56 protein-coding genes (1 of these 56 only partly in view) are annotated in these 56,841 nt (G+C 69.9%); 49 read left to right on the top strand and 7 right to left on the bottom strand.

From position 1 onward, the window contains the following. Positions 1-1,260 carry the 5' portion of an aggregation-promoting factor C-terminal-like domain-containing protein gene (locus QRN23_RS14430; RefSeq protein WP_285063922.1) on the bottom strand. 9 nt of this gene lie to the left of the window's left edge, so 1,260 of the gene's 1,269 nt are visible here — the first part of the coding sequence; it begins with the start codon at positions 1,258-1,260; its stop codon lies beyond the left edge, outside the window. A 338-nt stretch (positions 1,261-1,598) separates the two neighbouring features. Here QRN23_RS14430 and QRN23_RS14425 point away from each other — a divergent pair, with 338 nt between their 5' ends. Together QRN23_RS14425 and QRN23_RS14420 are read left to right on the top strand one after the other, a co-directional pair. Continuing rightward, the gene (locus QRN23_RS14425) at positions 1,599-3,872 is read left to right on the top strand and encodes a polyribonucleotide nucleotidyltransferase (protein ID WP_056048130.1); all 2,274 of its coding nucleotides are present in this window, start codon (positions 1,599-1,601) and stop codon (positions 3,870-3,872) included. Positions 3,873-4,121: 249 nt separating this feature from the next. Continuing rightward, complete coding sequence (locus QRN23_RS14420; RefSeq protein ID WP_236557008.1) at positions 4,122-5,171, top strand: aldo/keto reductase; 1,050 nt, start codon at positions 4,122-4,124, stop codon at positions 5,169-5,171. Positions 5,172-5,302: 131 nt separating this feature from the next. Here the strand turns inward: QRN23_RS14420 and QRN23_RS14415 are convergent, their stop codons facing one another. Further along, positions 5,303-5,920, bottom strand: coding sequence for a TetR/AcrR family transcriptional regulator (locus tag QRN23_RS14415; RefSeq protein WP_123571792.1), 618 nt, complete (start codon positions 5,918-5,920; stop codon positions 5,303-5,305). A gap of 252 nt (positions 5,921-6,172) precedes the next feature. Here QRN23_RS14415 and QRN23_RS14410 point away from each other — a divergent pair, with 252 nt between their 5' ends. Beyond that, a complete protein-coding gene (locus QRN23_RS14410; RefSeq protein WP_285063994.1) occupies positions 6,173-7,537 on the top strand; it encodes a M16 family metallopeptidase in 1,365 nt (454 codons plus the stop codon). A 14-nt stretch (positions 7,538-7,551) separates the two neighbouring features. Then, positions 7,552-8,154 (top strand): histidine phosphatase family protein, encoded by a 603-nt coding sequence (locus tag QRN23_RS14405; RefSeq protein ID WP_285063993.1) that lies wholly within the window; start codon positions 7,552-7,554, stop codon positions 8,152-8,154. A 27-nt stretch (positions 8,155-8,181) separates the two neighbouring features. Here QRN23_RS14405 and QRN23_RS14400 read toward each other — a convergent pair whose 3' ends face one another. Then, complete coding sequence (locus tag QRN23_RS14400) at positions 8,182-8,703, bottom strand: GNAT family N-acetyltransferase (RefSeq protein ID WP_277960299.1); 522 nt, start codon at positions 8,701-8,703, stop codon at positions 8,182-8,184. Between the two features lie 63 nt (positions 8,704-8,766). Here QRN23_RS14400 and dapB point away from each other — a divergent pair, with 63 nt between their 5' ends. Continuing rightward, the gene (gene dapB, locus QRN23_RS14395) at positions 8,767-9,501 is read left to right on the top strand and encodes a 4-hydroxy-tetrahydrodipicolinate reductase (RefSeq protein ID WP_056048121.1); all 735 of its coding nucleotides are present in this window, start codon (positions 8,767-8,769) and stop codon (positions 9,499-9,501) included. Between the two features lie 23 nt (positions 9,502-9,524). Further along, the gene (locus tag QRN23_RS14390) at positions 9,525-9,944 is read left to right on the top strand and encodes a tetratricopeptide repeat protein (RefSeq protein WP_192123093.1); all 420 of its coding nucleotides are present in this window, start codon (positions 9,525-9,527) and stop codon (positions 9,942-9,944) included. A gap of 27 nt (positions 9,945-9,971) precedes the next feature. Here QRN23_RS14390 and QRN23_RS14385 read toward each other — a convergent pair whose 3' ends face one another. Next, complete coding sequence (locus QRN23_RS14385) at positions 9,972-10,877, bottom strand: TIGR01777 family oxidoreductase (RefSeq protein ID WP_277960300.1); 906 nt, start codon at positions 10,875-10,877, stop codon at positions 9,972-9,974. A 91-nt stretch (positions 10,878-10,968) separates the two neighbouring features. On the opposite strand from QRN23_RS14385, the gene thyX reads away from it, so the two are divergent. The 16 genes from thyX to dapF all read left to right on the top strand — a co-directional run bounded on the left by thyX (position 10,969) and on the right by dapF (position 28,142). Further along, positions 10,969-11,736: an FAD-dependent thymidylate synthase gene (thyX, locus tag QRN23_RS14380; protein WP_277960301.1), complete on the top strand. Its 768-nt coding sequence runs from the start codon at positions 10,969-10,971 to the stop codon at positions 11,734-11,736. Between the two features lie 96 nt (positions 11,737-11,832). Continuing rightward, positions 11,833-12,810: a 4-hydroxy-tetrahydrodipicolinate synthase gene (gene dapA, locus QRN23_RS14375; RefSeq protein ID WP_285063920.1), complete on the top strand. Its 978-nt coding sequence runs from the start codon at positions 11,833-11,835 to the stop codon at positions 12,808-12,810. Between the two features lie 83 nt (positions 12,811-12,893). Continuing rightward, positions 12,894-14,570, top strand: coding sequence for a ribonuclease J (locus tag QRN23_RS14370; RefSeq protein ID WP_285063919.1), 1,677 nt, complete (start codon positions 12,894-12,896; stop codon positions 14,568-14,570). A gap of 192 nt (positions 14,571-14,762) precedes the next feature. Next, positions 14,763-15,785 (top strand): permuted SH3 domain-containing protein, encoded by a 1,023-nt coding sequence (locus QRN23_RS14365; protein WP_277959574.1) that lies wholly within the window; start codon positions 14,763-14,765, stop codon positions 15,783-15,785. Beyond that, entirely contained in the window at positions 15,785-16,546 is a 762-nt protein-coding gene (locus tag QRN23_RS14360; protein WP_123571788.1) for an ABC transporter ATP-binding protein, read from the top strand. Before QRN23_RS14365 ends, QRN23_RS14360 begins: the two co-directional genes overlap by 1 nt. Continuing rightward, positions 16,543-17,760: an ABC transporter permease gene (locus QRN23_RS14355; protein WP_285063918.1), complete on the top strand. Its 1,218-nt coding sequence runs from the start codon at positions 16,543-16,545 to the stop codon at positions 17,758-17,760. Before QRN23_RS14360 ends, QRN23_RS14355 begins: the two co-directional genes overlap by 4 nt. A gap of 54 nt (positions 17,761-17,814) precedes the next feature. Then, the gene (locus QRN23_RS14350) at positions 17,815-20,673 is read left to right on the top strand and encodes an FtsK/SpoIIIE family DNA translocase (protein ID WP_285063916.1); all 2,859 of its coding nucleotides are present in this window, start codon (positions 17,815-17,817) and stop codon (positions 20,671-20,673) included. A 3-nt stretch (positions 20,674-20,676) separates the two neighbouring features. Then, a complete protein-coding gene (gene pgsA / locus QRN23_RS14345) occupies positions 20,677-21,324 on the top strand; it encodes a CDP-diacylglycerol--glycerol-3-phosphate 3-phosphatidyltransferase (protein WP_277959578.1) in 648 nt (215 codons plus the stop codon). Continuing rightward, positions 21,321-21,812 carry a CinA family protein gene (locus QRN23_RS14340; RefSeq protein ID WP_056048098.1) on the top strand — a complete coding sequence of 164 codons (492 nt, stop codon included), beginning with the start codon at positions 21,321-21,323 and terminating at the stop codon, positions 21,810-21,812. Before pgsA ends, QRN23_RS14340 begins: the two co-directional genes overlap by 4 nt. 149 nt (positions 21,813-21,961) lie before the next feature. Next, a complete protein-coding gene (locus QRN23_RS14335) occupies positions 21,962-22,270 on the top strand; it encodes a helix-turn-helix domain-containing protein (RefSeq protein ID WP_043596680.1) in 309 nt (102 codons plus the stop codon). Positions 22,271-22,340: 70 nt separating this feature from the next. Next, positions 22,341-22,565, top strand: a complete 225-nt coding sequence (locus QRN23_RS14330) for a DUF3046 domain-containing protein (protein WP_056048094.1) — start codon at positions 22,341-22,343, stop codon at positions 22,563-22,565. Positions 22,566-22,859: 294 nt separating this feature from the next. Continuing rightward, the gene (gene recA, locus QRN23_RS14325) at positions 22,860-23,921 is read left to right on the top strand and encodes a recombinase RecA (protein ID WP_056048091.1); all 1,062 of its coding nucleotides are present in this window, start codon (positions 22,860-22,862) and stop codon (positions 23,919-23,921) included. Further along, positions 23,918-24,739, top strand: coding sequence for a regulatory protein RecX (locus QRN23_RS14320; RefSeq protein WP_285063913.1), 822 nt, complete (start codon positions 23,918-23,920; stop codon positions 24,737-24,739). Before recA ends, QRN23_RS14320 begins: the two co-directional genes overlap by 4 nt. A gap of 37 nt (positions 24,740-24,776) precedes the next feature. Then, positions 24,777-26,354, top strand: a complete 1,578-nt coding sequence (gene miaB, locus QRN23_RS14315) for a tRNA (N6-isopentenyl adenosine(37)-C2)-methylthiotransferase MiaB (protein ID WP_285063912.1) — start codon at positions 24,777-24,779, stop codon at positions 26,352-26,354. 1 nt (position 26,355) lies between these two features. Next, positions 26,356-27,267 carry a tRNA (adenosine(37)-N6)-dimethylallyltransferase MiaA gene (gene miaA, locus QRN23_RS14310; RefSeq protein ID WP_285063911.1) on the top strand — a complete coding sequence of 304 codons (912 nt, stop codon included), beginning with the start codon at positions 26,356-26,358 and terminating at the stop codon, positions 27,265-27,267. Beyond that, the gene (dapF, locus tag QRN23_RS14305; RefSeq protein ID WP_285063910.1) at positions 27,264-28,142 is read left to right on the top strand and encodes a diaminopimelate epimerase; all 879 of its coding nucleotides are present in this window, start codon (positions 27,264-27,266) and stop codon (positions 28,140-28,142) included. The genes miaA and dapF overlap by 4 nt, the downstream gene beginning before the upstream one ends. A 43-nt stretch (positions 28,143-28,185) precedes the next feature. On the opposite strand, the gene QRN23_RS14300 is transcribed toward dapF, so the two are convergent. Beyond that, complete coding sequence (locus QRN23_RS14300; RefSeq protein WP_285063909.1) at positions 28,186-28,806, bottom strand: class I SAM-dependent methyltransferase; 621 nt, start codon at positions 28,804-28,806, stop codon at positions 28,186-28,188. A gap of 76 nt (positions 28,807-28,882) precedes the next feature. Between QRN23_RS14300 and hflX the strand changes: the two genes are divergently transcribed. Beyond that, positions 28,883-30,430: a GTPase HflX gene (hflX, locus tag QRN23_RS14295; protein ID WP_123571780.1), complete on the top strand. Its 1,548-nt coding sequence runs from the start codon at positions 28,883-28,885 to the stop codon at positions 30,428-30,430. A gap of 96 nt (positions 30,431-30,526) precedes the next feature. Here hflX and lexA read toward each other — a convergent pair whose 3' ends face one another. Further along, positions 30,527-31,240 carry a transcriptional repressor LexA gene (gene lexA, locus QRN23_RS14290; RefSeq protein WP_277959582.1) on the bottom strand — a complete coding sequence of 238 codons (714 nt, stop codon included), beginning with the start codon at positions 31,238-31,240 and terminating at the stop codon, positions 30,527-30,529. A gap of 272 nt (positions 31,241-31,512) precedes the next feature. On the opposite strand from lexA, the gene QRN23_RS14285 reads away from it, so the two are divergent. From QRN23_RS14285 to QRN23_RS14260, 6 genes are all read left to right on the top strand, one after another. Next, a complete protein-coding gene (locus QRN23_RS14285; protein ID WP_056048071.1) occupies positions 31,513-31,881 on the top strand; it encodes a LysM peptidoglycan-binding domain-containing protein in 369 nt (122 codons plus the stop codon). A 101-nt stretch (positions 31,882-31,982) separates the two neighbouring features. Beyond that, positions 31,983-33,068 carry a histidinol-phosphate transaminase gene (locus QRN23_RS14280; protein ID WP_285063908.1) on the top strand — a complete coding sequence of 362 codons (1,086 nt, stop codon included), beginning with the start codon at positions 31,983-31,985 and terminating at the stop codon, positions 33,066-33,068. Continuing rightward, positions 33,065-33,682: an imidazoleglycerol-phosphate dehydratase HisB gene (gene hisB / locus QRN23_RS14275; RefSeq protein WP_056048065.1), complete on the top strand. Its 618-nt coding sequence runs from the start codon at positions 33,065-33,067 to the stop codon at positions 33,680-33,682. The genes QRN23_RS14280 and hisB overlap by 4 nt, the downstream gene beginning before the upstream one ends. Next, entirely contained in the window at positions 33,679-34,317 is a 639-nt protein-coding gene (hisH, locus tag QRN23_RS14270; protein WP_285063907.1) for an imidazole glycerol phosphate synthase subunit HisH, read from the top strand. Before hisB ends, hisH begins: the two co-directional genes overlap by 4 nt. 66 nt (positions 34,318-34,383) lie before the next feature. Then, positions 34,384-35,130: a bifunctional 1-(5-phosphoribosyl)-5-((5-phosphoribosylamino)methylideneamino)imidazole-4-carboxamide isomerase/phosphoribosylanthranilate isomerase PriA gene (gene priA / locus QRN23_RS14265; RefSeq protein WP_043596701.1), complete on the top strand. Its 747-nt coding sequence runs from the start codon at positions 34,384-34,386 to the stop codon at positions 35,128-35,130. After that, positions 35,130-35,933, top strand: coding sequence for an SseB family protein (locus tag QRN23_RS14260; RefSeq protein WP_285063906.1), 804 nt, complete (start codon positions 35,130-35,132; stop codon positions 35,931-35,933). Before priA ends, QRN23_RS14260 begins: the two co-directional genes overlap by 1 nt. A gap of 57 nt (positions 35,934-35,990) precedes the next feature. On the opposite strand, the gene QRN23_RS14255 is transcribed toward QRN23_RS14260, so the two are convergent. Next, positions 35,991-36,323: a DUF1844 domain-containing protein gene (locus tag QRN23_RS14255; protein ID WP_043596743.1), complete on the bottom strand. Its 333-nt coding sequence runs from the start codon at positions 36,321-36,323 to the stop codon at positions 35,991-35,993. Positions 36,324-36,701: 378 nt separating this feature from the next. Between QRN23_RS14255 and infC the strand changes: the two genes are divergently transcribed. The 20 genes from infC to tyrS all read left to right on the top strand — a co-directional run bounded on the left by infC (position 36,702) and on the right by tyrS (position 56,335). Further along, positions 36,702-37,352: a translation initiation factor IF-3 gene (gene infC / locus QRN23_RS14250; protein WP_082060163.1), complete on the top strand. Its 651-nt coding sequence runs from the start codon at positions 36,702-36,704 to the stop codon at positions 37,350-37,352. A 3-nt stretch (positions 37,353-37,355) separates the two neighbouring features. Then, entirely contained in the window at positions 37,356-37,550 is a 195-nt protein-coding gene (rpmI, locus tag QRN23_RS14245) for a 50S ribosomal protein L35 (RefSeq protein ID WP_043596704.1), read from the top strand. 30 nt (positions 37,551-37,580) lie between these two features. Next, the gene (gene rplT / locus QRN23_RS14240) at positions 37,581-37,967 is read left to right on the top strand and encodes a 50S ribosomal protein L20 (RefSeq protein ID WP_043596706.1); all 387 of its coding nucleotides are present in this window, start codon (positions 37,581-37,583) and stop codon (positions 37,965-37,967) included. A 125-nt stretch (positions 37,968-38,092) separates the two neighbouring features. Beyond that, positions 38,093-38,893 carry a TrmH family RNA methyltransferase gene (locus QRN23_RS14235; protein ID WP_159828623.1) on the top strand — a complete coding sequence of 267 codons (801 nt, stop codon included), beginning with the start codon at positions 38,093-38,095 and terminating at the stop codon, positions 38,891-38,893. Positions 38,894-39,022: 129 nt separating this feature from the next. Beyond that, entirely contained in the window at positions 39,023-39,760 is a 738-nt protein-coding gene (locus QRN23_RS14230) for an amino acid ABC transporter ATP-binding protein (protein ID WP_043596708.1), read from the top strand. A 103-nt stretch (positions 39,761-39,863) separates the two neighbouring features. Beyond that, complete coding sequence (locus QRN23_RS14225; protein WP_056048049.1) at positions 39,864-40,727, top strand: glutamate ABC transporter substrate-binding protein; 864 nt, start codon at positions 39,864-39,866, stop codon at positions 40,725-40,727. A gap of 75 nt (positions 40,728-40,802) precedes the next feature. Beyond that, positions 40,803-41,471, top strand: coding sequence for an amino acid ABC transporter permease (locus QRN23_RS14220; RefSeq protein WP_043596711.1), 669 nt, complete (start codon positions 40,803-40,805; stop codon positions 41,469-41,471). Further along, positions 41,468-42,385 (top strand): amino acid ABC transporter permease, encoded by a 918-nt coding sequence (locus QRN23_RS14215; RefSeq protein WP_082452458.1) that lies wholly within the window; start codon positions 41,468-41,470, stop codon positions 42,383-42,385. The genes QRN23_RS14220 and QRN23_RS14215 overlap by 4 nt, the downstream gene beginning before the upstream one ends. 94 nt (positions 42,386-42,479) lie before the next feature. Further along, a complete protein-coding gene (pheS, locus tag QRN23_RS14210) occupies positions 42,480-43,520 on the top strand; it encodes a phenylalanine--tRNA ligase subunit alpha (RefSeq protein ID WP_056048045.1) in 1,041 nt (346 codons plus the stop codon). After that, a complete protein-coding gene (pheT, locus tag QRN23_RS14205; RefSeq protein ID WP_285063904.1) occupies positions 43,520-46,030 on the top strand; it encodes a phenylalanine--tRNA ligase subunit beta in 2,511 nt (836 codons plus the stop codon). Before pheS ends, pheT begins: the two co-directional genes overlap by 1 nt. 59 nt (positions 46,031-46,089) lie before the next feature. Beyond that, positions 46,090-47,139, top strand: a complete 1,050-nt coding sequence (argC, locus tag QRN23_RS14200; RefSeq protein ID WP_159826798.1) for an N-acetyl-gamma-glutamyl-phosphate reductase — start codon at positions 46,090-46,092, stop codon at positions 47,137-47,139. Then, positions 47,136-48,293 (top strand): bifunctional glutamate N-acetyltransferase/amino-acid acetyltransferase ArgJ, encoded by a 1,158-nt coding sequence (argJ, locus tag QRN23_RS14195; protein WP_056048035.1) that lies wholly within the window; start codon positions 47,136-47,138, stop codon positions 48,291-48,293. Before argC ends, argJ begins: the two co-directional genes overlap by 4 nt. Further along, positions 48,293-49,339: an acetylglutamate kinase gene (argB, locus tag QRN23_RS14190; RefSeq protein ID WP_200412506.1), complete on the top strand. Its 1,047-nt coding sequence runs from the start codon at positions 48,293-48,295 to the stop codon at positions 49,337-49,339. Before argJ ends, argB begins: the two co-directional genes overlap by 1 nt. Positions 49,340-49,341: 2 nt before the next feature. Then, complete coding sequence (locus QRN23_RS14185) at positions 49,342-50,538, top strand: acetylornithine transaminase (RefSeq protein ID WP_123571770.1); 1,197 nt, start codon at positions 49,342-49,344, stop codon at positions 50,536-50,538. Beyond that, on the top strand, positions 50,535-51,455 hold the full coding sequence (gene argF, locus QRN23_RS14180) for an ornithine carbamoyltransferase (protein WP_056048029.1): 921 nt from the start codon (positions 50,535-50,537) through the stop codon (positions 51,453-51,455). The genes QRN23_RS14185 and argF overlap by 4 nt, the downstream gene beginning before the upstream one ends. A 55-nt stretch (positions 51,456-51,510) precedes the next feature. After that, positions 51,511-52,713, top strand: coding sequence for an argininosuccinate synthase (locus tag QRN23_RS14175; RefSeq protein WP_056048027.1), 1,203 nt, complete (start codon positions 51,511-51,513; stop codon positions 52,711-52,713). Next, on the top strand, positions 52,710-54,176 hold the full coding sequence (gene argH, locus QRN23_RS14170) for an argininosuccinate lyase (RefSeq protein ID WP_277959587.1): 1,467 nt from the start codon (positions 52,710-52,712) through the stop codon (positions 54,174-54,176). Before QRN23_RS14175 ends, argH begins: the two co-directional genes overlap by 4 nt. Continuing rightward, positions 54,173-54,310 (top strand): hypothetical protein, encoded by a 138-nt coding sequence (locus QRN23_RS14165; protein ID WP_192122614.1) that lies wholly within the window; start codon positions 54,173-54,175, stop codon positions 54,308-54,310. Before argH ends, QRN23_RS14165 begins: the two co-directional genes overlap by 4 nt. Before the next feature lie 31 nt (positions 54,311-54,341). After that, positions 54,342-54,986 carry a DNA-3-methyladenine glycosylase gene (locus tag QRN23_RS14160; protein ID WP_277959588.1) on the top strand — a complete coding sequence of 215 codons (645 nt, stop codon included), beginning with the start codon at positions 54,342-54,344 and terminating at the stop codon, positions 54,984-54,986. A gap of 110 nt (positions 54,987-55,096) precedes the next feature. Continuing rightward, the gene (gene tyrS, locus QRN23_RS14155; RefSeq protein WP_277959590.1) at positions 55,097-56,335 is read left to right on the top strand and encodes a tyrosine--tRNA ligase; all 1,239 of its coding nucleotides are present in this window, start codon (positions 55,097-55,099) and stop codon (positions 56,333-56,335) included. Positions 56,336-56,841: the final 506 nt, after the last annotated feature.

The raw sequence follows: 56,841 nt of genomic DNA, 5'->3' as shown, positions 1-56,841 counted from the left end.
GTTGTTCGCGACCGAGTGCGCCCACGCGGCGCACATCGTGCCGTAGCGGCCCTGGATGTACCCGATGCCCCAGTCCACCTGGGTGCGGTAGTTCGTCTGCCAGTCCAGTCCACTCGAGGCCATCTTGTTGCCGGGCAGGGCCTGGGGGATGCCGTAGGCGCCGCCCGACGGGTTGGTCGCGGTGGTGCGCCAGCCCGATTCTTTGTTCCACAGCTGGACGAGGCAGGTGTACTCGGCCCCGGACCCGACCTTCGTGGCCGCGTAGGCCTTGGCGCCCGCCGGGTCGTTCACCGCTCCGGTCGGGGGAGGCGTCGCTCCGCCGGGACGTCCCGTGTCGGGGACGGTCGCCCCGCCCCCGGACGATCCACCACCCCCGGACGATCCGCCACCTCCGGACGATCCGCCACCTCCGGACGATCCGCCACGTGACGGCGCCTTCGCGGCGGCGGCGGTCTGGGCCTTCGCCGCGGCCTCCTGCGCCGCGTACGCCTGCTGCGCGGCGACCCCGGCCCGGTACTGCTGTTCGAGCTCCGCCGTCGAGTCCTTCAGGGCGGCGAGCTGGGCGTAGAGGTCGGTCGACCTCTGGGTGGCGCTGGCCACCTCGGCGTCCGCGGTCGCCTGCGCCGCGGCGGCCTGGTCGGCCGCGGCCTTGGCGTCGCGCGCGAGCGAGTCGCGCCGGTCGGCCGCGGTCGTCGCCTGCTCGCTGAGGGACGACACCGTGTTGCTCGCGGTCGTGGCGTCGGCGAGCACCGTCTGCCACCGGTCGCCGAGCTGCGTGAGCGAGCCCAACTGGTACAGCGCGGCCCCGGGGTCGGGCGACGTGAAGAGGTCGGTGCCCAGGGTCTGCGTGCCGCCGGTGCGGAACAGGCTGCCGGCGAGCTGGCCGGCCTCCCGCTCCGCCGTGTCGGCGGTGGCCCGCGCACGCTCGGCGTCGGCCGAGAGCTCGTCCGCTCGCTGCGACGCCGCCGCGAGGTCGGATTGCGCCGCCGCGTCGGCCCGGTCGGCGAGGACCGCCTCGTCGCTGCGGTCGGACGCGGCCTTCTCGAGGCTGTCGAGCGACGCGTCGATCAGGTCGACCTGCGCCTGGGTCGCCGCGGCGTTCCCCTTCGCGGCCTCGACCTGGGCCCAGGTCGGGTACCCCGCGGCGGACGCGGCGGACGGCGCCACGAGCGTCGTCAACACGAGAGCCAAGGAGGCGCCGGTCGCCACCGCGAGGCGGCTCGCGCGACGATCCCGGCCGGACCTGTCGTGAGCACGCATGGAGACGACCCTAACGCCGTCCCCCCGGCACCGCGCCTCCCCGTCCGGGCGACACCCGCGTCGCGGACCCCGGCCGGACGGGTCCGAGTGCTAGGATCGCGCTCGGAGCAGGCCGGTACGGCTGCTGGTCACCGGTGGTGACAGGCGGAATGCCCCGACCGACGCCGAGCGTCCGGGTCGGGTGCGGGGTCCGACCGTTTCTACTGTTGGCCAGACGTGCCACCGCCTCCGTCGCGTTGTTGCACGTGCATGTCGCCATGCCGTCCACGCCGCCCGCTCCGGTACACATCGATGCCCACACGGGGCCTCGATGCAAAACAAAGAGGAGTAGCCCCCACATGGAGGGTCCAGAGATCAAGTTCGGCGAAGCCGTCCTCGACAACGGCAAGTTCGGCAAGCGCACCATCCGATTCGAGACCGGTCGTCTCGCCCAGCAGGCTCAGGGAGCCGTCGCTGCCTACCTCGACGAAGACACCATGCTTCTGTCGGCCACGAGCGCCAGCAAGAAGCCGAAGGACAACTTCGACTTCTTCCCGCTCACCATCGACGTCGAAGAGCGTTCGTACGCCGCGGGCAAGATCCCCGGCTCGTTCTTCCGCCGCGAGGGTCGCCCCTCGACCGAGGCCATCCTGGTCTGCCGCCTCATCGACCGGCCGCTGCGTCCCTCGTTCGTCGAGGGTCTGCGCAACGAGGTCCAGGTCGTCATCACGGTGCTGAGCATCGCTCCCGACGAGTTCTACGACGCCCTCGCGATCAACGCGGCCAGCGCCTCCACCCAGATCTCGGGTCTGCCGTTCTCCGGCCCCATCGCCGGTGTGCGTCTCGCCCTGATCGGTGACCAGTGGGTCGCCTTCCCCAAGGCCAGCCAGCTCGCGGACGCCGTCTTCGACCTGACCGTCGCGGGCCGTGTCGTCACCGACGCCGCCGGCAACGAGGACGTCGCGATCATGATGGTCGAGGCCGAGGCCACCGAGCACGCCTGGGGTCTCATCCAGGGCGGCGCCACCAAGCCCGACGAGGCGATCGTGGCCCAGGGCCTCGAGGCCGCCAAGCCCTTCCTCAAGCAGCTCGTCGACGCCCAGGCGACGATGGCCGCCCAGGCCGCGAAGGAGATCGCCGACTACCCGGTGTTCCTCCCCTACACCGACGAGGTGCTCGAGGCCGTCACGGCCGCCGCCGGCACCGAGCTCGCCGAGGTGTACAAGATCGCCGGCAAGATCGAGCGCCAGGACGCCGACGACGCCCTCAAGTCGCGTGTCAAAGACGCGATCGCCGCCAAGGTCGACGCGGGCGAGCTGCCCGACACGGCCCTCGGCCAGGTCGGTGCCGCCTACAAGTCGGCCACGAAGAAGGTCGTCCGCGACCGCATCCTCACCGAGCAGATCCGCATGGACGGCCGCGGCCTCGCCGACATCCGTCCGCTCGACGCCGAGGTGCAGGTCATCCCGCGCGTCCACGGCTCCGCCATCTTCCAGCGCGGCGAGACCCAGATCATGGGCGTCACCACGCTGAACATGCTCAAGATGGAGCAGCAGATCGACTCGCTGAGCCCGGTCACCAAGAAGCGCTACCTGCACCACTACAACTTCCCGCCCTACTCGACCGGTGAGACCGGCCGCGTCGGGTCGCCGAAGCGTCGCGAGATCGGGCACGGCTTCCTCGCCGAGCGCGCCCTCGTGCCGGTGCTGCCCAGCCGCGAAGAGTTCCCCTACGCGATCCGTCAGGTGTCCGAGGCCCTCGGCTCCAACGGTTCGACGTCGATGGGTTCGGTCTGCGCGTCGACCCTGTCGCTGCTCAACGCCGGTGTGCCCCTCAAGGCCCCGGTCGCCGGCATCGCCATGGGACTCGTCTCCGACACCGTCGACGGTCAGACCCGCTACGCGGCCCTGACCGACATCCTCGGTGCCGAAGACGCTCTGGGCGACATGGACTTCAAGGTCGCCGGCACGAGCGAGTTCGTCACGGCGATCCAGCTCGACACCAAGCTCGACGGTCTGCCGACCGCCGTGCTCGACGCCGCCCTCAAGCAGGCGAAGGAGGCGCGCACCGCCATCCTCGGCGTGCTCAACTCGGCGATCGACGCCCCCGACGAGATGGCCCCGACCGCGCCCCGCGTGATCTCGGTCCAGATCCCGCAGGACAAGATCGGCGAGCTGATCGGCCCCAAGGGCAAGACGATCAACGCCATCCAGGACGAGACCGGCGCCGACATCAGCATCGAAGAAGACGGAACCGTCTACATCGGTGCCGTCGACGGTCCCTCGGCCGAGGCCGCCCGCGCCCAGGTCAACGCGATCGCCAACCCGACCAACCCCGAGATCGGCGAGCAGTTCCTCGGCACGGTCGTCAAGATCGCGTCCTTCGGTGCGTTCGTCTCGCTCCTCCCCGGCAAGGACGGCCTGCTGCACATCAGCGAGGTCCGCAAGCTCGCCGGCGGCAAGCGCGTCGAGAACGTCGAGGACGTCCTCGGCGTCGGCCAGAAGATCCTCGTCGAGATCACGAAGATCGACGACCGCGGCAAGCTCTCGCTCGCCCCGGTCGTGGCGGAAGAAGCCGACACCGACTCGAGCGGAGCGACCGAGCAGTCGACCGACGAGTCCGTCGACGCGTAGTCACCGCACCACGAAGGGCCCGCCCCGACCTCGGTCGGGGCGGGCCCTTCGCCGTCCCGGCGTGGCTCCCTGGTCGCTGCCGGAGCAGGAGGCGCGTCCCCCGGATCGGGGCGGCGACACGGCGTAACGATTGGGTGCGGCGGCGGCGGAAACCGGGCGCGTGGCCGTATTCTTGATCGTGGAGGGCGAACCATACCCCATGCGATCGCACAGAGTCGCATCGGGAATTCGCGACGAGGAAGGAACGGCGTGACCGAGACGACGGCCGAGCTCGCCCGTTCTGCCACGTCCGACTTCGCCGCCGCAGCCGCCATCGCGGCCGCCGCCGCCCGGGCGTCCGCCGCCCAGCCCACCGTTCCCGTCGATCTCGGCATCATCCAGCCGCGCCGCCGTCTGGGCCTCTCCGACCTCAAGGTCTTCCCCTTGGCCCTCGGCGGCAACGTGTTCGGGTGGACGGCCGACCAGGCCGAGACGACCTCCGTGCTCGATGCCTACTTCGATCTCGGCGGCAACTTCGTCGACACGGCCGACTCCTACGCCGGGGGTCGCAGCGAGATCATGATCGGATCGTGGATGCGCTCCCGTCGATCACGCGACGACATGGTCGTGTCCACCAAGGTGGGCAAGAGCGCCGACAACCCCGGTCTGACCCCCCGCGCGATCGAGCGGGCCGTCGACGCGTCCCTCGAGCGGCTCGGAACCGACCACATCGACCTGCTCTACCTGCACGTGGACGACACCGAGGTGGCGTTCGAGCGCACCCTGCTGGCCGTCGACCACCTCATCCGGGTGGGCAAGGTCCGATGGTTCGGTGGTTCCCATCACTCGGGCAACCGCCTCTACGAGGCCCGCATCGCGGCGGGGATGCTCGGAATCGCCCCGATGGTGGCCCTGCAGAACCAGTACAACCTCCTCGACCGGTCCGAGTACGAGAAGGGCCTGGCGCACGTCGCCGCGCAGCAGCGACTCGCCGTCATGCCGCGCTTCGCCCTCGCCAGTGGGTTCCTCGCGGGCAAGTACCGTTCGCGCTCCGACTTCGCCCACAGCCCCCGTCGCCGGGCGCTCGCGAAGTACTTGTCCAAGAGGGGCCTCAGGGTCGTGCACGAGCTGGACCGCATCGCGTCCGTCCACGAGGTCTCGAGTGCTGCGATCGCGCTGGCCTGGTTGCTCGCCAAGCCGAACGTCGTGGCACCGGTGGCCAGTGCGACGAACGCCAAGCAGGTCTACGAACTCGCCCAGGCCGCGCGGGTGCAGCTCACACGCAACCAGGTCCTCGACCTCGACCGCGCCTCGGCCTGACCGCCAGGCGACGTGGTCGGCCCGTACCTGGGGGTACCCGACGACGACGTCCGCGGGGACGGCGCCACGGTGACGCGCTGCCGGGACAGCGCCCATGGTGACGTCGATGTGCTGCGTCGTCCGCCGATGACCTAGGCGGCGACGAGGAGCCGCTCCGCCGTGCGGCGCAGGGAAGCCGCCGCGGCGATGGCGTCGCCGGCGTAGGCGCCCACCTGGGCGCCGTCGAGGGCGAGGACGAGATCGTCCGCTGCGTCGCCCGGCAGGGGGTGGCCCGCGACCTTGAAGAGGGAGACCATCTCGGCCGTCAGCCACTCGCGGTGCTCGGCGATGGCGAGACGGACGGGGTGGGTCGGATCGCTGAACTCGGACGCCGCGTTGGCGAAGGCCGAGCCTCGGAACGACACGGTCTGGAGTCGGGCGCCGACCGCCTCGAGGTACGCCTCGAGGGTCGCGCGGCCCCCGTCGTGGGCCTCGACCAGGGCGGACAGCTCGGCTGCCTCGAGGTCGTGACGACCGGCGAGGTACTCGAGCACGAGGGTGTCCTTCGCGCCGAAGTGCTTGTAGAACGTCGCCTTGGTCACCGACGACTCGGCGATGAGGCGGTCGACGCCGACGACGCGGACGCCCTCGTCGTAGAACAGGCGATTGGCGGTCGTCAGGACGCGGGATCGGGCACCGGGGACGGGGGAGTCGGCGCGAGGGCGACCAGGGAGACGCTGGACGGCCGGTTGGGGGGAATCGACCGTCACAGCGTGGCTCCTTGGGACGTCTCGGCTAGAAGCCGCGTGGGGGACGCGCGCTCCGGACCTTCTGACGACGTCCGACCAGCCGCCGACGACGACCATCAGGGGGGATGGGGTCGTCGTCGGTGGTCTGACTCTAACACCGATGAGGACAAACAGAGTTGTCTGTTTGTCCTCAGAATCGTCCCCCAGTTCGGGTGCCAGCCGTCCCGTGGGGCTCACGGACTACCGCAGGGGAGGTCGCCTAGGCTCGACATGATGAACGGCCCTGTCTCCTTCCCGCTCGACGAGGTCGAGATCTCCTTCCGCGCCACGGGCGACGCGCTGGTGAGGCGCACCGTGCTGCCCTCGGGCGTCCGGGTGCTCAGCGAGCGCATGCCCGGGGCGCGCAGCACGACCATCGGCCTCTGGGTCGCGGTCGGGTCCCGTGACGAGTCGGACGCCGAACGGGGGTCGACCCACTTCCTCGAGCACCTCCTCTTCAAGGGCACCCCGACCCGGTCCGCCCTCGACATCGCGGTGTCGTTCGAGTCGGTGGGTGGCGAGCACAACGCCGCGACGGCCAAGGAGTACACCTGCTACTACGCCCGGGTGCGCGACGTCGACCTCGACGACGCGATCGACGTGCTCACCGACATGGTGACCTCGTCGACCCTCGACCCGGCCGAATTCGAGACCGAACGAGGGGTGATCCTCGAAGAACTCGCCATGGCGGAGGACGATCCAGCCGACATGGCCGGTGAGCGGCTCTTCGAGTCGGTCTTCGGCGACCACCCGCTCGGTCGTCCGATCGGGGGGTCGCCCGAGAGCATCCGTGCTGCGGCCCGCGACGACGTGGACCGGCACTACCGAGCGAACTACCGTCCGCAGGATCTCGTCGTGTCCATCGCCGGGGCGGTCGACCACGACCGAGCACTCGAGCGGTTGACGGCGGCGCTCGACCGGGCCGGGTGGCCCACCGAGTCGGCGTCGCCCGTGCCCCGTCGCGACGACGCACCCGTCGGGCTCGTCGCGGGTGAACCGCTCCAGGTGATCCGGCGTCCCCTCGAGCAGGCCACCGTCCTGCTGGGGCTGCCGGGCATCTCCGTCGGGGACGACCGCCGACCCGCCCTGGCCGTGCTGAACTCGGTGCTCGGCGGGGGCATGTCGTCTCGACTGTTCCAAGAGATCCGTGAGCGCCGTGGACTCGCCTACTCGGTCTACTCGTTCGCCCCGAGCTACTCCGACGCCGGTCTCTTCGGGCTCTATGCCGGGTGCACGCCCGCCAATGCCGGAGAGGTCGCCCGGCTCATGCTCGGCGAGCTCGAAGGCCTCGCCACCGACGGCATCACCGACGACGAGCGCCGACGAGCCCTCGGCCAACTCGGAGGGGCGGCGGCCCTTGCCCTGGAGGACAGCGACACCCGGATGAACCGCCTCGGTCGGGCCGAGATCTCGACGGGTGAGTTCGTCGACCTCGACACGTCCCTCGCCCGGGTCGAGGCCGTGACGTCCGACGACGTCCGGACGTTGGCGGACCGTCTCCTCTCCGGCCCCTTGTCGACCGTGCTGGTGGGCGAGGTCGACGAGACGTCCTTCCCGATCCCGATCCCGACGACGACGTCGGGAGCGACCCCTCGATGAACCAGGAGACGACGGTGTCCCATTACCTCTACCTCGTCCGGCACGGCGAACAGCAGGACGCCGAGCACGGACTGCCCGACGGTCCACTGAGCGAACGGGGCAAACGCCAGGTGCGCCTCCTCGCCGAGCGCCTCGGGGGAGTCCCCTTCGACGCAGCGTGGCACTCCCCGCTCGAGCGCGCCGAAGAGACGGCCGCGATCATGACCGAGCGCATGCCGGCCCTCGAGTCACAGCCGTCGACCCTCCTCTTCGACTGCGTGCCGTCCGGTCCGACGGCCGAAATGCCGTCGTCCTACAAGCCGTTCTTCGGCGGGGTCACGGACGAGCAGATCGAGGCCGGGCAGGCCCAGATGTCCGACGCGGTCGCCGAGTGGCTCACCCCGGCCCGAGAGGACCGCCACGATCTCCTCATCACGCACAACTTCGTGATCGGGTGGTTCGTCCGCGAGGTGTTCGGAGCGCCGGACTGGCGGTGGATGGGCGTCAACCAGGCCAACGCCGGGCTGACGATCATCCGGGTGCGATCGGCGAAGCCGCCGGAGCTCGTGACGCACAACGACCTCGGGCACCTGCCCGTCGAGCTGCGCACCGGCCTTCCGGTCGAACAGCCCTTCTGAGGTCTTCGTCCGCCGGAGGCACCGCCCTCAGGCGGTCCCGCGCGGGTCCTCTGCCCGGACGGCCTTGCCGTACCACGTCGTGGCGTTCGGGTTCGCGTTGTAGGGCTCGATCGTCGCGTACCCCGCGCTGCGGTAGAGCCCTCCGGCAGCCGCCAGGCTGTCGTTCGTGTCGAGCACGATCTCGTCGGCCCCGAATGCGGACGCCCGACGTTCGAGTTCGTCCAACAAGGCCCGACCGAGACCCAGTCCCCGGCCCGCGGGACGCACGTAGAGGTGCTTGACCTCGTACCGCACGGCCCCCGAGGCCGAGGGGGCGATGAGTCGGATGCCGCCGCACGCGGTCGGCTCGGAGGCCCGGCCCGCGTCGGCCGGTTCTGCCTCGACGACGACGAACACGCCGCCCGGCGGCACGAAGGCCGTGGCGTCGGGCAGGGTCGTCGTGTACGTGCCCTGTGCCGAGGGGAAGGTGCTCTCGCGCTCGGTGAAGTACTCGGTCAGGAGGGCGGCGGCATCGGGGGAGGAGACGCTCGTCTCGCGGAACCTGGGCATGCCGTCCATGCTAGGTCGCGGCGCGGCCCGGTCCGTCGTGGTGCCCCCGGTAAGTTGGACGGCATGACTTCGCGCATCGCCGTGGTGGGAGCCACCGGCACCCTCGGTTCGTTCATCGTCGACCTCGTCGAGCGCACCCCGGGGCTCGAGCTCCACGCCGGTCTCTCGTCCCGCGACGATCTCGACGACGTCCTCGGGGCCGACCTCGTCGTCGACGTCACGCACCCTGCCGTCAGTCCGGGGATCGTCGAGCACGTCGTCCGCGCGGGCATCCCGGTGCTCGTCGGAACCTCGGGCTACAACGCCGAACGCCTGGCCCGTCTCTCGACGGTCGTCTCCGACGCGGACGGCCCAGGCGTCCTGGTGGTGCCGAACTTCTCGATCGGTTCGGTGCTCGCGACGCGGTTCGCCACCCTCGCGGCGCGCTTCTACGAATCCGTCGAGATCGTCGAGGCGCACCATCAGGGCAAGGTCGACTCGCCGTCGGGCACGGCCGTGCGCACGGCGGAACTCATCGCCGAGGCTCGTCGGGACCTCGGCCCGGTGTCGGCGCCGCACGCGGACCAACGGGCCAGGGGTCAGCAGGTGGCGAGTGTGCCGGTGCACAGCATGCGCCTGCGCGGCGTCGTCGCGAGGCAGGAGGTCGTCTTCGGCGGTGACGGCGAGACCCTCACGCTCACGCACGACACGCTCTCGCAACGCGCGTACGAGAAGGGGCTCCTCGTCGCCATCGAGGCCACCCCGGGCGTGACCGGGGTCGTCGTGGGGCTCGACGCCGTCCTGCCCCTCGAATCGTGAAGGGGCGTGCGGCCGCGCTCCTGATGGCGCTGCTCCTGCTCCTCTACGTCGTGCTGGTCGGTCAGCGGGCCGTCCTCTTCCTGTCGACGGGCGAACCGGTCGCCATCGCGCTCGGCGTCGCCCTGCTCGTCCTCCCCCTCCTGGGATTGTTCGCCTTGGTGGTCGAACTGCGCTTCGGTCTGCGCACACAGCAGATCGTCGGGCAACTCGCGGCCGAGGGCGGATTGCCGGTCGACGACGTGCCACGGCGTACCTCCGGTCGGTACGAGCGCGAGGCGGCCGACGCGGCGTTCCCCGCCTACAAGACGGCCGTCGAGGCGGCACCCGACGACTGGCGCGCGTGGTTCCGCCTGGGCCTGGCCTACGACGCCTGCGGTGACCGCCGACGAGCTCGCCAGGCCCTGCGCTGGGCCATCAAGCTCCGGCGCGAGACGGCCGGCTGAAGCCGCCCACCCGAGTCGTGCGCGTGCTCAGAGCGCGTCGACGAACGCGGTCAGCGCGTCCTCGACCGTGCGGTGCCTGAAGGTGAAACCGTCGCGCTCGAGCACCTCGGGCACGACCTGCTGGCTCGGCAGCAGCATCTCCCGCCCGGCCTCCTGCATGGCGGTCGAGATGACGGCCTCGGGAACGCCCAGCAGGTAGGGACGGTGCAGGTCGGCCGCCAGGGTGCGCGTCACGAGGTCGCTCGTCGCCGGCGTGGGGCCGACCAGGTTCACGGGTCCCGAGACGGACGACGTGAGGAGGTGCACGATCGCGGCGGCCTCGTCGTGCACGCTGATCCAGGGCCAGAACTGGTCACCGGTGCCGAGTCGTGAGCCGAGCCCCAGCTTGGTGAGCGGCAGCAGGGGCTTGAGCGCGCCTCCTCCAGGGCCGATGACGATGCCGGTCCGCAGCATCACGACGCGCGTGGCCTCGGGGGCCTTCCGGGCGGCGGCCTCCCAGGCGACGACGACGTCGCTCAGGAACCCCTCACCCCGGCCGCTCGACTCGGTGAGTCGTTCGCCGGGCCGATCGCCGTAGACGCCGACGGCCGAGCCGCTGAGGAAGGTCGAGGGCGCCGTGGACGCCGCCGCCATGCCGTCGACGAGCGTCGACGTCGCGGCCAGACGTGACTCGAGGATCTCGCGCTTGTACCCGGCCGTCCAGGGCAGACGACCCAAGGAGGCGCCGGCCAGGTTCACGACGGCGTCCGCGCGGGCGATCAGGTCGTGGTCGACGATGCCGGCGCTGGGCACCCAGGTGTACTCGTCGTCGGCCCGGGGTTCGCGACGCACCAGCGAGAGCGGACGGTGGCCTGCCTCGCGCAGCTGGCGGGTGAGTTCGGTGCCGATCATGCCGCTGGCGCCGGAGATCAGGACGGTGAGTGCGTCGGTCATGGGGACACCGTATTCCGGCCCGCTGGGGGAGCGTCCGCCGGTGGCGCGGGCGCCTCCCGTCGGGAGCGCCCTGCGAGGTAGAGTCGACGCCGTGCCCGAGACCGAAGCCACCCCCGCCGTGCCCTCCGACAAGACCCCCGAGTTCCGTTCAGACGTCACCGTCGAGCTGGTCCGCTCGAGTGCCCACGACTCCGACGTGCTGTTCGCGGCCCGGGTCTCCACCATGGGCGAGCTCACACTCGACGGCGCGCAGGCGTCGGCCGACGGGGCCCAGGCGACCAAGGGTGCCGGCCTGATCAACTACCTGATGCGCGACCGTCACGGCTCGCCGTTCGAGCACAACTCGATGACCTTCTACGTGCAGGCGCCGATCTTCGTCTTCCGCGAGTTCATGCGTCACCGCATGGCCAGCTACAACGAAGAGAGTGGTCGTTACCGCGAGCTGAACCCGGTCTTCTACGTCCCCGCTCCCACGCGCAACCTGCAGCAGGTCGGCAAGCCCGGCGCCTACGACTTCCTGCCCGGCACACCCGAGCAGTCCGCGCTGGTCGACGAGGCCACCCGCGCCGCGTCGGTGCAGGCGTTCGAGGCCTACCAGCGCATGCTGGACGCCGGCATCGCCCGCGAGGTCGCGCGGATCGTGCTGCCGTTGAACATCTACTCGTCGATGTACGTGACCGTGAACGCACGGTCCCTGATGAACTTCCTGAGCCTCCGGACGAAGCGCGAGGGCACCCACTTCCCGTCGTTCCCGCAGCGCGAGATCGAGATGTGCGCCGAGAAGATGGAAGACCTCTGGGCCGAGCTCATGCCCCTCACCTACGCGGCGTTCGGGGCGAACGGGCGCGTCGCCCCCTGACGGCCGTCCTCGCCGACGCGACCGGCGCCTCCTGACCGGGGCGTCCGACGCCTCACGAGGAGGTCGGGCCCGACGCGAGCCAGTACGCTGGAGGGCGTGTCGAACATCAGCAACCCCTTCGGTCAGGTCCTCGTCGCCCTCGTGACGCCGTTCACCGCTGACGGCGAGGTCGATTGGCCTGCTGTCGAGAAGCACATCGACGACTGCATCAGCGCCGGGGCCGACGGCATCGTCGTCACGGGCACGACGGGCGAGACCAGCACGCTGACCGACCCCGAGAAGCTCCGACTCGTCGAGGTGGGCAAGTCGGTCGCCGCAGGCCGGGCCAAGATCATCACGGGTGGCGGGTCGAACGAGACGGCGCACGCCATCCAGCTCTACAAGGCCAGCGAGAAGGCCGGCGCCGACGGCGTCATGATCGTCACGCCTTACTACAACAAACCCACGCAGGCCGGTGTGCTCACGCACTTCCGCATGATCGCCGACGCGACCGACCTGCCGGTCATCCTGTACGACATCCCGGGCCGCACCGGCATCCCGATCAGGTACGAGACCCTGCTCCGGGCCGCCAAGCACCCGAACATCGTCGCCGTGAAGGACGCCAAGGGCGACTTCGCCGAAGTCAGTCGGGTCCTGAACCAGACCGACCTCCTCTACTTCTCGGGCGACGACGCCAACGTGCTGCCCCACCTCGCCATCGGCGCCTCGGGCCTCATCGGCGTCACCGCGAACATCGCCGCGGCGCCGTACCGCACCATCGTCGACGCCGTGAACGTCGGCGACCTGCACACCGCGACCGAGGCGCACCAGATGCTCGAGCCGCTCGTGCGCGCCGTCATGACGCACGTGCCGGGCACCGTCGCGGCGAAGTACATCCTGCACGGCCTCGGTCGCATCTCGAGCCCCCGCGTGCGCCTCCCCCTGGTCGGCCCGGAAGACAGCGAGGCCGCCCTGATCGAGGACGAGCTGTCGCACGTGGGCTCGATCCCCGGCCTCGACCTCAGCCGCTTCCGGCCCGACCGCAACGCGGCGGCCGGCGGTGCGCTGCCCAAGGTGCACGGCACCACGCGCTGACCTCCTGATCCCCGCCGACGACGACGTCGGCCGCAGACCTCCCGCACAGAGGGGCACGAGCCCCACGCCAACCGAAGGAACAGATGCCCGCGACAATCCATGCCCCCCGAGAACTCGCCAAAGGCACGCTCCGCGTGATCCCGGTCGGCGGGCTCGGCGAGATCGGCCGCAACATGACGGTCTACGAGATCGACGGCAAGCTGCTCATCGTCGACTGCGGAGTGCTCTTCCCCGAAGAGCACCAGCCTGGCGTCGACCTGATCCTGCCCGACTTCTCGCCCATCCGTGATCGCCTCGACGACATCCTCGCCGTCGTGCTGACGCACGGCCACGAGGACCACATCGGCGCCGTGCCCTACCTCCTGCGTCTCCGCAAGGACATCCCGCTGATCGGTTCGCAGCTGACGCTCGCGCTGATCGAGGCGAAGCTCAAAGAGCACCGCATCACGCCTTACACCCTGGCCGTCAAAGAGGGTGGGCGCGAGTCGCTCGGGCCGTACGACCTCGAGTTCATCGCGGTCAACCACTCGATCCCGGACGCTCTCGCCGTCGCCATCCGCACGTCGGCCGGCACCGTGCTGCACACCGGCGACTTCAAGATGGACCAACTGCCGCTCGACGACCGCATCACCGACCTCCGGGCGTTCGCCCGCCTCGGTGAAGAGGGCGTGGACCTCTTCCTGCCCGACTCGACGAACGCCGACGTGCCCGGGTTCACCGCGCTCGAGCGGGACATCGGGCCCGTGCTCGACGACGTGATCCGCCGGGCTCCGCGTCGCGTGGTCGTCGCGAGCTTCTCCAGCCACGTGCACCGCGTCCAGCAGGTGCTCGACGCGGCTCACGCCAACGGTCGCCGCGTGGCCTTCATGGGCCGCTCGATGGTCCGCAACATGGGCATCGCGGCCGACCTGGGGTACCTCAAGGTGCCGGACGGCGTCCTGATCGACGCCAAGAAGGCCAAAGACCTTCCCGACGACCGCATCGTCTACATGAGCACCGGGTCACAGGGCGAGCCGATGGCCGTCCTCGCCCGCATGGCGAACCTCGAGCACCAGATCGAGATCGGCGCGGACGACACGATCATCCTCGCGTCGAGCCTGATCCCCGGCAACGAGAACGCGGTCTACCGCGTCATCGACGGCCTCACCAAACTCGGGGCCAAGGTCGTCCACAAGGGCAACGCCAAGGTCCACGTCTCGGGGCACGCCTCCGCCGGCGAGCTGTTGTACTGCTACAACATCCTGCGGCCGAAGAACGTCATGCCCGTCCACGGCGAGCACCGGCACCTGTACGCGAACGCGGCGTTGGCGGTCCGGACCGGCGTGCCGCAGAAGAACACCATCCTCGGCGAGGACGGCATCGTCGTCGACCTGCGCGACGGAGTCGCCGAGGTCGTCGGCCAGCTCGACATCGGTTACGTCTACGTCGACGGCTCGACCGTCGGCGAGATCACCGACGCCGATCTGAAGGACCGCCGCATCCTGAGCGAAGAGGGCTTCATCTCGGTCTTCATCGCGATGGACGCGTCCACGGGCCGTGTCGTGGTCGGACCCGAGATCCAGTCGCGTGGCTTCGCAGAAGACGAGCGGGTCTTCGACGACGTCAAGCCCAAGATCATCGCGGCCCTCACCGAGGCGGCGGAGAACGGCACGCGTGACACGCATGCCTTCAGCCAGGTCGTGCGGCGCACGGTCGGTCGCTGGGTGAACACGCAGCACCGTCGTCGTCCGATGATCGTGCCGGTGGTCATCAGCGCCTGACGCGCAGGCACACGACGACGGCCCACGGGAGACCCCGTGGGCCGTCGTCGTACCCCGGGCGCGAGGCCGGCACTCTGATGGTCCTCGAGGAGGGCATCGCGGGCCCGCAGTCATCCTCGGGGGTGAGGCGGCGACACCCGGTGCGTCGATACGGTGACGTCTGACACGTCAGTACATCGACCGGGGGTAGCCGTGCGCATCGCCAAAGTCTGGGTCTTCCCGATCCTGCGCATCCTGATCTTCGTCGCCATCGCGGCGGCACTCGTCAAGCTCGCGTTCTTCGCGGCGCCGGCCGTCGGCGACGACACCGTCGCCGTGCCGACCGGCGAGCTCGTCGAACCACAGGTCGCCGTGGCCGTCGGCACCATCACGAACGACGTGGTGGTGGACGCGAGCGTCGTCGCCGACCCCGCGGCTCCCGTGCCCGCGACGCTGGCGGGCACGGTCACCGGCGTCGACGTCGTCAAGGGACAGGCGGTCGCGGCGGGGGACCGACTCGCGACGCTCCGGTCCGAGACGCCGCAGGAGCCCCTGGTGGCCGCCGACGGCACCGTGACCGAGCGCAAGCCGATCGTCAAGACCGCCGTCATCACGGCACCCGTGGCCGGGACGATCTCGGCCGTCGCGGTGATCAAGGACCAGACGGTCGTCGTGGGTGACGCGGTCGCGCAGGTCGCGCCTCCCACCTTCCACGTGACGGGGTCGCTCGCTGCCGACCAGCTGTACCGGCTCGTCAGCCGCCCGACCGAGGGTTCCGTCGCGATCACCGGGGGACCGGCGCCGTTCCCGTGCACGGCGCTCACCGTCGGGGGGAGCACCCCGTCATCCGCCGGGCCGGACGACGGCGGGGACGCCGGCGCGCCGACGGGGGACTCGTCGGGCCAGAGCGTGTCCTGCGTCGTGCCGGGCGACGTCACCGTGTTCAGCGGACTCGCCGCCAGGCTGACCATCCCTGCCGGTGTCGCCACCGACGTCCTGACCGTGCCCCTCACGGCCGTGGAGGGCGCGGCGGGCAAGGGCGTCGTCTCGGTCGTCGGAGCGGACGGTTCCACCGAGGAGCGCGACATCACGCTCGGCATCAACGACGGCACGATCGTCGAGGTCACGGGTGGCCTCGCCGAGGGCGACCAGGTGCTCGAATTCGTCCCGGGTGCCGCCGCCGCACCACAGGGCGACTGCGTCGACCCGGCCACGGGCGCGGACCTCTGCGGCTGATGGCTCTGATCAGGCTCGAGGCGGTCACCAAGACGGTGCCCCTCTCCGACGACCGGACGCTGGACATCCTCACGGGCGTCGACCTCGAGGTCGACGCCGGCGAGCACGTGAGCATCGTGGGTCGTTCGGGGTCGGGCAAGTCCACCCTGCTCAACATCCTCGGGCTCATCGACGAGCCCACCACGGGGACGCACTGGTTCGACGACGTCGACGTGCGCTCGATCCGGCGCGGCCGGCGCGACCGGCTGAGGGGTGCCCAGGTCGGGTTCATCTTCCAGCAGTTCAACCTGCTCCAGGGGCGCTCGGCCCTCGAGAACGTCATGACCCCCCTGCTCTACTCGTCGGGTTCCGAGTTCTGGCGTCGCCGGTCCATCGCGGGCGAGATGCTCGAGCGCGTGGGTCTCGGTCACCGGGCCGACTCCATGCCCCATCGCCTGTCGGGTGGCGAACAACAGCGCGTCGCGATCGCCCGCTCGCTCGTGCGACGGCCGCGCGTCATCCTCGCCGACGAACCCACCGGCGCCCTCGACGTCGAGACGGGCGCCGGGGTGATGACGCTGCTGGACGGCATCGCGACCGAGAACGAGGCCGCCCTGGTCACCATCACCCACGACCTGGCCGTCGCCGCCCGGGCCTCGAGGCACTACCAGCTCGACACCGGTGTCCTCTCGGCGTCGGTCGACGGAGCTCTCGGAACACCGACGTCGACGTCGTCGTCTGCCGCGTCGACGTCGTCCTCGCGGGACGAGGTCGACGCGTGAAGCGTGTGGTGGCCGACGTGGTGGGGGCTTTCGCCGAGGCCTGGGCCGAACTGCGCGTCAACAAGCTCCGCGTGCTGCTCAGCCTGATCGGGGTCGCAGTCGCCGTCGCGGCCCTGACCGGCGTGGTCGCCCTCGGCGGGCTCGCCGAGCAGTCCTCCCGCGAGAACGCGGAGCGGTTCGGTGGCCGTCCCGCGAACTACTACGTCAACGCCTACTCCAACGGTGCCACGTCGCCGAGCACCGAGGCGATCGCGGACGCCTTCGCCACGACGACGGCACGCTACGGAATCGAGCAGACCAGCCGCGTCGTGTACGGCAATCGAGCCGTCCAGCTGCCGGACGGAGTGACCGAGGTCGGGGCCGTCACGGTCGACGTCCCCTACGGCGAGATGCACCGGGTCGTCATGACGGAGGGGTCGTGGTTCACCGACGGGGACGCGTCACGTCTCGCGCCGCCCGTCATCGTCAACGAGGTGCTCTGGCGGCAGCTCGGTTCCCCACCGTTGTCGTCGCATCCGACCCTGCTGGTCCGAGGGGCGGATTCGGCGACGCTCGTCGTCACCGGAGTCTCGGCCGCGACCGAGCACGACGGTCCGCAGATGTACCTTCTGCCGATCACCGACCACGACCTCGCCCTGGCGAGCTACGGCGCCGAGACCCCGCAGTACGAGATGTGGCTGCCGCCCGAGACCAGCGATGCCCTGAGCGCTCAGGTGGCGTCCGACATGGGGGCCAGCCTCGGCGACGACGTGCAGGTCGACGTGTCGCGACAGGACTACGCCGCAGGCGGCGACGCCGACCCCTTCGGTCCCATCAAGCTGATCATCACCGGGGTCGGTGTGCTGGTGTTGTTGCTGGGCGGTCTCGGCCTCGTCAACATCGCGCTCGTGACCGTCCGTCAGCGCATCCGCGAGATCGGCGTGCGCCGGTCCTTCGGGGCCACGGCTCCTCGGGTCTTCTTCTCGGTCATGCTCGAGAGCGTCGTCGGCACGGTCGTCGCGGGAGCCGTCGGCGTGATGGTGGCCGTCCTGGTCGTCGAGAACCCGACGGTCCAGGGCTTCATCGCGCAGGGCGCCGTCAGCGATCTCCCGCCGTTCCCGGTCGAGGCGGCCCTGATCGGTCTGGCGTCGGCCACGGCGATCGGAGCGGTGGCCGGTCTCCTGCCTGCTCTCGTGGCGATCCGCGTCAAGGTGATCGACGCCATCCGCTACTGACACACACCGGAGCACCTCCGGCCGCTGTCGGTGCCGAGAGGTACCTTGGAGCCCATGGCCACGCCCACCAAGTCGACCGCGCGCGCTCGCTCGTCGTCGCGAGCGTCGCAGACCTCCGGCGTCACCAAGGCGACCAAGAAGCTGCCCGCGTCCCGTCAGCCCGACCCGGTCCCCGACGGCCCAGGGCCGTTCGTGGCGGCGTGGATGGGGCTCGCGCACCTGACCGGGGGCGCGTTCCGGCTCCTGGGCAAAGAGTCCCTGGCGAAGGACGAGCGGCGAGACGGCGTGCCGTTCCTGCTCGTGCTGCTGGCGATCGCCGGGGCCGTCGTCGAGTGGCTCAACCCGACCAGCCCCCTCGCGGTCGGCTTCGACGCCTACACGTTCGGCGGGCTCGTGGGGCGCGTGGCCTACGCCCTGCCGGTCATCATGATCCTCTTCGCGGGCTGGCTCTTCCGGCACCCGGCGTCCGTCCACGACAACACCCGCATCGGCATCGGACTGGGCCTGTCCATCGTCTCGATCAGCGCTCTGTGCCACATCTTCGGAGGGCAACCCGAGGCCGCTGCCGGGCTCCGGGCCCTCGCCACCGGTGGCGGCGTGCTGGGTTGGGTCGTGGCGTCCTGGCTCGTCGCTCTCGCCACCGAGTGGGTCGCGGTGCCTCTCGTCGTCATCTTGCTGGCGTTCTCGCTGCTCATCATCACCAAGACGCCGCCGAACCGCATCCACCGCCGTCTGGGCGAGCTCTACTCCTACCTCTTCGGCGAGACGACCTCGGCTGCGGACGGGGCCGACGCCGATCCCGACCTCGTCGACCTGGCAGAGTCCGAGTCGTTGCCCTGGTGGCGGCGGAACAAGGACCAGCGCGAGGAGGACCCCGCATACGACACCCCACTCGTGAAGGCGGACGAGTCGTCCGCCACCGAGCCGTCCGGACGACGTCGACGGAAGAAGCCCGTCTTCGAGCCGAGCGTGGACGACGCGGGCAGCGCCGCCGCGGCGGGTGCGGCAGGCTCCGCCGCGCCGACGACGGCTCCGACCGACGTCTTCTCCGCCGACCTCCTCGGCGACCTCGATCGGGCAGAGGACGCCGTCCGTGCCCAGGGGTTCGACGTCCCGTCCGTTCAGCCCACCGCGTCGACCACGGTGCTCCCGGTCGTCCCGGTCGTCCCGGTCGTCCCGGCCGAGCCCGTCGGCGAGAGCGACGCAGCGGCCGACTTCCTGGCGGTCGACCCCGACGAGGCGGCACCGCCCTCTCTCGACGAGGTCGACGACGGTGCCGAGAGCGCCCCGTATCGCCTCCCCGCTGCCTCGAGCCTGTCGGTCGGCGAGCCCGCGAAGGCCCGCAGCGAGGCGAACGACGCGATCGTGGCCGCCATCAGCCAGGTGCTCGACCAGTTCAACGTCGACGCCAAGGTGACCGGCCTCAAGCGCGGTCCGACCGTCACGCGGTACGAGATCGAACTCGGTCCCGGCGTCAAGGTCGAGCGGGTCACCGCCCTGACCAAGAACCTCGCCTACGCGGTGGCCTCCAACGAGGTCCGCATCCTGTCGCCGATCCCCGGCAAGAGTGCGATCGGCGTCGAGATCCCCAACACCGACAAAGAGATCGTCGCCCTCGGCGACGTCCTGCGGTCCTCAGCGGCGAGCAAGAGCGTCCACCCGCTCACGATCGGCGTCGGCAAGGACGTCGAGGGCGGCTACGTCGTGGCCAACCTGGCCAAGATGCCGCACCTGCTCGTGGCCGGCGCCACCGGGTCGGGTAAGTCCAGCTTCATCAACTCGATGATCACCTCGTTGCTGATGCGCGCCAAGCCGACCGACGTCCGCATGGTGCTGATCGACCCCAAGCGGGTCGAGCTCTCGATCTACGCCGGCGTGCCGCACCTGATCACGCCCATCATCACGAACCCCAAGAAGGCCGCCGAGGCCTTGCAATGGGTCGTCAAAGAGATGGACATGAGGTACGACGACCTCGCCAGCTTCGGCTTCCGGCACATCGACGACTTCAACCGCGCCGTCGTCGGTGGCGAGATCGTCCTCCCCGTCGGCAGTCAGCGCAAGCTCAAGCCGTACCCCTACCTCCTCGTGGTCGTCGACGAGTTGGCCGACCTCATGATGGTGGCTCCGCGCGACGTCGAGGACAGCATCGTCCGCATCACCCAGCTGGCCCGTGCGTCCGGAATCCACCTCGTTCTCGCGACGCAGCGCCCCTCGGTCGACGTCGTGACCGGACTCATCAAGGCGAACGTCCCCTCGCGCTTCGCGTTCGCCGTCTCGAGCGTCACCGACTCGCGGGTGATCCTCGACCAGCCCGGGGCCGACAAGCTCATCGGTCAGGGCGACGGGCTGTTCCTCCCCATGGGTGCTTCCAAGGCCATGCGCGTCCAGGGCGCCTGGGTTCAAGAGAACGAGATCGCCCAGGTCGTGGCCCACGTCACCCGCCAGGCGCGACCCGACTACCGCCCCGACGTCGCCGCGGTGGTCGAGAAGCGCGAGATCGACGGTGACATCGGCGACGACCTCGAGTTGCTCCTCGCGGCTGCCGAGCTCGTGGTCAGCACGCAGTTCGGTTCGACGTCGATGCTCCAGCGCAAGCTGCGCGTCGGGTTCGCCAAGGCCGGCCGCCTGATGGACCTCATGGAGTCGCGAGACATCGTCGGTCCGTCCGAAGGGTCGAAGGCTCGCGACGTGCTCGTCACCACCGAGCAGCTCCCCGGTGTGCTCGCGAAGCTGCGCGGGGGCGACGCGGCCTCCGACGCCGGCGCCGGCCGCGCCTCCTCGGGGTCCTCTTCCGCCGCGCGCGCCGACGCCGGTGACTACGACGGCGATCCGGTCGAGGCCATGACCCGTGGGTACGCCGAGGACGACGACGCCGGCAGCGAAGACGCCTGGCACCTGACCGGCAGGGAGTAGACCATGAGCCACGACGACGCCTCCCGCCCGACGGCAACACGCTCGGCCTTCTCGTTCCGAGGTCGGGTGGCCTCGAGAGGGCCCGGGCCCGCCAGCACCGGCAACATCGCGAACGTGATCACCGTCGTGCGCATACTCATGGCGCCGCTGTTCATCGCCTGGTTGCTGATCGACGACGGGGCCGACGGCTCACTCCGCGTCTGGGCCGCTGCCCTGTTCGTCGTCGCGATCCTCACCGACAGCCTCGACGGCATGCTGGCCCGTGGCCTCGACCTCGTGACCGACTTCGGCAAGATCGTCGATCCGATCGCCGACAAGGTGTTGATCGGTGGCGCACTCGTCTCGCTCACCATCCTCGGTGAGCTGCCGTGGTGGGTCACCGCCCTCATCCTCGTCCGCGAGGTCGGCATCACCGTCTACCGCTTCGCCGTCCTGCGGGACCGGGTGATCCCGGCCTCCCGCGGCGGCAAGGTCAAGACCGTGCTGCAAGCCGTCGCGGTGACGCTGGCGCTCTTCCCCCTCTGGAACGTCGTCGGAGAAGGCATGCACTGGGTCAACGGCGTGCTCATGACGGCGGCCACGGTCGCCACCCTCGTCTCCGGGGCGGACTACCTGCGCGTGGCGATGAAGCACGGACGAACCTCCGCATGACCGTGGCTGCCGACCTCGTGGCCGAGTTGACGAGCAGGGGGCTGACGGTCGCCGTCGCCGAGTCCCTCACCGGCGGTGCCCTGGTCGCCGAACTCGTGTCCGTGCCCGGAGCCTCGGCCGTCGTCCTGGGCGGGGTGGTCGCTTACCAGACAGAGCTCAAGCACACGCTCCTCGGGGTCGATCCAGGACTGCTCGCGCGACACGGACCCGTGCATCCCGACGTCGCCGCGTCCATGGCCGTCGGGGTTCGGGATCGGTTGGCCGCAGGCGGTCACCCGGCCGACATCGGTCTCGCGACCACCGGCGTCGCCGGTCCCGACCCCCAGGGCGGTCACGCACCCGGAACGGTCTTCGTCGGTCTGGCGGTGCCCGGTGACGTCCGCGTCGCCGAGCTCTCGCTCGCGGGCGACCGGCAGGCCATCCGAAACGCCACCGTCTCCGAATCCCTCGCAGCACTCGATCGATGGCTGGTCGAGACGAGGGAATAGCCGGCGTTTCGGTCTCGTTACATCTCTCGAGTTCACAACAGGTGCACAGTCCCCGATGGCTACAGTCGTGGTCAGTCGGTCCGAGCACCACCCGCCGTCCCCCATCTGCAACCATCCCGGCAGATGGGTCGTCCCCGAAGGAGGGTCCCATGGTCCTGGTACGTCAAGAAATCGGCGACGTCCTTCGCGACTTCCGTCTGCAGAAGGGTCGCACGCTCCGTCAGGTCGCGAGCAAGGCCAGCGTCGCCCTCGGTTACCTCAGCGAGGTCGAGCGGGGTCAGAAAGAAGCGAGTTCCGAGATCCTCGCGTCCGTCGCGGACGCCCTCGAGACGCCCATCTCGGTCATCATGCGCGAGGTCGGTGACCGCATGGCCGTCATCGAGGGGCTGAACCCGATCCCCGACACGCTTCCGGACGACCTCGTCGCCGAGTTCGACTCCGACCTCGCGGTCCGCTGACCGTCCTTCGTCGCCACGAACGCCCCCGGCTCCCGCCGGGGGCGTTCGTCGTCCGGGGTACCCTCGTCTGATGCGCAAGAGCGAGTTCGCCCGGGCCGTCGAGGACGAGTTCGGAGAAGCCTACGGTCGGGTGGTCACCCGGGATCTCGTGATCCAGTCGCTCGGTGACAGGACCGCCGACCAGGCGATCGCGCAGGGCGAGTCACCCCGCGACGTGTGGCTCGCCCTCTGCGACGCCGAGGGCGTCCCCATGGGCCGTCGCCACGGTGTGGGGTTGCCCGAACCGACGGACTGAGGCGCAGTCCGGTCGGGCGTGTGTTCGACACGCCGAGGCCGATGGGTCGAACACCTGTTCGGACGGGTGGTAGCGTCCTCCACAAGGACGTGGACGAGCGAGTTCTGTACGTCGGGCCCCCACCGCCACTGCGATGTCGGAGGTGGCCCGTAGCGTTTCTCGCATCGACGTCCCGCGTCACCGGCACATGCCGGCGACACCAGCCTTGTCGTAGCGACGACGACCTTGCACCACCGGTCGGCGTCGACGCGACAGCCTACAGGCGCACGGACGACCACCACGAAGGAGAACGACATGCCCTCAGTTGAAAACCGCGAGAAAGCACTCGAGACGGCTCTCGCCCAGATCGACCGCCAGTTCGGCAAGGGCGCCGTCATGCGCCTCGGCAGCGACGAGCGTGCTCCCGTGGCGGTGATCCCCACCGGCTCGATCGCCCTCGACGTCGCTCTCGGCATCGGTGGCATCCCTCGTGGCCGCATCGTCGAGATCTACGGTCCCGAGTCGTCCGGTAAGACGACCCTGACCCTGCACGCCATCGCGAATGCCCAACGCAACGGCGGCATCGCTGCGTTCATCGACGCCGAGCACGCTCTCGACCCCGAGTACGCCAAGAAGCTCGGCGTCGACATCGACGCGCTGCTGGTCTCGCAGCCCGACACGGGTGAGCAGGCTCTCGAGATCGCCGACATGCTCGTCCGTTCGGGGTCGATCGACCTCGTCGTCATCGACTCGGTCGCCGCGCTCGTGCCGCGTGCCGAGATCGAGGGTGAGATGGGCGACTCGCACGTCGGTCTGCAGGCTCGACTCATGTCACAGGCATTGCGCAAGTTGACCGGTGGGCTCAGCCAGACCGGCACCACGATGATCTTCATCAACCAGCTGCGCGAGAAGATCGGTGTCTTCTTCGGCAGCCCCGAGACGACGGCCGGCGGAAAGGCGCTCAAGTTCTACGCGTCCGTACGTCTCGACATCCGCCGCATCGAGACGTTGAAGGACGGTACCGACGCGGTTGGCAACCGCACCCGCGTCAAGGTCGTCAAGAACAAGATGGCTCCGCCCTTCAAGCAGGCCGAGTTCGACATCCTCTACGGTGTAGGCATCTCGCGCGAGGGCAGCCTCATCGACTTCGGTGTCGAGCACGGCATCGTCCGCAAGTCGGGTGCCTGGTACACGTACGAAGGCGACCAGCTCGGTCAGGGCAAAGAGAACTCGCGCAACTTCCTCATCAAGAACGCCGCCATCGCTCAAGAGATCGAGCAGAAGATCCTCGCCAAGCTCGGAGTCGGTGGTGCCAAGCCCGTCGAAGCGCCCGTCGAGTCGATCGAGGCCAAGATCGCCGCTCGCAAGGGCGCATGACCACGCGCGACGACGACGCCACGGGGGCGGGTCCCGCTGTCGACGGCGTTGACAGCGGGCGGCTCGCGCCGGTCACGCCCCTCTTCGGTGTTGCAACCGGATCGTCGACGTCCGGCGAGAGGGTCGCTCCAGCGGCTTCGGACGCTCCGTCCCACGATTCCGAAGCCGTCCTGACGGCCATCAGCGCCCACTGGGTCGGCGACGCGTCCCCGCTGGCCTCGGAGGCCGACCACCCGTCCGCGCGAGGTTCTCGGGCGGGCGCGGCCGGTCGGCCCAAGGCCACCGGGTTCGACGATCAGCCCGACGACGGGCCGGAGGACCTCGAAGCGCAGAAGCGACGGGCGGAGAACGTCAGCCTGCACGCCCTCTCGCGCCGTGGTGTGTCCTCTCACGAGATGGAGAAGCTGCTTCTCTCGCGTGACCTAGATGAATCGGTCGTCGCCGACGAGATCGCTCGGCTCGAGCGGGTGGGCCTGCTCGACGACAGCGAACTGGCCGCGACCCTGGTCCGGTCGAAGCAAGAGCGCAAGGGGCTGGGCCGCGGGGCCGTCACGTCCGAACTCCGCGCCCGTGGAATCGATCCGTCGATCATCGACGAGGCGCTGTCCGACACGGACGACGACGAAGAGCAAGAACGTGCCGACGGATGGGCTCGCAAACGGGCCGGTTCGTTGCGCGGGCTCGACCGCGAGACGGCGGAGCGTCGTCTCAACGGGTACCTGATGCGCCGCGGGTACCGGTCCGAGGTCGTGCGTCGTGCCATCGAGAAGGCCCTGCCTCGGGGTGGCAGCGGTCGGGGCGGCGTCCGCTTCGAGTGATCGGCTCGGGGGTGGCGGCGATCTACACTGAGTCACCATGACGACGGTCGCCACCACCAGCATCCCCTCGCCCGTCGACGGCCCGGCCCGCACGTACGAGGTCCGTACCTTCGGGTGCCAGATGAACGTGCACGATTCGGAGCGGTTGAGTGGTTCACTTGAGGCGGCCGGCTACGTGGCCGCCGACGGAGCCGAGGCCGACATCGTCGTCATCAACACCTGCGCAGTACGCGAGAACGCCGACAAGAAGCTCTACGGGACCCTGGGGACCCTCGCCGGCCTGAAGAAGAAGCACGAAGGCATGCAGATCGCCGTCGGCGGGTGCCTGGCCCAGAAAGACAAGGACGTCATCCTCGACAGGGCGCCGTGGGTCGACGTCGTCTTCGGTACGCACAACATGGGTGCCCTGCCCACGCTGCTCGAACGCGCGCGGCACAACGACGAGGCCCAGCTCGAGATCCTCGAAGCGCTCGACGTCTTCCCTTCGACCTTGCCGACCAAGCGCGAGTCCACGCACAGCGGCTGGGTCTCGATCTCGGTCGGCTGCAACAACACCTGCACCTTCTGCATCGTCCCTTCGCTCCGAGGCAAGGAGAAGGACCGCCGCCCCGGCGACATCCTCGCCGAGGTCGGGGCGCTCGTCGACGACGGGGCCGTCGAGGTGACGCTGCTCGGGCAGAACGTGAACTCGTACGGTGTCGAGTTCGGCGATCGACTCGCCTTCGGCAAGTTGCTGCGGGCCGTCGGCGCGATCCCCGGGCTCGAGCGGGTGCGCTTCACCAGCCCGCACCCGGCGTCCTTCACCGACGACGTCATCGCCGCCATGGCCGAGACGCCCGCTGTGATGCCCCAGTTGCACATGCCCCTGCAATCGGGGTCCGACCGGGTGTTGCGGGCCATGCGACGCAGCTACCGCAGCGAGAAGTTCCTCGGCATCATCGATCGTGTGCGCGCGGCCATGCCCGACGCCGCGATCAGCACCGACATCATCGTCGGGTTCCCCGGCGAGACCGAGGACGACTTCGCCGAGACCCTCCGGGTCGTCGAACGATCCCGGTTCGCCTCGGCGTTCACGTTCCAGTACTCGGTGCGCCCCGGGACACCCGCGGGCGAGATGGCCGACCAGATTCCCAAGGCCGTCGTCCAAGAACGGTTCGAGCGGTTGACGGCCGTTCAGGACCGCATCTCGGCCGAAGAGAACCGTCGCCAGGTCGGGCGTCCCGTCGAGGTCCTCGTGGCCACCGGCGAGGGGCGGAAGGACGCCTCCACCCACCGTCTCTCGGGTCGCGCCGAAGACAGCCGTCTCGTCCACTTCGAGGTGCCGACGGGTGCTGCCGTTCCGCGACCCGGCGACGTCGTCAGCGTGAGGATCACCGACGCCGCGCCGTTCTACCTGCTCGCCGATGCGGTCGAGGGGCCCGAATCCCTCTACGAGGTCCGTCGCACGCGCGCGGGTGATGCTTGGGACGCCGCGCAGGCCGCCTCGTGCGGGGTGCCGTCCGGGGGCGACGCGACCCGCGCCTCCTCGGCTCGGCCGGCGAGGGTGAGCCTCGGTCTGCCCACGCTGCGGGTGGCGACGACGCCGGTCTACAGCACGACCGACGACCTCCGCTGACGTGCTGGTCGCGATCGTCGGAGCGACGGGCACGGGGAAGTCCGCCTTCTCGCTGGACCTCGCCGAGGCACTGTCGGCCCGGGGCGAGACGGTCGAGATCGTCAACGCGGACGCCATGCAGCTCTACCGGGGCATGGACGTCGGCACGGCCAAACTGCCGGTCGCCGAACGGCGAGGCTTCGCGCATCATCTCCTCGACGTCCTCGACGTCACCGACGAGGCGAGCGTCGAATGGTATCAACGCGAAGCCAGGGACCTCATCGACGGCATCGTCGCGCGCGGGGCGGTGCCGGTCCTCGTCGGTGGGTCCGGGCTCTACGTCTCGAGCGTGTTGTTCGACTTCCGGTTCCCCGGCACCGACCCTGCGATCCGGAGTCGCTACGAGGCGATCGCCGACGAGCAGGGGCCAGGGGCGCTGTACGACTTGTTGAGAGAGCGTGATCCGGCGTCCGCCACGTCGATCGGGCCCTCCAACGCCCGACGTCTCGTCCGGGCGCTCGAGGTCGGGGACCTCACCGGCCGTCCCCTCTCGGGAACGCTGCCCGAGAAGTCGTCACCGTGGCGGCCGTCGATCGTCTTCGGCGTGGCCGAGGAGCGCCCCGTGCTCGTCGAACGTCTCGACCGACGCGTCGACCAGATGTGGCGAGACGGCCTCGTCGACGAGGTGCGGGGTCTGCTTCCCCTCGGGCTCGAGCGAGGGGTCACGGCGAGCCGGGCGATCGGTTACGCGCAGGCCGTCGCCCAGATCCGGGGTGAGCTCGGCGAGGGGGACGCCATCGATGCCACGGCGGCCCTCACCCGTCGCTACGCCCGCCGCCAGGCGAGTTGGTTCCGCCGGTACGACGACGTCGAGTGGTCCCGCTCGGGCGACGCCCAGGCGGTCGACCGGGCCGTGGCTAGAATCCTGGGGTGACCACCACGCTGCAGTTCACCAAAGGGCACGGCACGGGCAACGACTTCGTCTTGTTCACCGATCCCGATGCGGGCACCGACCTGAGCCCCGCCATGATCCGGGCCCTGGCGGACCGGAGGTTCGGGGTGGGCGGGGACGGGGTCATCCGTGCGGTCCGCACGGCGGCGTTGTCCACCGAGGCGGGCCTGCTCGAGACCGAGCCGCGCGCCGAGTGGTTCATGGACTACCACAACGCCGACGGCAGCCCGGCCGAGATGTGCGGCAACGGCATCCGTGTCTTCGCGCGCTACCTCCTCGAGCGGGGGCTGGTCCAGCTGGGCGAGGACGACGTGCTCGTCGTCGGCACGCGGGCCGGCGCGCGTGAGGTGCGTCGTGACGGCACGGGCTTCCGCGTCGACCTGGGGCCGTGGAGGCTCGGCGACGACGATCCGGTCGTGCGGGCGCGCGAGCTGCACGCGGCGCGTCCCGGCCTGCCGATCTCGGTGGGCAACCCCCACGTGGTGGTGGCACTCGCCGGCGACGGCGAACTGGACGGTCTCGACCTGACCTACGTGCCGATCGTCGACCCGGCCCCGGCCGACGGGGCGAACGTCGAGTTCGTGGTCCCGGCGGATCCGCTCGTGGTCGACGGGCTGGGTCGCATCCGCATGCGTGTCCACGAGCGGGGCAGCGGCGAGACCCTGTCGTGCGGCACCGGTGCGGCAGCGGCCGCCCTGGCGACGCGGTTCTGGGCAGGAGCCTCGGCACCCGAGGCCTGGTTGGTCGAGGTCCCCGGCGGCGTCGTGGGCGTGTCGGTGAGTCATCACGCCGATGGTGAGCACGTCTCGCTCAGCGGGCCGGCCGAACTGGTCTTCACCGGCGCGCTCGAACTCTGAGCCGCGCCGGGAGCCGGCGTCCAGATCTCGGCGAGAAGACCGATCAGTCGGCGTCGGTGAGTCGCTCGGCACGCAAGATCCGGTATCCCTTGCTGGTGGAGGCGCGGGTCACGTCCACGACGCCGGTCATGGTCTCGTTCATCCAGCGCTGCAGGGAGTCGGCCCCCAGGTTCTTCTGCACGACGAGCCACGCGTCCGACCCCGCGTCGAGGCGGGGGAGCCACCGTTCGAGCAGGGAGTGCAGTTCGGCCTTGCCGACCCGGATCGGCGGATTCGACCAGATCGTCGCGAAGCGGAGATCGCCGGGAACACCGTCGGGGGTCACGGCGTTGACGTTCTCGAGGCCGACCGACCGCGCGTTCTCGCGCACGAGGTCGAGCACTCTCTCGTTCACGTCGACGGCCCAGACCGTCGCGTCGGGTGACGACAACGCGAGGCTCAGTGTGATGGGGCCCCACCCGCACCCGACGTCCAACAGATGGCCCGCCCTCGGCGGCGTCGGCGTGCCCGCCAGCAGGACCGAGGTGCCCGGGTCGACGCGGCCGGGGCTGAAGACGCCGGCAGCCGTGGTCAGGGTCAGCTCCCGTCCTGCGAGGACGACCTCGATCGTCCGGGGCTTGGCCTCGCTGCCGGGCTGGGGGGAGAAGTAGTGCTCGCTGGCCATGGTCGCCAACCTACCGAACATCCGGCAGGGCCTCGCTCCCTGCTCTCCGCACACCGAAAGGGTTAGTATCACCCCGATGACAGACCACACCACGACCCCGCTCGATCCGGAGCGGAACGACCAGCCCGACGACGTCGTCGCGCGCGTGCTCGATCGTGCGGCCCAGAGGGCATCCGGCTACACCGTGTTCTCGCCGGCTCAGGCCATCCAGACCCGCTCGTTGCACCACGACGGCGACTCCGACGGCGATCAGTCCGAGCGCGACGACCGCCAGGCCCTCCGCCGCGTAGCGGGCCTGTCGACCGAACTGCAGGACGTCACCGAGGTCGAGTACCGGCAGTTGCGCCTCGAGAACGTCGTCCTGATCGGCGTCTACTCGCAGGGGTCGATGGCGGACGCCGAGAACTCCCTCCGTGAACTCGCTGCCCTGGCCGAGACGGCGGGGGCGGTCGTGCTCGACGGACTGCTGCAGCGACGGCCGAACCCGGACCCGAGCACCTACCTGGGCAAGGGCAAGGCCGAAGAACTGCGGGGAACGGTCGCGGCCCTCGGCGCCGACACCGTCATCGCCGACACCGAACTGGCCCCCAGCCAGCGACGCGCCCTCGAGGACGTGGTCAAGGTCAAGGTGATCGACCGTACGGCGGTCATCCTCGACATCTTCAGCCAGCACGCCAAGAGCCGGGAGGGCAAGGCGCAGGTCGAACTGGCCCAGCTCGAGTACCTCCTGCCCCGTCTCCGCGGTTGGGGCGAGTCGATGTCCCGCCAGGCCGGTGGACAAGTCGGAGGCGCGGGTGCCGGAATGGGCAGCCGCGGGCCCGGTGAGACCAAGATCGAGCTCGACCGGCGCCGCATCCACACCCGCATGGCCCGGCTCCGCAAGCAGATCAAAGAGATGAAGCCTGCCCGCGACGCCAAGCGGGCCAACCGTGACCGCAACGAGGTGCCCACCGTCGCCATCGCCGGATACACGAACGCCGGGAAGTCCAGCCTCCTGAACCGGTTGACGAGCGCGGGCGTCCTCGTCGAGAACGCGCTGTTCGCGACCCTGGACGCGACGGTCCGCAAGAGCGTGACGGCCGACGGTCGTCCCTTCACGTACGCCGACACCGTCGGATTCGTCCGGAACCTCCCTCACCAGCTGGTCGAGGCATTCCGATCGACGCTCGAGGAGGTCGAGGCGTCCGACGTCATCGTGCACGTCGTCGACGGGTCGCACCCCGACCCCGCCGCCCAGCTCGCCACCGTCCGAGACGTCATCGCCGAGGTCGACGGTCGCGACATCGCCGAGATCGTCGTCTACAACAAGAGCGACCTCGTCGACGACGACCAGCGTCTCGTCCTGCTCGGGCTCGAGCCGACGGCGGTCTTCGTCTCGGCACGGACGGGTGAGGGCATCGACGAGCTGCTGGCCCGCATCGCAGCCGTCCTGCCCGAACCCGAGATCGAGCTCGACCTGTTGGTGCCGTACGACCGCGGCGACGTCGTCTCCCACCTCCACGACTCGGGCCGCATCGTCAGCACGGACTACGAAGAAGAGGGCACCCGGGTCCACGCCCGTGTCTACCCGAGTGACGTCGCCGGGCTCACGCCCTACGTGGCTCCCGTGGGCGTGGGGCGCTGACGCCGAGCCCCACGTCCTCGAACGACGAAGCGCCGACCACCTGTGGTGGTCGGCGCTTCGTCGTGCGCGGGGCGGGTCGCCACCGCCGAGAGAGGATCAGACGGAGCGCAACACGGCGACGACCTTGCCGACGATCTGCGCATGGTCGCCGACGATGGGTTCGAACGCGCTGTTCCGGGGAAGCAGCCAGGTGTGGCCGTCTCTCTGGCGGAACACCTTGACGGTCGCTTCGTCGTCGAGCATGGCCGCGACGATGTCGCCGTTCTCGGCGTCCTGCTGCTGCCTCACGACGACCCAGTCCCCGTCGCAGATCGCCGCGTCGATCATCGAGTCGCCGACCACCCGCAACATGAACAGTTCGCCCTTGCCGACGAGTTGACGCGGCAGGGGCATCACGTCCTCGATCTGCTGCTCGGCCGTGATGGGGATGCCGGCGGCGATCCGTCCGACCATGGGGACGTGAGCCGTGTCGCCGTCGTCACTCGTCGTGAAGACGGTGGCCGGGGCCGCCGCCGGCGCCGTCGCGTCCACGAGGACCTCGAGGGCTCGGGGTCGGTTCGGGTCGCGGCGGATCTTGCCGGCGAGTTCGAGCTGGTTCAGCTGGTGCGTGACGCTCGACAGGGACTTGAGGCCGACGGCGTCGCCGATCTCGCGCATGCTCGGGGGATACCCGCGGTGTCCGATGCTCTCGGTGATCGCGGCGAGGATCGACTCCTGCTTCGCCGTCAACTCCTTGCGGGGGAGGACACCCGGATCGAGCTGACGGGGGGCGTCGGTGGCCGCCTGCGGGGTGCGCTTCGGGTCGCTCATGGGTCTCCTGCCGTCGATGTCGGTGGTCCCTGTTTGACTCTTACCACCGATCGAAACCGTATCCGATCGGGCGGTGTCGACAAAACACATGTTCGAGTGTGTCGCGTTATCGCCTCCCGATCCACAGCGATTCCGTCCGGTGATACCTGTCGCGGGGGTTGAAAGCCTCGGCAATCGAATGTATGTTCGGAACACGTCTTCGTGCCTGGCATTCCCGGCCGAGTGCCGGGCACGAACTCGTCCCCTGTCTTCCACGGTGAAAGGACCACCTCATGAGCGTCACCTCAGCATCAGCAGTTGTGTCCCCCGTCGACTCGACCCGAGTCGTGCGCACGCGTCTGCGCATCACCCGGCGGGGCCGCGCGGTCGTCGCCGCGCTCGTCGCGGTCCCGCTCGTCGTCGTGGCGGGTGCGCTCGTCCTCAACGGTGGCGGCGCCGTCGCGTCCGACACGACGGGTCGCGCGGACTTCCAGCACGTGACCGTCGACGGTGGCGAGACGCTCTGGCAGGTCGCCTCGGAGATCGACCCCGACGCCGATCCTCGCGACGTCATCGCCGACCTTGTCTCGCTCAACAACCTGCCGAGCGCCGAGGTCTCCGCCGGGCAGAGCCTCGCCGTCCCCGCTCAGTACGCTCGCTGAACTGCCGCCGCCGACGAGGTGGGTGGTCCGGCCCACTGACATCGTGTTCGTTCGGTGGCGACCGACCCGACACACCGTCGGCCCGCCCGTACGATGGTGGGGTGTCCTTCAGTCTCGACGACCTGCCCATCCGTGACGACCTCCGGGGGCTGGCGCCCTACGGCGCTCCCCAGAAGAAGGTCCCGGTCGCTCTCAACGTCAACGAGAACACGCATCCCATCCCCGAGGACGTCGCTCGCGACATCGTCGAGTCGGTGGCCCGGGCGGTCCTCGACGTCAACAGGTACCCCGATCGTGAGTTCACGACGCTGCGCGACTCGCTGGCGGCTTACCTCGGTCACGACCTGACCCGCGACAACATCTGGGCGGCGAACGGCTCCAACGAGGTCATTCAGCAGCTCCTCCAGGCCTTCGGAGGCCCGGGCCGATCCGTCCTGGGGTTCCCCCCCACGTATTCGATGCACTCGATCATCGCCACGGGCACCGGCAGCCGGTGGATCGAGGGTCGTCGTGACGAGGGGTTCCGCATCTCGCCCGAGACCGCGGTCTCCGAGATCGAGCGCACCCGTCCCGACATCGTCTTCTTCTGCGGACCGAACAACCCCACGGGCACCCCTCTCGATCTCGCCACGATCGAGGCTGCCTACGACGCGACGGACGGCATCGTCTTCGTCGACGAGGCCTATGCCGAGTTCATGCCGGCCGACCAGCCGACGGCACTGACCCTCCTGGCCGGCCGCGAACGACTGGTCGTGTCCCGCACGATGAGCAAGGCGTTCGCGTTCGCCGGTGCCCGGGTCGGCTACCTGGCCGCGCACCCGGCCGTGGCCGACGCACTGCGTCTCGTGCGCCTCCCGTACCACCTCTCGTCCCTGACGCAGGCGGCGGCCGTCGCAGCGCTCTCGCACGCGAGCGAGATGCTCGCCATGGTCGACGACATCAAGGCCCAGCGTGATCGCATCGTGCACGAGCTGACCGAGCTCGGGTACGAGCCATGGCCCACCTGGTCGAACTTCGTCCTCTTCGGCGGGGTCGACGACCCGACCGACGTCTTCGAGCGCCTGCTCGAGCGGGGCGTCATCGTCCGCAACCTGGGCATCCCGAACCACCTGAGGGTCAGCGCGGGCACCGAGGCCGAGACCACCGCGTTCCTCGAGGCGCTCCGCGACATTAGGCTCTCTTCGTGACCGAGACGACCCGCGCCGCCCGTACCGCTTCCCTCTCGCGCGAGACGAGCGAGTCCAGCATCGCCCTCGCCCTCGACCTCGACGGTTCGGGCCGATCGACGATCGACTCGTCGGTGCCGTTCTTCGACCACCTCCTGACGGCGTTGTCGAAGCACTCCCTGATCGACCTCGAGGTCACCGCGAAGGGCGACACGCACATCGACGTCCACCACACCGTCGAAGACATCGGCATCACGTTCGGCACCGCGCTGAAGCAGGCGCTCGGCGACAAGTCGGGCATCTCTCGCTACGGTGACGCGCTGGTCCCGCTCGACGAGGCCCTCGTGCAGGCGGTCGTCGACGTGTCGGGGCGCCCGTACCTCGTGCACACGGGCGAGCCGGAGGGGTTCGAGTACCACCTCATCGGCGGGCACTTCACCGGCTCGATGGTCCGGCACGTCTTCGAGGCGATCACCTTCCACGCCGGCATCACCGTGCACGTCCGCGTGCTGGGCGGGCGTGATCCGCACCACATCGCCGAGGCCGAGTTCAAGGCGTTCGCCCGGGCGCTCCGCCAGGCGGTCCAGCCCGACCCGCGCGTCAGTGGCATCCCGTCGACGAAGGGCGCCCTGTGACCGGCGCGCGTCCCTCCGTCGTCGTCCTCGACTACGGCAGCGGCAACGTCCACTCGGCCGTCAAGGCCCTCGAGTTGGCGGGTGCCGACGTCGAGCTGACGTCCGATCGCGCCCGGGTGCAGGCGGCCGACGGCCTCTTCGTCCCCGGCGTCGGTGCGTTCGCAGCCGTCATGAGCCAGCTCGAGTCCGTCCGCGGTGGCGAGCTGATCGACCGACGGTTGGCCGGCGGGCGTCCGGTCATGGGCATCTGCGTCGGCATGCAGGTCTTCTTCGAGGGCGGCGTCGAACGCGGCAACAGCACCGGTGGCCTCGGGGCGTGGCCCGGCGTGGTCGACGAACTGAAGGCCGACGTCCTGCCGCACATGGGCTGGAACACCGTCGACGTTCCCGAGGGCAGCGTGCTCTTCGACGGGGTGGCCGACGAGCGGTTCTACTTCGTCCACTCGTTCGCCGCACAAGAGTGGTCCCTCGACGTGATCCGACCCTTCACCGAACCGCACGTCACGTGGGCCGACCACGGCGGCCGCTTCGTCGCCGCCGTCGAGAACGGCCCGCTCTGGGCGACGCAGTTCCACCCCGAGAAGTCGGGCCGGCCGGGCATCCGGCTGCTCTCGAACTGGCTCGGCACCCTCTGACCCCGGCGCGACCGACCCGATCGCGCCTCCTGACCCTGCGGTGCCCGGCGCCGTGAGAGAGACGACATGAGCGAGTTCTGCACCACCCCCGCCCTGACCCTGTTCCCCGCCGTCGACGTGGCGGGCGGTCAGGCCGTGCGCCTGACCCAGGGTGAGGCCGGCAGCGAGACGAACTACGGCGACCCGGTCTCGGCAGCCGACGACTGGGCGAGCCAGGGCGCCGAATGGCTGCACCTGGTCGACCTCGACGCCGCCTTCGGGCGCGGAGACAACCGCGCCGTCATCAAGAGGGTCATCAAGCAGGTCAAGGGCGTCAACGTCGAGCTCAGCGGTGGCATCCGCGACGACAAGTCCCTCGAGGACGCGTTGAGCACCGGTGTGAAGCGCATCAACCTCGGTACCGCGGCCCTCGAGAACCCCGAATGGGCCGCCCACGTCATCGCCGAGTACGGCGAGGCGGTGGCCGTCGGGCTCGACGTCCGGGGTACCACGCTGGCGGCGCGGGGTTGGACCGAAGAGGGCGGCGATCTCTGGACCGTCCTCGCGCGGCTCGAAGAGGCCGGCTGTGCGCGCTACGTCGTGACCGACGTGACGAAGGACGGCACGCTCCAGGGTCCCAACGTCGACCTGTTGCGTCAGGTGATGGAGCACACCGATCGTCCGGTGATCGCCTCGGGGGGCATCTCGAGCCTCGACGACCTCGTGGCTCTGCGTGAGCTCGTGCCGCAGGGGCTCGAGGGCGCCATCGTCGGCAAGGCGCTCTACTCGGGAGCCTTCACCCTCGGCGCAGCCCTCGACGTCGCGTCGAACTGATGACGACCGCGCCGGGCGGACCGGGGCACGCACACGACGATCCCGGTCCCGGCGGAGACAGCGCCGGGCGTCCGTGGGCCGGGCGAACCTTCGACCATCACGACACGGCGCACGCCGGAGACGACGGGTCAGCCGACCCGGACCTGCTCGACGCCCTCCTCGGGTTCCGCGAGGGGCGGCTCGGAGAGAGCGACGTCGTCGACGCCCTCCGTCCGGCGCGCCTGCTCGTGCCTCTGGTCGCCGTGGCGGGGGACGAAGGTCTCGACGACCACGGTCGCCGCGTCGACAAGACGCAGGAGCTCTCCATCGTCACGGTCTCGGGTCCCGACGGCCGGGACGTGTTGCCGGCATTCACCTCGGTAGAGACCTTGACGCGGTGGCGTCCCGCTGCCCGACCGGTGCCGGTGGAGGCTCGGCGCGTGGCCCTCGCGGCCGCCTCGGAGTCGACCGACCGCATCGTGGTCGACCCCGGATCGATCACCGAGTTCGGTCTGCGTCGTCCGGCCGTCTGGGCCGTCGCGCAAGACCTCCCGTGGGTGCCGAGCCACCACGACGAAGACGTCCTGCGCGCGTTCCTCGACGCGTCACGTGACGAGGAGGCGCTGGTCAGCCTGGTCGTCGCGCCCGGCTATCGAGACGCCCGGCTCGGTGCCCCCGAGATCGTCGTCCAGCTGGGCGTGGCGCCGGGTCTGGACCGCGACGCCCTTCACGCGCTGCTACAGCGACTGCAGGCGGCCTGGGCCGCCGATCCGGTGATCGCCGACCGGGTCGACAGCATGTCGGTGAAGGTCGTCCCGGGCTGAGGAAGAGCCGTCCGTCAGGGTGCGGGAGCCGGACGCGCGGTACGGGGGACGCGCCGTTCAGTTGACGGGGCCGGTGTACTTCTCGCCGGGGCCCTGGCCGATCGCGTCAGGGATGGCCGACGCTTCACGGAAGGCGAGTTGCAGCGACCGCAGGCCGTCGCGGAGCGCCCGGGCGTGCTGGTCGCCGATCTCGGGTGCGCTGGCGGTCACGAGTCCGGCGAGGGAGGTGATGAGCTTGCGGGCCTCGTCGAGGTCGGTCTGTCGCTGCGGGTCGTCGGCCAGGCCGACCTTCACCGCGGCGGCGCTCATCAGGTGGACGCAGACGGTGTTGATGACCTCGACCGCGTTGACGTCGGCGATGTCACGGGCGGCGTCGTCACCGAAGTGCAGATCGTCCTCGAACCGCGCCGTCGAGGGGGAGGTGTCGGGCGACGTGGCCGGTGCCGGATCGCCGAAGCGGGCGTCGGGAATGGGTGCGTCGTCGGGGGAGTGGCTCACGAACTGATCCTCTGCTAAACTCGTCCAGGCTCGGAGCGTCTGCTCCGTGCGAAAGTGGAGATTCTCCCACCCGCGCTTGACCGTTAGACAAGGTTACCGGGTTGTTGGCACCCCGTTCGATCAGCACCACCGTTCCACCTCGGTCCTCGTCAGAGGCCTCGGGCAGACGGTGATCGAGCAGCCAGGGTGCGGTGTGATGCGTCGTCAGACGGTGCCCGCACGAAACTCCTCTTTCTCTGGCGAGGCCGTCCGGCCCCGCCAGATGCAGAAATGACGACAGAGGAGTTCCGCATCAGCGATCCCCGTACGAACGACCGTATCCGCGTCCCCGAGGTCCGCCTCGTCGGGCCCGCAGGTGAGCAGATCGGCGTCGTTCCCATCGCCATGGCCCTGCGTCTCGCCGCAGAGGCCGAGCTCGACCTGGTCGAGGTGGCCCCCAACTCGAAGCCTCCCGTGGCCAAGATCATGGATCACGGAAAGTTCAAGTACGAGGCTGCGCAGAAGGCGAAAGAAGCCCGTCGCAACCAGGCGAACACGATCCTCAAAGAGGTCCGTTTCCGCCTGAAGATCGACAAGCACGACTACGAGACGAAGCGCAAGCGCGCCGAGGGCTTCCTCCAGGGCGGCGACAAGGTCAAGGCCATGATCCTGTTCCGTGGTCGCGAGCAGTCGCGTCCCGACCAGGGTGTCCGCCTGCTCCAGCGCTTCGCCGAAGACGTCTCCGAGTGGGGCAGCGTCGAGTCGACGCCCACCATCGACGGCCGCAACATGGTGATGGTCATCGGCCCGCACAAGAACAAGTCCGAGGCCAAGGCCGAGGCAGAAGCTCGCAAGGCGGCCAACAAGCCGCCGAAGCACCCGACGTCCGACGAGGTCCCGGCCGATGCACCGGCCGAGCGACCGACAGAAGAAAGTAAGTAAGACATGCCCAAGCAGAAGACCCACTCCGGCGCCAAGAAGCGCTTCAAGGTCACCGGTTCCGGCAAGATCATGAAGCAGCAGGCTGGCATGCGCCACAACCTCGAGGTGAAGAGCGCCAAGCGCAAGGCTCGCCTGAACCAGGACCAGGTGCTCGCTCCCGCCGACGCCAAGGTCGCCAAGAAGCTTCTCGGTCACTGACCGCTGACACGAACGTAGAGGAACAAGAAAATGGCAAGAGTCAAGAGAGCGGTCAACGCCGCCAAGAAGCGTCGCGTCATCCTCGAGCGTGCCGAGGGTTACCGCGGTCAGCGTTCGCGCCTGTACCGCAAGGCCAAAGAGCAGGTCACGCACTCGCTCGTCTACTCGTACCGTGACCGTCGTGCGCGCAAGGGCGAGTTCCGTCGTCTGTGGATCCAGCGCATCAACGCCGCGTCGCGTGCGAACGGCCTGACCTACAACCGCCTCATCCAGGGTCTGTCCCTGGCCGGCGTCGAGGTCGACCGTCGCATCCTGGCCGAGCTGGCCGTCAACGAGCCCGCCACGTTCGCGTCGCTCGTCGCCACCGCCAAGGCCGCGCTGCCCGCCGACACCTCGGCCCCCAAGGTCGCCGCGTAGTCGCACCCGCACCACCCTCGAGGCCCGACGGCCCGACACCCACCCCGGTGTCGCCGTCGGGTCTCGTGCGTCCGCGGCAGGCGGTGGTCCTCGTGCGGCATCATGGACGGGTGCCCCACGACTCCCTGCTCGACAATCCCCGTTCACCCCGAGTCCGGGCGGTGGCCAAGCTCTCGAAGCGCGACGCTCGCACCGAGACCCGCACGTTCCTGCTCGAAGGGCCGCAGTCGGTCGGTGAGGCCCTGGCCTTCCGGCCCGAGCTGATCGTCGAACTCTTCGGCACCCCGACGGCTCTCGAGCGTTACCCCGAGGTGGCGGTCGCCGCCGGGGCGGAGGGCATCGACGTCCAGTTCGTCACCGAGCCGGTGCTCGAGGCCATGGCCGACACGGTCACGCCACAGGGCATCGTCGCCGTCTGTCGGCAGTTCCCCACGTCGGTCAAGGACGTCTTCGCCGCCGAGCCGAAGCTCGTCGTGATCCTCGAGGAAGTCCGCGACCCCGGCAACGCGGGCACCATCATCCGGGCCGCGGACGCCGCGGGTGCCGACGCCGTCATCATGACCGGTCGCAGCGTCGACCTCTACAACCCCAAGGTCGTCCGGTCCACGACGGGTTCGCTGTTCCACGTGCCGGTCGCCGTGGGCGTCGAGTTGCCGGCGATCGTCGACCGGTGTCGTGAGATCGGCCTCCAGGTGCTCGCCGCCGACGTCAAGGGAGACGACCTGCTCGCCGCCCGCACCGAGGGCGTGCTCGCCGAGCCGACCGCCTGGCTCTTCGGCAACGAGGCCCGGGGTCTCACCGACGCCGACCTCGCGCGTGCCGACCGCACCTTGGTCGTGCCCATCTACGGTCACGCCGAATCGATGAACCTCGCGACGGCGGCCTCGGTGTGCCTCTACGAGAGCGCCTTCGCCCACCGCGGCTAGCGCCTCCTCGTCTCGCAGGAGGCGCGGGTCGGGTCGGGCACTCTGGTCGCGGTGGGACGCGTCGTTTCGTTTTCATTAAGAATCCACTGTGAATTTGACCCCGACCTGGGGGTCTGTTTGTGTGGGCGCATGGAACCCCTCGTCGTGGTCGACCACGTCAACAAGCACTTCGGTGACCTCCACGTCCTGAAGGACATCACCACGACGGTGGGCAAGGGTGAGGTGGTCGTCGTGATCGGCCCGAGCGGTTCGGGCAAGTCGACCCTCTGCCGGGCGATCAACCGCCTCGAGACCATCGACGACGGCGTCATCACGATCGACGGCACGCGTCTGCCCGAAGAAGGTGCGGCTCTCGCCCGCCTGCGCGCCGACGTCGGCATGGTGTTCCAGAGCTTCAACCTCTTCTCGCACAAGACCATCCTCGAGAACGTCATGCTGGGCCAGCTCAAGGTGCGGAAGCGCACCAAGGCCGAGGCGCGCGAGCGGGCGATGCAGTTGCTCGAGCGGGTCGGCGTCGCGAACCAGGCCGACAAGATGCCGTCCCAGCTCTCGGGCGGGCAGCAGCAGCGTGTCGCGATCGCCCGGGCACTGGCGATGGACCCCAAGGTGATGCTCCTGGACGAGCCCACCAGCGCACTCGACCCCGAGATGATCACCGAGGTGCTCGACGTCATGGTGCAGCTCGCGAAGGACGGCATGACGATGATCGTCGTCACCCACGAGATGGGGTTCGCGCGCAAGGCCGCCGATCGCGTCGTCTTCATGGCCGACGGTCAGATCGTCGAAGAGGCGACGCCCGAGAAGTTCTTCACCGACCCCCAGTCGACCCGCGCCCAGGACTTCCTCGCGAAGATCCTCACGCACTGAGCGGGCGCGGCCGAGTCCGCGACCCGTTCCCCGGCACCCGAACAGCCGGCCCACGACACCCGATCGCCGCCCGGCGTCCGGGTCACCCAGCAAGGAGATCAGAATGCGACTCAGCAAGGGATTCGTCGCCGTAGCCGCAGCAGCCGCCGTGGTCCTCGGCCTCTCGGCCTGCACCGACTCGTCGGCCCCGGCCGTCGACGTCGAGACGCCGGCCGACTTCGCCGAAGGCAGCACCATGGCCCGCCTCGCCGACGCCGGTGAGATCACCATCGGCACCAAGTTCGACCAGCCGCTGTTCGGCCTGGCCAACCCCGACGGCGTGCCCGAGGGCTTCGACGCCGAGATCGGCAAGCTCGTCGCCGCGAAGCTCGGCATCGAAGCCGACAAGATCACGTGGGTCGAGACCGTCTCGGCCAACCGCGAGCCGTTCATCCAGAACGGCCAGGTCGACCTCGTCATCGCGACCTACACGATCAACGACGATCGCAAGAAGGTCGTCTCGTTCGCCGGCCCGTACTACACGGCCGGTCAAGACCTGCTGGTGCTCGACGGCAACCCCGAGGGGATCGAGTCCGCCGACGACCTGGCCGGCAAGAAGGTCTGCACCGTCAGCGGCTCGACCAGCGAGAAGAACGTGGCCGAGTACACCACCGACATCCTCGCCACCGACACGTACTCGAACTGCCTCGAGCCCCTCCGCACCGGTGCGGTGTCGGCCGTGACGACCGACAACGTCATCCTGGCCGGCCTCGCCGACCAGAACGAGGGCGAGTTCGAGGTCGTGGGGGAGACCTTCACCGAGGAGCCCTACGGCATCGGTCTGGCCCTCGACGACACCGACTTCCGCATGTTCGTCAACGACACGCTCCAGGACGCCGAGGACGACGGCACCTGGGACGAGCTGTGGGAGAAGACCGCGGGCAAGGTGCTCGACACCCCGACGCCCCCCACGATCGACCGCTACTGACACCGCGCGGGCACCCGGGGCGACCAGCCCCGGGTGCCCGCGTCCTGCCCCGACCGAAGGACCCTGTTGAACCCCTTGGACGTCATCCCCGGCTTCGACGCCGTGACCGACAACTGGCCCCGCTTCTGGGACGGCTTCGTCACGACGCTCCAGCTGCTCGTTCTGTCGGGCCTCGGGGCCCTCGTGATCGGTTTCTTCGTCGCGGCTCTGCGCATCTCGCCCGTGGCGTCCTTCCGCACGTTCGCGACGGTCTACACCGAGGCGCTGCGCAACATCCCGCTCACGCTCGTGCTCTTCTTCTGCGCCTTCGTCCTGCCGTACCTCGGAGTCGACTTCGGCACGTACTTCCCGTTGGCCGTCATCGGCTTGACGGCGTACACCTCGCCGTTCGTCGCGGAGGCCATCCGGTCGGGCATCAACGGCGTCCCCGTCGGGCAGGCCGAGGCGGCCCGCAGCATCGGCCTCGGCTTCGGCCAGACGCTCGGCCACGTGATCCTCCCGCAGGCCATGCGCATGGTCGTGCCCCCACTGATCAACGTCTTCATCGCCCTCACCAAGAACACCTCGGTGGCCGGTGGTTTCTTCGTGGCCGAACTCTTCGCCGCGGGGCGCTACATCGCGAACGATCGTGGTGACGCCGTCATCACGACGCTGCTCGCCGTGGCGTTCTTCTACCTGCTCGTCACCATCACGCTCGGCCGTCTCGCCGCCGTGGTCGAGAAGAAGGTCGCAGTCCTCCGATGAGCACCTCCGTCCTCTACGACGCCCCGGGGCCGAGGGCCCGCCGCACCTCGCGGATCATCTCGGTGGTCGGCGTCGTGCTCGTCCTGGCCCTGGTCGCCTACCTCGTCTACCTCCTCGGCCGCCCCCGCATCAGCGCGAACGGTGCCGAGAGTCCCGGCGTGCTCGACGCGTCGCGGTGGGACATCCTCGGGGACCTCGCGCTCTGGCGGGCGATCGGTCGGGGCTGGTTGGCGACCATCCAGGCCGCGGCCGTCGCGTCGGTCCTCGCGGTGGTCATCGGCGTCCTCTTCTCGTTCCTCCGGACGGCGCGGTCCGCCTGGGTGCGCGTTCCGACAACGGTGCTGCTCGAGTTCTTCCGCGGCATGCCCGTCCTGCTGATGATGCTGTTCATCCTGTTGGTCTTCTCGACCGGGGCCTTCTGGGCGGTGGTCGCGGCGCTGGCGGTCTACAACGGGGCGCTCATCGGCGAGGCGCTGCGCGCGGGCATCGCCTCGCTGCCGCGGGGGCAACGCGAGGCGGGCCTCGCGATCGGGCTCACCCCGATCCGCACGCGCTTCGCCATCGAGTTCCCGCAGGCCTTCCGTCAGATGCTGCCGATCATCCTGGCCCAGCTCGTCGTCCTGTTGAAGGACACCTCGCTCGGCTACATCGTCGGCTACGTCGAACTGACCCGGAGCGGTCTCACGCGTCTGGGCACCTACTACGGCAGCACGTACACGTTCACCCTCTTCGCGGTCGTCCTCGTGGTCTACCTCGCCACGAACCTCCTGCTCTCGTGGGTCGTCCGCGTCGTCGACCGACGGACGGGGCGGCGTGCGGTCGTCGCCAAGCGCCCGGGCACGCCGAAGGACCCGGGCATGTTCGGACGCGGCGGCCGCTACGAGTCCGACCACGTGTCGGGCCGCGCGACCTGACCCGGTCCGTCCACCCGATCCCAGCCCGCGCCTCCTCGTCCGTCACGACCAGGAGGCGCGGGTCGCCTCCCAACGATCGCTAAGCTTGGTTCTCGTGTCAGACTCCGTCCCCCTCTCCGAAGACGCCGTCGCGTCGGCGGTCGACGCCGCCCTCGCGGCGATCGCCACGGCGGCCACCGTCGCCGAGCTCAAGACCGCCCGTGCCCAGCACGTCGGCGAGGCCTCGGTGCTGGCCCGCCTGAACGCCGGTCTGCGCGACCTGCCGAACGACCAGAAGGCGGCGGCGGGCAAGCTCGTCGGTCAGGCCCGAGGTCGGGTCGGTCAGGCCGTCGCCACGCGCGAGGCCGAGCTGGCCGTGATCGAGGAGTCCGCGCGGCTCGAGGCCGAGGCCGTCGACGTCACGGCTCTGCCGTCGCGCCGTCGCGCCGGGGCCCGTCACCCCCTGACCTTGCTGCAAGAGCGCATGGCCGACCTGTTCGTCGGCATGGGGTGGGAGGTCAACGAGGGCCCCGAACTCGAGCACGAGTGGTTCAACTTCGACGCCCTGAACTTCGACGCCGACCACCCGGCCCGAGCCATGCAGGACACGTTCTTCGTCGACCCCGTCGACCGTCACCTGGTGTTGCGCACGCACACGTCGCCGGTGCAGATCCGCACGCTCCTCTCGAAAGAGCTGCCGGTCTACAACGTCGCGCTGGGCCGGGTGTTCCGCACCGACGAGCTCGATGCGACGCACACGCCCGTCTTCACCCAGCTCGAGGGCATCGCCGTCGACGAGGGCCTCACCATGGCGCACCTGCGCGGAACCCTCGAGCACCTCGCCCGCTCGATGTTCGGCGCCGAGGCGCAGATCCGGCTGCGCCCCAACTACTTCCCCTTCACCGAGCCCAGCGCCGAGATGGACGTCTGGCAGCCGAACGCCAAGGGCGGCGCACGGTGGGTCGAGTGGGGCGGTTGCGGGATGGTCAACCCGAACGTGCTGCGGGCGGCCGGCATCGACCCCGAGCGCTACCAGGGTTTCGCCTTCGGCATGGGCATCGAGCGCACCCTCCAGTTCCGCAACGACCTCAACGACATGCGCGACATGGTCGAGGGTGACGTCAGGTTCAGCGAGCAGTTCGGGATGGTGGTCTGATGCGGGTTCCGCTGAGTTGGCTCGGTGAGTTCGTCGAGTTGCCGGGCGACGTGTCGCTCGAGAGCGTCCACGCCGCCCTCGTGTCGGTCGGGTTCGAAGAAGAAGACGTCCACGTCGGCGACGTGACCGGGCCCCTCGTGGTCGGTCAGGTGCTCGAGTTCACGCCCGAGCCGCAGAAGAACGGCAAGACGATCAACTGGTGCCAGGTCGCCGTGGGCCCGAACGCTTCGACCGAGCCCGATGACGTCCACGGCATCGTCTGCGGTGCCCACAACTTCGTCGTCGGCGACAAGGTCGTCGTGTCGTTGCCCGGTGCGGTGCTGCCCGGGCCGTTCCCGATCGCCGCCCGCAAGACCTACGGGCACGTCTCCGACGGCATGATCGCCTCGTCCCGCGAGCTCGGCCTCGGCGACGAGCACGACGGCATCCTCGTCCTCTCGTCGCTCGGTCTCGATCCCGAGGTCGGCACGGACGCGATCGCGCTGCTCGGCCTCGACGAGGCCGCGGTCGAGATCAACGTGACGCCCGACCGCGGCTACGCCTTCAGCATCCGGGGGGTGGCCCGCGAGTACTCGCACGCCACCGGGGCGACCTTCCGCGACCCCGCGTCGCTCGTCTCTCCGACCCCGTCGTCCGGCTTCCCGGTCGTCGTGGACGACCAGGCCCCCCTGCGCGACCGGGTCGGCGTGCAGACCTTCACCACCAAGGTGGTCCGCGGCATCGACGCGACCCGTCCGACCCCTCCGTGGCTCGCGTCGCGCTTGCGGTTGGCCGGGGTCCGCAGCATCTCGCTGCCGGTCGACGTCACGAACTACGTCATGTTCGAGCTCGGCCAGCCGATCCACGGCTACGACCTCGACAAGGTCAGCGGTGGCCTCTCGGTCCGCCGGGCCGCACCGGGCGAGCGCCTCGAGACCCTCGACCGCCAGGTACGCGACCTGCACGCCGAGGACCTCGTGATCGCCGACGAGTCGGGTGCCGTCGGCCTGGCCGGCGTCATGGGCGGCGCCTCGACCGAGATCGGCGCGACCACGACCGACGTCCTCGTCGAGGCCGCGACCTTCGACCCCACGTCGATCGCCCGCACCGCCCGCCGCCACAAGCTGCCGAGCGAGGCGTCCAAGCGCTTCGAGCGTGGTGTCGACCCGCAGGTGGCCGAGGCAGCCGCCCAGCGCGTGGTCGACCTGCTCGTCGAGCTCGCCGGCGGCACGTCCGACGCGCTCGGGTCACGGTGGGACGCCTCCACCCCCCCCGACGCGATCACCCTGTCGGTCGATCGAGCCGCCCGCCTCATGGGCGTCGACTACACCGACGACGAGGTCTCCGGTGCCCTCACGGCCATCGGGGCGAGCGTCGAGCGAGTTGGTGACGACTGGCTCGTGACCCCGCCGACCTGGCGCAGCGACCTGGTCGACTCCGCGTCGCTCGTCGAAGAAGTCGCTCGCATCACGGGTTACGACCGCATCCCCTCCGTCCTGCCCGTCGCCCCGGCCGGTCGTGGGTTGTCGCGCGAGCAGCAGCTGCGTCGGCAGGTGTCGAACGGGCTCGCCGCGGCCGGCTCGACCGAGGTCGCCGCGTACCCGTTCGTCTCCTCGGCCCAGAACCTCGCCTTCGGCTCGGCCGACGGCACCGGGCTGCCCGCCGTCCGACTCGCCAACCCCCTCGACTCGGCGGCGCCCGAACTCCGTCGGTCACTGGTGCCGGGGCTGCTCGAGGTCGCCCGTCGCAACCTCGGTCGCGGTCTCGTCGACCTCTCGGTGTTCGAGGTGGGCACGGTCTTCCTGCCTGACGAGGGCGTCGTCTACGGCAGCGACGAGGTCCCCTTCGGGGCCGCCCGCCCCGACGACGCCACGCTGGGCGCCCTCGCCGACGCCCTGCCGCTCCAGCCGCGACACCTCGGCCTCCTGACGGTCGGCACGGTCGTCGATCGCGCCCCTGGGCAATCCGCCGTCCCGGCGTCCCTCGCCGACGTGCTCGACGCCGTGCGCGTCGCGGCGTCGGCCGTGGCCGCCGAGGTCACCTTCCGACAGGCCCGGCACGTCTCGCTGCACCCGGGCCGCACGGCCGAGGTGCTCGTCGGCGACGAGGTCGTGGGCATCGCGGGCGAGCTGCTGCCCAGCGTGGCAGCCGAGCTCGACCTGCCCCGGGTGGTCGCCGTGGCCGAGCTCGACCTCGACCGCCTGATCGACCTCGCCGTCGCCGAGCCGGCCACCTCGGCCCTCTCGTCCTACCCCGCGGCGACCCAAGACCTCTCCCTCGTGGTGGGCGTCGACGTCCCCGCGGGCGACGTGCTCGCGACCGTGCGCGAGGGTGCGGGCCAACTGCTCGAGACGGTCCGGCTTGTCGACGACTACCGAGGTGCCGGGTTGCCCGACGCGACGAAGTCGCTCACCTTCGCCCTGCGCTTCCGGGCCGGAGACCGCACCCTCACCGCCGCCGAGGCCTCCGAGGCCAAGTCCGGCTCCGTCCGCCTGGCCGGCGAGCGATTCGGGGCGGCGCTCCGCGACTGACACTCGCCCGGCGCCGCCGCCCCTGATCCCAGGCCGAATTCGAACATTAGGGTGGACGCATGCCTTTCTCCGTTGCCGTGGCCGGCGCGAGTGGTTACGCCGGTGGTGAGCTCCTGCGCTTGCTGGCCGAGCATCACGACTTCGAGGTGCAGACCGTCACCGCGTTCCAGAACGCCGGTCAGCCACTCCTCGCGGTCCAGCCGCACCTGCGCTCGCTGGCGCACCTGACCCTGGTCGACACGACGCCCGAAGCCCTCTCGGGGCACGACGTCGTGTTCCTCGCCCTGCCCCACGGCAAGTCGGGGGCGATCACCGCCCAGTTGCCCGACGACACGCTCGTCGTCGACTGTGGTGCCGACCACCGGCTGACCGACGAATCCGCCTGGCAGGCGTTCTACGGTGGCGAGTTCTACGGAGCCTGGTCGTACGGCCTGCCCGAACTCGTCCTCGGTGACACCCCGGGTCGTCAGCGCGACGTCCTGGTCGGGGCCAAGCGCATCGCGGTGCCCGGCTGCAACGTCACCGCGGTGACCCTGGGGCTGGCCCCCGGCGTCCAGGCGGGCGTCGTCGAGACCGCCGACATCGTGACCGTGCTGGCCGTCGGTCCGTCCGGGGCGGGCAAGGCGCTCAAGACCCACCTGTTGGCCAGCGAGTTGATGGGGTCGGCGTCGGCCTACGGAGTGGGCGGCAGCCACCGGCACATCCCCGAGATCCAGCAGAACCTCCGGGTGGCCGGTGCGACGGAGGTGAACGTCTCGTTCACCCCGGTGCTCGTGCCGATGGCGCGGGGCATCCTCGCCACGACGACGGCGCGTCTCGCCCCGGGCGTCACCGCCCACGACGTGCGATCCGCCTGGCAGCAGGCCTACGCGAACGAGCCCTTCGTGCACCTGCTGCCGGACGGCGAGTTCCCGCGGACGGCCGACACGATCGGTGCCAACACCGCCCTGATCGGACTCGCCGTCGACGAGGCCGCCGACCGCGTGGTCGTGGTCACCGCCCTCGACAACCTCGTGAAGGGCACGGCCGGTGCCGCCGTCCAGTCCGCCAACATCGCGCTCGGCCTGGCCGAGACCACCGGCCTCGGCCAGAACGGAGTCGCCCCGTGAGCGTCACCGCAGCAGCCGGTTTCGAGGCCTCCGGCGTCGTCGCCGGCCTCAAGAGTTCGGGCGCGCCGGACGTCGCCCTGGTCGTCAACCGAGGTCGCAGCACGGCCGCAGCGGCCGTCTTCACCAGCAACAGGGCCAAGGCGAACCCCGTCCTGTGGTCCCAGCAGGTCGTCGCCGACGGTCGCGTCGACGCCGTCGTCCTCAATTCCGGAGGCGCGAACTGCTTCACGGGAGCCTTCGGCTTCCAGACGACGCACTCCACGGCCGAGACCGTGGCCGGCGCCCTCGGCCTGTCGGCGACGGACGTCCTCGTCTGCTCGACGGGCCTCATCGGCGTCGGCGACCAGACCTTCCGCGACAAGGTGCTGAGCGGCTCCACGGCCGCGGCCGACGCCCTGTCGGTCGACGGCGGCCTCGATGCCGCCACGGCGATCATGACGACCGACACCAAGCCCAAGCAGGCCGTCGTCTCGGGTGACGGCTGGGTCGTCGGCGGAATGGCCAAGGGTGCGGGCATGCTCGCCCCCGGACTCGCCACGATGCTCGTGGTGCTCACGACGGACGCCGACGTCGACGCGTCCGGTCTCGATTCCGCACTCCGCGAGGCGACCCGGGTCACCTTCGACCGTCTCGACTCGGACGGCTGCATGTCGACGAACGACACCGTCGTGTTGTTGGCCAGCGCCGAGTCCGGTGTCGCGCCTCCTGCCGGCGACTTCGCGGCGGCGGTCACGGCGCTCTGTGCCGACCTCGCCGAGCAGTTGCAGGCCGACGCCGAGGGTGCCTCGCACGACATCCGCATCGAGATCGTGGGGGCGGCATCCGACGACGACGCCGTCGAGGTGGGCCGTTCGATCGCTCGCAACAACCTCTTCAAGGCAGCCGTCTTCGGCAACGACCCCAACTGGGGCCGCGTGCTCGCCGCCATCGGCACCACGTCGGCCGAGTTCGACCCGTACGACGTCGACGTGACCATCAACGGCGTCCGCGTCTGCCACGCCGGGGCACCCGATCGGCCGAGCGACGACGTCGACCTGACGCCCCGGGCGGTCCACGTGCTCGTCGACCTGAAGACGGGGCCGGTCGAGGCGACCATCCTGACGAACGATCTCACGCACGACTACGTGCACGAGAACAGCGCGTACTCCAGCTGATGGGCGTCCACACGAGCACCGGTGCGACGGCGGCCGACGAGCAGGAGCTCGCGGCGGTCAAGGCCTCGACCCTCATCGAGTCCCTGCCCTGGCTGAAGCGCTTCTCTGGCAAGGTCGTCGTCGTGAAGTTCGGCGGCAACGCCATGGTCGACGACGCCCTCAAGCAGGCGTTCGCCGAGGACATGGTCTACCTGCGCTACGCCGGGTTGCACCCGGTGGTCGTCCACGGCGGGGGGCCACAGATCTCGGCCGCCCTCGACGCCGCCGGCATCGAGAGCGAGTTCCGGGGCGGCTACCGCTACACGTCGACCGAGGCGATCTCGGTCGTGCGCGACGTCCTGGCCGGCGAGGTCAACCGCGAGATCGTCGACCTGATCAACGAGCACGGCGACCTGGCCCGCGGTGTCTCCGGCGAGGGCTCGACCTTGTTCGAGGGTCGCAAGCGCGGTGTCGTGGTCGACGGCGAGACCTTCGACCTGGGACACGTGGGCGACGTGACACACGTCGACCCGTCGTCGGTGCTGGCCGAGATCGAGGCGGGGCGCATCCCCGTGGTGTCGTCGATCGCGACGAACACGATCGATCCCGAGCACGCCCTCAACGTCAACGCCGATGCGGCGGCGGGTGCCCTGGCCATCGCCCTCGGTGCGGCCAAGCTCGTCGTCCTGACCGACGTCGCCGGGCTCTACGCCGACTGGCCGAACCGCGACTCGCTCGTCGAGGCCATCACGGTGTCGGCCCTCACCGACATGCTCCCGACCCTCGAGTCGGGCATGATCCCCAAGATGCGCGCCTGCCTCGACTCGGTCGTCGGTGGCGTCGGAGGAGCGACCATCATCGACGGTCGCATCCCGCACTCGATCCTCCTCGAGGTGTTCACCCAACGCGGGTCGGGCACCGAGGTGGTTCCCGACGACCGGGCGGCGTCGACCGGCGCCCCCGTCGTCACCTCGTTCGGCACCCCCGCCGGCGAGATCGTCACCACCAGGGGCACCGCCCCGGGTGGCCCTGCCGCCAGCGGCACCGACACGAAAGGACAGTCGTGACCATGATCCAGACCCAAGGCGGTACCTGGCAGCGCCGATTCGGCGACTCGATGATGCGTTCGCTGTCCACTCCGAAGGTGATGCTCGACCGCGGCGAGGGCTGCCAGGTCTGGGACGTCGACGGCAAGCGTTACCTCGACTTCCTGGCGGGCATCGCCGTGAACGCCCTCGGACACGCCCACCCGGTGCTCGTCGAGGCGCTCACCGAGCAGGCGAGCAAGCTGATCCACGTCTCCAACTACTTCGCGACGGCTCCGCAGGTCGAGCTCGCCGAACGGCTGACCCGCATCAGCGGTGCCGGCGAGCGTGGGCGCGTCTACTTCGGCAACAGCGGAGCCGAGGCCAACGAGGCCGCGGTCAAACTGGCCCGCCTCAACCGCGGTGACGGCTCGCGCACCCGCATCCTCGCCCTGCAGAACTCGTTCCACGGGCGCACCATGGGCTCGCTCGCGCTGACCGGCAAGCCGGCGCTGCGCGAACCGTTCGAGCCGATGATGCCCGGGGTCGAGCACATCGACACGACCGTCGAGGCACTCGAGGCGGCCCTCGACGGTACGGTGGCAGCCCTGTTCGTCGAGCCGATCAAGGGCGAGGCCGGCGTCGTCGACCTGCCCGAGGGCTACCTCGAGCGTGCCCGCGAACTCACCACGAAGCACGGTGCCCTGCTGATCCTCGACGAGATCCAGACCGGCATCGGCCGGACCGGCTCGTGGTTCGCCTTCCAGCAGCACGACATCGTCCCCGACGCCATCACCGTCGCCAAGGGCATCGCCGGGGGAGTCCCCATCGGCGCGCTCATCACCTTCGGCGACACGTCCGACCTGTTCGAGGCCGGTCAGCACGGCAGCACCTTCGGCGGCAACCCGCTCGCCACCGCCGCGGCCAACGCCGTGCTCGGCGAGATCGAGTCGAGCCAGCTCGTGCTCAACGCGATCGTCCGGGGCGACCAGCTCCGCGCGGCCGTCGAGTCGATCGGTTCGCCGCTCGTCCGCGAGATCCGCGGCAACGGCCTCCTGATCGGCCTGGGGCTGGCGCAGCCCGTCGCGGCGCAGGTCGCCGCCGACGCCCTCGAGGCCGGCCTCATCGTCAACGCCCCCAACGACTCGAGCATCCGTCTCGCGCCTCCCCTGATCGTCGGTGACGACGAGATCGCCGAGTTCACCCAGATCATGACCACCGTCCTGAAAGGCCTCGAATGACCCGCCACTTCCTCCGGGACGACGACCTGACCACCGCCGAGCAGCTCGAGGTGCTCGATCTCGCCGACGAACTCAAGCGCGACCGTTGGTCCCAGCGCCCGCTGGCCGGTCCGCAGACCGTCGCCGTGATCTTCGACAAGTCGTCGACCCGTACCCGGGTCTCCTTCGCGGTCGGCATCGCCGACCTCGGCGGCAGCCCGCTGATCATCGCCACCGCGAACAGCCAGCTCGGCGGCAAGGAGACCCCGTCCGACACGGCGCGCGTGCTCGAGCGCATGGTGTCCGCCATCGTCTGGCGCACCTACGCGCAGTCCGGCCTCGAAGAGATGGCGGCGGGGACGACCGTGCCCGTCGTCAACGCGTTGAGCGACGACTTCCACCCGTGTCAGCTGCTCGCCGACCTGCAGACCATCCGCGAGAAGAAGGGCACGCTCGCCGGCCTCTCGGTGGCCTTCGTCGGTGACGGGCGCTGCAACATGGGCCAGTCGTACCTGCTGGCCTGCGCGACCGCGGGCATGCACGTCCGCATCGGTGCCCCCGAGGGCTTCCTGCCCGACCCGACCGTCGTGGCCGACGCCGAGGCGATCGCCGCGCGGACGGGCGGCTCCGTGCTCGTCACGACCGACGCGGCCGAGGCCGTCGCCGGGGTCGACGTCGTCGTGACCGACACCTGGGTCTCGATGGGCAAGGAGGACGAGAAAGACGAACGGGTCGCCGTCTTCGGATCGTTCAAGGTCGACCAGGCCTTGATGGCCCAGGCCGACGCCGACGCGATCTTCCTGCACTGTCTCCCCGCCGACCGCGGGTACGAGGTCACGGCCGACGTCATCGACGGCCCGACCAGCGTCATCTGGGACGAGGCCGAGAACCGGCTGCACGCCCAGAAGGCGCTGCTCACCTGGCTGTTGGCCCGCTGAGCACCCCCACCACCTCACACACACGTAGCCACACCCACACCACTCAAGGAGAACCATGGCGGAACGCGTCGTCCTCGCATACTCAGGAGGCCTCGACACCTCGGTCGGCATCGGCTGGTTGGCCGATGCCACCGGAAAAGAGGTGGTCGCCCTCGCCGTCGACGTCGGACAGGGCGGAGAGGACATGGAAGACATCCGACAGCGTGCCCTCGACTGCGGTGCGGTCGAATCGGTCGTCGTCGACGCCAAAGAAGAGTTCGGCACCGACTACCTGATGCCAGCCCTCAAGGCAAACGCGCTGTACCAGAAGACCTACCCGCTGGTGTCCGCCCTCAGCCGTCCGCTGATCGCCCGCCACCTGGCGTCGGTCGCGAAGGAACTGGGTGCGAACAGCGTGGCCCACGGGTGCACCGGCAAGGGCAACGACCAGGTCCGCTTCGAGGCGGCCGTCGCGGCCCTCGCCCCCGACCTGACGAGCATCGCCCCGGTCCGTGACCTGGCCCTCACCCGCGACAAGGCGATCGTCTACGCGGAAGAGCACGCCCTTCCCATCCGCCAGAGCGCCAAGAACCCCTACTCGATCGACAAGAACGTCTGGGGCCGCGCGGTCGAGACCGGGTTCCTCGAGGACCCCTGGAACGCTCCCATCGAGGACCTGTACGAGTACACGCAAGACCCGGCCGTCGTCAAGGACGCCGACGAGGTCGTCATCACCTTCGAGGCCGGAGTCCCGACGGCGATCGACGGCGTGGCGTTCACCCCGCTGGGCATCGTCGAGCGCATGAACGAGCTCGCCGGCAAGCACGGCGTCGGCCGCATCGACGTCGTCGAGGACCGGCTCGTCGGCATCAAGAGCCGCGAGGTCTACGAGGCCCCCGGCGCGATGGCGCTGATCGCCGCGCACGAGGCGTTGGAGGCCCTGACCATCGAGCGCGACCTCGGCCGGTACAAGCGTGGTGTCGAGGCCGAGTGGTCCAACCTCGTCTACGACGGCCTGTGGTTCTCGGGTCTCAAGCGGTCGCTCGACGTCTTCATCGACGACACGCAGAAGTACGTGTCGGGCGAGATCCGTCTCAAGCTGCAGGGCGGGCGCGCGGTCGTCACCGGTCAGAAGAGCGACGCGAGCCTCTACGACTTCGACCTCGCGACCTACGACACGGGAGACACCTTCGACCAGTCCCTGTCGAAGGGCTTCATCGAGATCTGGTCGCTGCCCAGCAAGATCTCGGCTCGTCGCGACCTGGCCCACGGGGCGTGACCGACGCGAGCGGGCTCGGCGAAGGGTCGGGCAAGAACGAGCGAGCAGGCGAGGCGGGCGCCCTCTGGGGCGGCCGCTTCGCCTCCGGGCCGTCCGCCGAGCTCGCCGCGCTCAGCAAGTCCACGCAGTTCGACTGGCAGCTGGCCTCGTACGACATCGCCGGGTCGCGGGCACACGCCAGGGCGCTGGCGGCGGCGGGATACCTCGACGCGTCCGAGCTCGACGCCATGCTGTCGGCACTCGACCGGCTCGAGTCGGACGTGCTCGACGGCACGTTCACCGCGGCCGAGACCGACGAGGACGTGCACTCCGCCCTGGAGCGGGGCCTCATCGGCATCGCCGGCGCCGAGCTCGGCGGCAAGCTCCGGGCGGGGCGTAGCCGCAACGACCAGATCGCGACGCTGGTGCGCTTGTACCTGCGCGACCACGCCCGCGTCATCGGCCGGCAGGTCGTCGACCTGGTCGACGCGATCGCCGGTCAGGCGACGGCCCACCCGTCGGCCGTGATGCCCGGCCGGACGCACCTCCAGCACGCCCAGCCGGTGCTGTTGGCGCACCACCTCCTCGCTCACGCCTGGCCTCTGGTCCGCGACCTCGAGCGCCTGCGCGACTGGTCGCGTCGGGCCGGTGCCTCGCCGTACGGAGCGGGTGCCCTCGCGGGTAGCTCGCTGGGGCTCGACCCGCTCCTCGTGGCGACCGATCTGGGTTTCGACCGCACGACCGAGAACTCGATCGACGCGACGGCCAGTCGTGACGTCGTGTCGGAGTTCGCGTTCGTCGCGGCGTCCATCGGCATCGACCTCTCGCGGCTGGCCGAAGAGATCATCCTCTGGAACACCCGCGAATTCGGCTTCGTCCGTCTGCACGACGCGTTCTCGACCGGGTCGAGCATCATGCCGCAGAAGAAGAACCCCGACATCGCCGAGCTCGCGCGCGGCAAGTCGGGGCGGCTCATCGGCAACCTGACGGGTCTGCTCGCGACGCTCAAAGGGCTGCCGCTGGCCTACAACCGAGATCTCCAGGAAGACAAAGAGCCGGTGTTCGACTCGGTCAGCCAGCTCGAGGTGCTGCTCCCGGCGTTCACGGGCATGGTGGCGACCCTCGATTTCGACGAGGTCCGCATGGCCGAGCTCGCGCCGCAGGGATTCTCACTCGCGACCGACGTCGCCGAGTGGCTCGTCCGTCAGGGGGTCACGTTCCGCGACGCACACGAGATCAGCGGCGAGCTGGTGCGGTTCTGTGAGCAGCACGACCTCGAGCTGCACGAGCCCACCGACGAGCAGTACCGGTCCGTCTCGGCGCATCTCACGCCCGAGATCCGCCCCGTCCTGACGGTCGAGGGCTCGATCGCCAGCCGTCGAGGGGCCGGCGGCACGGCTCCCGAGCGCGTCGCCGAGCAGCTCGCGCAGCTGACGGAGCAGATGCGCCACCTGGTCCGGTCCCTCGCCCCGGCGGCAGCGTGACCCGTCGACGACCGGGCGCTCGCGACGACCGGCCGGTCCGTGCCTGGGTGGTCCCCGTCGTCGTCGCGATCGCCGTGGCGGTGCTCGTCGCCGTCGCGGTGATCGCGGTCGCCAGTGGTCAGCGCTTCTTCTGAACGAGACGATCGCGGTGAGCACGGGGGAGCGGTGACGACGACACCCGACGACGACGTGCTCGCGGCACTGCTGGCCGAACCGGCGCTGGCCGTCGCGCCGCGCCTCCTGGGTTCGGTCTTCTGGTCGGGCGGCGTCGGCATCCGCCTGACCGAGGTCGAGGCGTACCACGGTCAGGGGCAGGACCCCGGCTCGCATGCGCACCGGGGCCGGTCGGCGCGCAACGACAGCATGTTCGAACGCGGCGGAACGCTCTACGTGTACCTGTCCTACGGCATCCACCGCTGCGTCAACATCGTGTGCGGGCCCGAGGGCTTCGCGTCCGGTGTCCTGTTGCGTTCGGGCGAAGTGGTGGCCGGCGTCGACGAGGTCCGAGCGCGTCGGACGACGTCGCGGACGTCGGCCGACCTCGCCCGAGGTCCCGGCCGTCTCGGCTCCGCACTCGGCATGGAGCTCGGCGACGACGGCTCACGCCTCGTCGCCGACACCCCCGGTCAGGAGGCGCGCTTCCGCCTTCGCCTCCCGTCCGCACCGGTCGGCCGGATCGCCGCCGGCCCGCGTGTCGGTGTGTCGGGTCACGCCGGGGGCGACGCGTTCCCGTGGCGGTTCTCGCTCGAGGGTGATCCCTCGGTCTCCCCGTACCGCGCCGCCGTCTCGCGACGACGCGGTGGGGCGTGAAGACGGTGGCGGAGGCCGCTGGTACCGTTTCCGACGTGACCAGTGAAACGACTGCAGACGTCCTGGCCGCCCAGAGCAACGACCCCTCGTTCGACGACGTGTGGGACGAGATGCAGTGGCGCGGCCTGGTGCACGTGTCGACCGATGCCGATGCCCTCAAGACCCTGCTCGCCGGTCCGCCGATCACGTACTACTGCGGTTTCGACCCGACGGCCCCCAGCCTCCACCTCGGCAACCTCGTGCAGTTGCTCACCATGCGCCGCCTGCAGCTCGCCGGTCACCGGCCCCTGGGACTCGTGGGCGGGTCCACCGGCCTCATCGGCGATCCACGCCCCACCGCCGAGCGGGTGCTCAAGACGCCCGAGCAGACGGCCGAGTGGGTCGACCGCATCCGCGTCCACGTCGAGAAGTTCCTCTCGCCCGACGGTGACAACGGTCTCCGAGTGGTGAACAACCTCGACTGGACGTCTCCGCTCAGCGCCATCGAGTTCCTGCGCGACATCGGCAAGAACTTCCGCGTCAACACCATGCTCAAGAAAGACGCCGTGGCCGCGCGTCTCAACTCCGACGCCGGCATCAGCTACACCGAGTTCAGCTACCAGATCCTCCAGGGCCTCGACTTCCGCGAGCTCTACCGCAGCTACGACTGCGTCCTGCAGACCGGCGGCAGCGACCAGTGGGGCAACCTCACCAGTGGCACCGAACTCATCCGCCGCACCGAAGGCGTCTCGGTCCACGCGATCGGCACGCCGCTGATCACCAACACCGACGGCACCAAGTTCGGCAAGAGCGAGGGCAACGCGGTCTGGCTCGACGCCGAGTTGACCAGCCCGTACGCGATGTACCAGTTCTGGCTCAACACCGACGACGCCGACGTCGTCCCTCGGCTCAAGGTCTTCACGTTCCTCTCGCGTTCCGAGATCGAGCGGCTCGAGAGCGCCGTCGCCGACGAACCCTTCCGTCGGGAGGCGCAGCGAGCGTTGGCCTGGAACGTCACGTCCCTGGTCCACGGCACCTCGGCCACGCAGTCGGCCATCGACGCAGCCGCCGCCCTCTTCGGGCAAGGAGACCTCGCGGTCCTCGACCCGCGGACTCTCGCCAGTGCCATCGCCGAGTTGCCGGCGGCCGAGGCCGATGCGTCGACCACGATCGCTCAGGCGTTGGTCGACACCGGACTCGTCGCGTCGTTGGGCGCCGCCCGCCGGGCCACGGCGGAGGGTGGCGTCTACGTGAACAACACCCGGGTCGAGAACGGTGATGCTCTGGTCGCCGACTCGAGACTCGACGGGGGAGTCGTCGTGCTCCGACGCGGTAAGAAGACGCTGGCCGGCGTCACCGTCAAGGTCTGACCCCGAATCGACCTCCGGACGACGGAAGCCCGTTCCCTCGTCGAGGGGGCGGGCTTGACGTCATCCCACGGCAAGGACTGCACGCGGCTGGCCATGCCTGCAGGGCTTCAGTCACGCGACACGCCCGGGATGCCCAGACATTTGGAGGTGCGACCGGTGAGCTGTGTAAAGTAATCCGAGTCAGCCCAAAGGTGCGGCGGAACGGCTAGGACAGCGACCAGCAATGGTTCTGATCCGGAGTTCCCCGGCCTCAAGCGGTGACATCCTCCCCGAAGCCAAGTCGTTTACGGCTTGCGATTCGTGTGGTAGGGTTTCAAATCCATCCTCTGGTCAACACCAGGTGCTGGTCCTCAACTTTGAGGGCCGGAAATCGAGTCGTTCCGGCTTGGTCCATCAGGATGGTACGGTTCCACAGCAGCTTCGAGCGAGGGTCTTTCCGACCGGGCCTCGAGTGCGTTTGGTCCTTGAGAACTCAACAGCGTGCACATTGTCAAATGCCAAATTAT

Origin of the sequence: Frigoribacterium sp. ME-P-080 (assembly GCF_030209595.1) — a bacterium.
GTDB lineage: Bacteria > Actinomycetota > Actinomycetes > Actinomycetales > Microbacteriaceae > Frigoribacterium.
The sequence above is the reverse complement of the archived record's forward strand: the minus strand, read 5'-3'. Positions and strand labels throughout refer to the sequence as shown.

Coding starts and splice junctions, on each gene's coding strand:
- QRN23_RS14320 (WP_285063913.1), top strand. CDS start 23,918: ATGACCACGCGCGACGACGACGCCACGGGGGCGGGTCCCGCTGTCGAC.
- QRN23_RS14400 (WP_277960299.1), bottom strand. CDS start 8,703: ATGCCCAGGTTCCGCGAGACGAGCGTCTCCTCCCCCGATGCCGCCGCC.
- lexA (WP_277959582.1), bottom strand. CDS start 31,240: ATGAGCGACCCGAAGCGCACCCCGCAGGCGGCCACCGACGCCCCCCGT.
- QRN23_RS14390 (WP_192123093.1), top strand. CDS start 9,525: ATGGCGCTGCTCCTGCTCCTCTACGTCGTGCTGGTCGGTCAGCGGGCC.
- miaB (WP_285063912.1), top strand. CDS start 24,777: ATGACGACGGTCGCCACCACCAGCATCCCCTCGCCCGTCGACGGCCCG.
- rpmI (WP_043596704.1), top strand. CDS start 37,356: ATGCCCAAGCAGAAGACCCACTCCGGCGCCAAGAAGCGCTTCAAGGTC.
- hflX (WP_123571780.1), top strand. CDS start 28,883: ATGACAGACCACACCACGACCCCGCTCGATCCGGAGCGGAACGACCAG.
- QRN23_RS14215 (WP_082452458.1), top strand. CDS start 41,468: ATGAGCACCTCCGTCCTCTACGACGCCCCGGGGCCGAGGGCCCGCCGC.
- QRN23_RS14285 (WP_056048071.1), top strand. CDS start 31,513: ATGAGCGTCACCTCAGCATCAGCAGTTGTGTCCCCCGTCGACTCGACC.
- QRN23_RS14230 (WP_043596708.1), top strand. CDS start 39,023: ATGGAACCCCTCGTCGTGGTCGACCACGTCAACAAGCACTTCGGTGAC.
- QRN23_RS14330 (WP_056048094.1), top strand. CDS start 22,341: ATGCGCAAGAGCGAGTTCGCCCGGGCCGTCGAGGACGAGTTCGGAGAA.
- argC (WP_159826798.1), top strand. CDS start 46,090: ATGCCTTTCTCCGTTGCCGTGGCCGGCGCGAGTGGTTACGCCGGTGGT.
- QRN23_RS14350 (WP_285063916.1), top strand. CDS start 17,815: ATGGCCACGCCCACCAAGTCGACCGCGCGCGCTCGCTCGTCGTCGCGA.
- QRN23_RS14300 (WP_285063909.1), bottom strand. CDS start 28,806: ATGGCCAGCGAGCACTACTTCTCCCCCCAGCCCGGCAGCGAGGCCAAG.
- QRN23_RS14425 (WP_056048130.1), top strand. CDS start 1,599: ATGGAGGGTCCAGAGATCAAGTTCGGCGAAGCCGTCCTCGACAACGGC.
- QRN23_RS14260 (WP_285063906.1), top strand. CDS start 35,130: ATGACGACCGCGCCGGGCGGACCGGGGCACGCACACGACGATCCCGGT.
- dapB (WP_056048121.1), top strand. CDS start 8,767: ATGACTTCGCGCATCGCCGTGGTGGGAGCCACCGGCACCCTCGGTTCG.
- QRN23_RS14175 (WP_056048027.1), top strand. CDS start 51,511: ATGGCGGAACGCGTCGTCCTCGCATACTCAGGAGGCCTCGACACCTCG.
- recA (WP_056048091.1), top strand. CDS start 22,860: ATGCCCTCAGTTGAAAACCGCGAGAAAGCACTCGAGACGGCTCTCGCC.
- QRN23_RS14340 (WP_056048098.1), top strand. CDS start 21,321: ATGACCGTGGCTGCCGACCTCGTGGCCGAGTTGACGAGCAGGGGGCTG.
- QRN23_RS14385 (WP_277960300.1), bottom strand. CDS start 10,877: ATGACCGACGCACTCACCGTCCTGATCTCCGGCGCCAGCGGCATGATC.
- infC (WP_082060163.1), top strand. CDS start 36,702: ATGACGACAGAGGAGTTCCGCATCAGCGATCCCCGTACGAACGACCGT.
- QRN23_RS14410 (WP_285063994.1), top strand. CDS start 6,173: ATGAACGGCCCTGTCTCCTTCCCGCTCGACGAGGTCGAGATCTCCTTC.
- tyrS (WP_277959590.1), top strand. CDS start 55,097: ATGCAGTGGCGCGGCCTGGTGCACGTGTCGACCGATGCCGATGCCCTC.
- QRN23_RS14370 (WP_285063919.1), top strand. CDS start 12,894: ATGCCCGCGACAATCCATGCCCCCCGAGAACTCGCCAAAGGCACGCTC.
- QRN23_RS14185 (WP_123571770.1), top strand. CDS start 49,342: ATGATCCAGACCCAAGGCGGTACCTGGCAGCGCCGATTCGGCGACTCG.
- pgsA (WP_277959578.1), top strand. CDS start 20,677: ATGAGCCACGACGACGCCTCCCGCCCGACGGCAACACGCTCGGCCTTC.
- argF (WP_056048029.1), top strand. CDS start 50,535: ATGACCCGCCACTTCCTCCGGGACGACGACCTGACCACCGCCGAGCAG.
- pheT (WP_285063904.1), top strand. CDS start 43,520: ATGCGGGTTCCGCTGAGTTGGCTCGGTGAGTTCGTCGAGTTGCCGGGC.
- argB (WP_200412506.1), top strand. CDS start 48,293: ATGGGCGTCCACACGAGCACCGGTGCGACGGCGGCCGACGAGCAGGAG.
- priA (WP_043596701.1), top strand. CDS start 34,384: ATGAGCGAGTTCTGCACCACCCCCGCCCTGACCCTGTTCCCCGCCGTC.
- QRN23_RS14335 (WP_043596680.1), top strand. CDS start 21,962: ATGGTCCTGGTACGTCAAGAAATCGGCGACGTCCTTCGCGACTTCCGT.
- rplT (WP_043596706.1), top strand. CDS start 37,581: ATGGCAAGAGTCAAGAGAGCGGTCAACGCCGCCAAGAAGCGTCGCGTC.
- QRN23_RS14225 (WP_056048049.1), top strand. CDS start 39,864: ATGCGACTCAGCAAGGGATTCGTCGCCGTAGCCGCAGCAGCCGCCGTG.
- QRN23_RS14360 (WP_123571788.1), top strand. CDS start 15,785: ATGGCTCTGATCAGGCTCGAGGCGGTCACCAAGACGGTGCCCCTCTCC.